This is a genomic window from Nonomuraea sp. NPDC005650 (assembly GCF_040605375.1).
In the GTDB taxonomy this organism is placed as follows: Bacteria; Actinomycetota; Actinomycetes; order Streptosporangiales; family Streptosporangiaceae; genus Nonomuraea.
On the sequence record NZ_JBEXCR010000030.1, the window covers coordinates 55,434 to 112,115 of the forward strand.

The 56,682-nt window shown below is 68.0% G+C and carries 50 protein-coding genes, 1 tRNA gene and 5 pseudogenes (2 of these 56 running past the window's edge); 24 read left to right on the forward strand and 32 right to left on the reverse strand.

From position 1 onward, the window contains the following. A protein-coding gene (locus ABZS69_RS41870) for a DUF4188 domain-containing protein (protein WP_355382213.1) crosses the window boundary here: on the forward strand, positions 1-383 show its 3' portion. 121 nt of this gene lie to the left of the window's left edge; only the last 383 of its 504 coding nucleotides appear in the window; its start codon lies beyond the left edge, outside the window; the stop codon is at positions 381-383. 33 nt (positions 384-416) lie between these two features. On the opposite strand, the gene ABZS69_RS41875 is transcribed toward ABZS69_RS41870, so the two are convergent. After that, complete coding sequence (locus ABZS69_RS41875) at positions 417-1,214, reverse strand: alpha/beta hydrolase (protein WP_355382216.1); 798 nt, start codon at positions 1,212-1,214, stop codon at positions 417-419. A gap of 147 nt (positions 1,215-1,361) precedes the next feature. On the opposite strand from ABZS69_RS41875, the gene ABZS69_RS41880 reads away from it, so the two are divergent. Next, the gene (locus tag ABZS69_RS41880) at positions 1,362-1,577 is read left to right on the forward strand and encodes a 2TM domain-containing protein (RefSeq protein WP_355382219.1); all 216 of its coding nucleotides are present in this window, start codon (positions 1,362-1,364) and stop codon (positions 1,575-1,577) included. Positions 1,578-1,621: 44 nt separating this feature from the next. Here ABZS69_RS41880 and ABZS69_RS41885 read toward each other — a convergent pair whose 3' ends face one another. The 3 genes from ABZS69_RS41885 to ABZS69_RS41895 all read right to left on the reverse strand — a co-directional run bounded on the left by ABZS69_RS41885 (position 1,622) and on the right by ABZS69_RS41895 (position 6,480). Next, positions 1,622-4,753, reverse strand: a complete 3,132-nt coding sequence (locus ABZS69_RS41885) for a BTAD domain-containing putative transcriptional regulator (protein WP_355382222.1) — start codon at positions 4,751-4,753, stop codon at positions 1,622-1,624. A 231-nt stretch (positions 4,754-4,984) separates the two neighbouring features. Further along, on the reverse strand, positions 4,985-5,857 hold the full coding sequence (locus ABZS69_RS41890; RefSeq protein WP_355382225.1) for a bile acid:sodium symporter family protein: 873 nt from the start codon (positions 5,855-5,857) through the stop codon (positions 4,985-4,987). 68 nt (positions 5,858-5,925) lie between these two features. Next, positions 5,926-6,480, reverse strand: coding sequence for an EF-hand domain-containing protein (locus tag ABZS69_RS41895; RefSeq protein ID WP_355382227.1), 555 nt, complete (start codon positions 6,478-6,480; stop codon positions 5,926-5,928). Between the two features lie 664 nt (positions 6,481-7,144). Here ABZS69_RS41895 and ABZS69_RS41900 point away from each other — a divergent pair. Both ABZS69_RS41900 and ABZS69_RS41905 read left to right on the forward strand, forming a co-directional pair. Continuing rightward, complete coding sequence (locus ABZS69_RS41900; protein WP_355382230.1) at positions 7,145-8,026, forward strand: hypothetical protein; 882 nt, start codon at positions 7,145-7,147, stop codon at positions 8,024-8,026. 184 nt (positions 8,027-8,210) lie between these two features. Further along, the gene (locus ABZS69_RS41905) at positions 8,211-8,579 is read left to right on the forward strand and encodes a hypothetical protein (RefSeq protein ID WP_355382233.1); all 369 of its coding nucleotides are present in this window, start codon (positions 8,211-8,213) and stop codon (positions 8,577-8,579) included. A 303-nt stretch (positions 8,580-8,882) separates the two neighbouring features. Here ABZS69_RS41905 and ABZS69_RS41910 read toward each other — a convergent pair whose 3' ends face one another. Then, on the reverse strand, positions 8,883-10,133 hold the full coding sequence (locus tag ABZS69_RS41910) for a hypothetical protein (RefSeq protein WP_355382236.1): 1,251 nt from the start codon (positions 10,131-10,133) through the stop codon (positions 8,883-8,885). A gap of 363 nt (positions 10,134-10,496) precedes the next feature. Next, positions 10,497-11,069 carry a helix-turn-helix domain-containing protein gene (locus tag ABZS69_RS41915; protein WP_355382238.1) on the reverse strand — a complete coding sequence of 191 codons (573 nt, stop codon included), beginning with the start codon at positions 11,067-11,069 and terminating at the stop codon, positions 10,497-10,499. A gap of 139 nt (positions 11,070-11,208) precedes the next feature. On the opposite strand from ABZS69_RS41915, the gene ABZS69_RS41920 reads away from it, so the two are divergent. Next, positions 11,209-11,760 (forward strand): hypothetical protein, encoded by a 552-nt coding sequence (locus tag ABZS69_RS41920; protein WP_355382241.1) that lies wholly within the window; start codon positions 11,209-11,211, stop codon positions 11,758-11,760. 222 nt (positions 11,761-11,982) lie between these two features. On the opposite strand, the gene ABZS69_RS41925 is transcribed toward ABZS69_RS41920, so the two are convergent. Next, entirely contained in the window at positions 11,983-13,638 is a 1,656-nt protein-coding gene (locus ABZS69_RS41925; RefSeq protein WP_355382244.1) for a hypothetical protein, read from the reverse strand. 243 nt (positions 13,639-13,881) lie between these two features. After that, positions 13,882-14,633 (reverse strand): annotated as a pseudogene (locus ABZS69_RS41930) (transposase family protein). 568 nt (positions 14,634-15,201) lie between these two features. On the opposite strand from ABZS69_RS41930, the gene ABZS69_RS41935 reads away from it, so the two are divergent. After that, entirely contained in the window at positions 15,202-15,879 is a 678-nt protein-coding gene (locus ABZS69_RS41935; protein ID WP_355382247.1) for a hypothetical protein, read from the forward strand. Positions 15,880-15,917: 38 nt separating this feature from the next. On the opposite strand, the gene ABZS69_RS41940 is transcribed toward ABZS69_RS41935, so the two are convergent. Continuing rightward, positions 15,918-16,361: a hypothetical protein gene (locus tag ABZS69_RS41940; protein WP_355382250.1), complete on the reverse strand. Its 444-nt coding sequence runs from the start codon at positions 16,359-16,361 to the stop codon at positions 15,918-15,920. Between the two features lie 213 nt (positions 16,362-16,574). Here ABZS69_RS41940 and ABZS69_RS41945 point away from each other — a divergent pair. The 3 genes and pseudogenes from ABZS69_RS41945 to ABZS69_RS41955 all read left to right on the forward strand — a co-directional run. Then, positions 16,575-16,833: pseudogene (locus ABZS69_RS41945) on the forward strand (site-specific integrase); the annotation flags it as partial. 561 nt (positions 16,834-17,394) lie between these two features. After that, positions 17,395-18,582, forward strand: a complete 1,188-nt coding sequence (locus ABZS69_RS41950) for a DUF6236 family protein (protein WP_355382253.1) — start codon at positions 17,395-17,397, stop codon at positions 18,580-18,582. Between the two features lie 286 nt (positions 18,583-18,868). Beyond that, positions 18,869-19,096: pseudogene (locus ABZS69_RS41955) on the forward strand (Tn3 family transposase); the annotation flags it as partial. Positions 19,097-19,350: 254 nt separating this feature from the next. Here the strand turns inward: ABZS69_RS41955 and ABZS69_RS41960 are convergent. The 3 genes from ABZS69_RS41960 to ABZS69_RS41970 all read right to left on the reverse strand — a co-directional run bounded on the left by ABZS69_RS41960 (position 19,351) and on the right by ABZS69_RS41970 (position 21,578). Next, positions 19,351-19,740 (reverse strand): hypothetical protein, encoded by a 390-nt coding sequence (locus ABZS69_RS41960; protein WP_355382256.1) that lies wholly within the window; start codon positions 19,738-19,740, stop codon positions 19,351-19,353. Between the two features lie 885 nt (positions 19,741-20,625). Beyond that, positions 20,626-20,946 carry a hypothetical protein gene (locus ABZS69_RS41965; protein WP_355382259.1) on the reverse strand — a complete coding sequence of 107 codons (321 nt, stop codon included), beginning with the start codon at positions 20,944-20,946 and terminating at the stop codon, positions 20,626-20,628. 550 nt (positions 20,947-21,496) lie between these two features. Further along, positions 21,497-21,578 (reverse strand) — tRNA-Tyr (locus ABZS69_RS41970). Positions 21,579-21,838: 260 nt separating this feature from the next. On the opposite strand from ABZS69_RS41970, the gene ABZS69_RS41975 reads away from it, so the two are divergent. Both ABZS69_RS41975 and ABZS69_RS41980 read left to right on the forward strand, forming a co-directional pair. After that, positions 21,839-22,339 carry a YajQ family cyclic di-GMP-binding protein gene (locus ABZS69_RS41975; RefSeq protein ID WP_355382262.1) on the forward strand — a complete coding sequence of 167 codons (501 nt, stop codon included), beginning with the start codon at positions 21,839-21,841 and terminating at the stop codon, positions 22,337-22,339. Between the two features lie 342 nt (positions 22,340-22,681). Beyond that, positions 22,682-23,203, forward strand: a complete 522-nt coding sequence (locus tag ABZS69_RS41980; RefSeq protein WP_355382265.1) for an NUDIX domain-containing protein — start codon at positions 22,682-22,684, stop codon at positions 23,201-23,203. Here ABZS69_RS41980 and ABZS69_RS41985 read toward each other — a convergent pair. The 7 genes and pseudogenes from ABZS69_RS41985 to ABZS69_RS42015 all read right to left on the reverse strand — a co-directional run bounded on the left by ABZS69_RS41985 (position 23,178) and on the right by ABZS69_RS42015 (position 32,715). Continuing rightward, on the reverse strand, positions 23,178-24,662 hold the full coding sequence (locus tag ABZS69_RS41985) for a hypothetical protein (RefSeq protein WP_355382268.1): 1,485 nt from the start codon (positions 24,660-24,662) through the stop codon (positions 23,178-23,180). The genes ABZS69_RS41980 and ABZS69_RS41985 overlap by 26 nt on opposite strands. A 3-nt stretch (positions 24,663-24,665) precedes the next feature. After that, complete coding sequence (gene htpX, locus ABZS69_RS41990; protein WP_355382271.1) at positions 24,666-25,517, reverse strand: zinc metalloprotease HtpX; 852 nt, start codon at positions 25,515-25,517, stop codon at positions 24,666-24,668. A gap of 132 nt (positions 25,518-25,649) precedes the next feature. After that, positions 25,650-27,269, reverse strand: a complete 1,620-nt coding sequence (locus ABZS69_RS41995) for an NADH-quinone oxidoreductase subunit N (RefSeq protein ID WP_355382274.1) — start codon at positions 27,267-27,269, stop codon at positions 25,650-25,652. Next, positions 27,266-29,056, reverse strand: a complete 1,791-nt coding sequence (locus ABZS69_RS42000) for an NADH-quinone oxidoreductase subunit M (RefSeq protein WP_355382277.1) — start codon at positions 29,054-29,056, stop codon at positions 27,266-27,268. Before ABZS69_RS42000 ends, ABZS69_RS41995 begins: the two co-directional genes overlap by 4 nt. A gap of 40 nt (positions 29,057-29,096) precedes the next feature. Continuing rightward, a complete protein-coding gene (locus ABZS69_RS42005; RefSeq protein ID WP_355382280.1) occupies positions 29,097-31,247 on the reverse strand; it encodes an NADH-quinone oxidoreductase subunit L in 2,151 nt (716 codons plus the stop codon). A 332-nt stretch (positions 31,248-31,579) separates the two neighbouring features. Beyond that, positions 31,580-31,882 (reverse strand): annotated as a pseudogene (gene nuoK, locus ABZS69_RS42010) (NADH-quinone oxidoreductase subunit NuoK); the annotation flags it as partial. After that, positions 31,882-32,715 carry an NADH-quinone oxidoreductase subunit J gene (locus ABZS69_RS42015; protein WP_355382283.1) on the reverse strand — a complete coding sequence of 278 codons (834 nt, stop codon included), beginning with the start codon at positions 32,713-32,715 and terminating at the stop codon, positions 31,882-31,884. The pseudogene nuoK and the gene ABZS69_RS42015, both read right to left, overlap by 1 nt. 258 nt (positions 32,716-32,973) lie before the next feature. Between ABZS69_RS42015 and ABZS69_RS42020 the strand changes: the two genes are divergently transcribed. Together ABZS69_RS42020 and ABZS69_RS42025 are read left to right on the forward strand one after the other, a co-directional pair. Next, positions 32,974-33,294: a hypothetical protein gene (locus tag ABZS69_RS42020; protein WP_355382506.1), complete on the forward strand. Its 321-nt coding sequence runs from the start codon at positions 32,974-32,976 to the stop codon at positions 33,292-33,294. 322 nt (positions 33,295-33,616) lie between these two features. Next, positions 33,617-33,739, forward strand: a complete 123-nt coding sequence (locus tag ABZS69_RS42025) for a hypothetical protein (RefSeq protein WP_355382509.1) — start codon at positions 33,617-33,619, stop codon at positions 33,737-33,739. A gap of 139 nt (positions 33,740-33,878) precedes the next feature. On the opposite strand, the pseudogene ABZS69_RS42030 reads toward ABZS69_RS42025, so the two are convergent. Next, a pseudogene (locus ABZS69_RS42030) lies at positions 33,879-34,217 on the reverse strand (4Fe-4S binding protein); the annotation flags it as partial. Positions 34,218-34,368: 151 nt separating this feature from the next. Here ABZS69_RS42030 and ABZS69_RS42035 point away from each other — a divergent pair. After that, positions 34,369-35,760, forward strand: coding sequence for a protein kinase (locus ABZS69_RS42035; protein ID WP_355382286.1), 1,392 nt, complete (start codon positions 34,369-34,371; stop codon positions 35,758-35,760). 612 nt (positions 35,761-36,372) lie between these two features. On the opposite strand, the gene ABZS69_RS42040 is transcribed toward ABZS69_RS42035, so the two are convergent. The 5 genes from ABZS69_RS42040 to ndhC form a co-directional block, all read right to left on the reverse strand. After that, entirely contained in the window at positions 36,373-37,212 is an 840-nt protein-coding gene (locus tag ABZS69_RS42040) for a hypothetical protein (RefSeq protein ID WP_355382289.1), read from the reverse strand. A gap of 181 nt (positions 37,213-37,393) precedes the next feature. Next, positions 37,394-38,335: a complex I subunit 1 family protein gene (locus tag ABZS69_RS42045; RefSeq protein WP_355382292.1), complete on the reverse strand. Its 942-nt coding sequence runs from the start codon at positions 38,333-38,335 to the stop codon at positions 37,394-37,396. Next, a complete protein-coding gene (locus ABZS69_RS42050; RefSeq protein ID WP_355382295.1) occupies positions 38,328-38,954 on the reverse strand; it encodes an NADH-quinone oxidoreductase subunit C in 627 nt (208 codons plus the stop codon). The genes ABZS69_RS42045 and ABZS69_RS42050 overlap by 8 nt, the downstream gene beginning before the upstream one ends. After that, on the reverse strand, positions 38,951-39,418 hold the full coding sequence (locus ABZS69_RS42055) for an NADH-quinone oxidoreductase subunit B family protein (protein ID WP_355382497.1): 468 nt from the start codon (positions 39,416-39,418) through the stop codon (positions 38,951-38,953). The genes ABZS69_RS42050 and ABZS69_RS42055 overlap by 4 nt, the downstream gene beginning before the upstream one ends. A 370-nt stretch (positions 39,419-39,788) precedes the next feature. After that, positions 39,789-40,160, reverse strand: coding sequence for an NADH-quinone oxidoreductase subunit A (gene ndhC, locus ABZS69_RS42060; RefSeq protein WP_355382297.1), 372 nt, complete (start codon positions 40,158-40,160; stop codon positions 39,789-39,791). A gap of 157 nt (positions 40,161-40,317) precedes the next feature. On the opposite strand from ndhC, the gene ABZS69_RS42065 reads away from it, so the two are divergent. The 6 genes from ABZS69_RS42065 to ABZS69_RS42090 all read left to right on the forward strand — a co-directional run bounded on the left by ABZS69_RS42065 (position 40,318) and on the right by ABZS69_RS42090 (position 46,791). Continuing rightward, entirely contained in the window at positions 40,318-41,820 is a 1,503-nt protein-coding gene (locus ABZS69_RS42065) for a polysaccharide deacetylase family protein (RefSeq protein WP_355382300.1), read from the forward strand. A 33-nt stretch (positions 41,821-41,853) separates the two neighbouring features. Further along, a complete protein-coding gene (locus ABZS69_RS42070) occupies positions 41,854-41,943 on the forward strand; it encodes a putative leader peptide (protein WP_350733556.1) in 90 nt (29 codons plus the stop codon). Between the two features lie 190 nt (positions 41,944-42,133). Continuing rightward, positions 42,134-43,978, forward strand: a complete 1,845-nt coding sequence (locus tag ABZS69_RS42075) for a 2-oxoacid:acceptor oxidoreductase subunit alpha (protein WP_355382303.1) — start codon at positions 42,134-42,136, stop codon at positions 43,976-43,978. Further along, on the forward strand, positions 43,971-45,017 hold the full coding sequence (locus ABZS69_RS42080; RefSeq protein WP_355382306.1) for a 2-oxoacid:ferredoxin oxidoreductase subunit beta: 1,047 nt from the start codon (positions 43,971-43,973) through the stop codon (positions 45,015-45,017). Before ABZS69_RS42075 ends, ABZS69_RS42080 begins: the two co-directional genes overlap by 8 nt. 133 nt (positions 45,018-45,150) lie before the next feature. Further along, the gene (locus ABZS69_RS42085; RefSeq protein WP_355382309.1) at positions 45,151-46,074 is read left to right on the forward strand and encodes an NAD-dependent epimerase/dehydratase family protein; all 924 of its coding nucleotides are present in this window, start codon (positions 45,151-45,153) and stop codon (positions 46,072-46,074) included. Positions 46,075-46,134: 60 nt separating this feature from the next. Next, positions 46,135-46,791 carry a class I SAM-dependent methyltransferase gene (locus ABZS69_RS42090; protein ID WP_355382312.1) on the forward strand — a complete coding sequence of 219 codons (657 nt, stop codon included), beginning with the start codon at positions 46,135-46,137 and terminating at the stop codon, positions 46,789-46,791. Here the strand turns inward: ABZS69_RS42090 and ABZS69_RS42095 are convergent. Further along, positions 46,788-47,687, reverse strand: coding sequence for a hypothetical protein (locus ABZS69_RS42095; RefSeq protein WP_355382315.1), 900 nt, complete (start codon positions 47,685-47,687; stop codon positions 46,788-46,790). The genes ABZS69_RS42090 and ABZS69_RS42095 overlap by 4 nt on opposite strands. Before the next feature lies 1 nt (position 47,688). On the opposite strand from ABZS69_RS42095, the gene ABZS69_RS42100 reads away from it, so the two are divergent. Then, entirely contained in the window at positions 47,689-48,072 is a 384-nt protein-coding gene (locus tag ABZS69_RS42100; protein ID WP_355382318.1) for a hypothetical protein, read from the forward strand. Positions 48,073-48,347: 275 nt separating this feature from the next. Here ABZS69_RS42100 and ABZS69_RS42105 read toward each other — a convergent pair whose 3' ends face one another. Both ABZS69_RS42105 and ABZS69_RS42110 read right to left on the reverse strand, forming a co-directional pair. Next, a complete protein-coding gene (locus ABZS69_RS42105) occupies positions 48,348-49,256 on the reverse strand; it encodes a hypothetical protein (protein WP_355382320.1) in 909 nt (302 codons plus the stop codon). After that, positions 49,256-50,068 carry a 2OG-Fe(II) oxygenase gene (locus ABZS69_RS42110; protein ID WP_355382323.1) on the reverse strand — a complete coding sequence of 271 codons (813 nt, stop codon included), beginning with the start codon at positions 50,066-50,068 and terminating at the stop codon, positions 49,256-49,258. Before ABZS69_RS42110 ends, ABZS69_RS42105 begins: the two co-directional genes overlap by 1 nt. A gap of 105 nt (positions 50,069-50,173) precedes the next feature. On the opposite strand from ABZS69_RS42110, the gene ABZS69_RS42115 reads away from it, so the two are divergent. Together ABZS69_RS42115 and ABZS69_RS42120 are read left to right on the forward strand one after the other, a co-directional pair. Continuing rightward, entirely contained in the window at positions 50,174-51,097 is a 924-nt protein-coding gene (locus ABZS69_RS42115) for a glycosyltransferase family 2 protein (protein ID WP_355382326.1), read from the forward strand. 10 nt (positions 51,098-51,107) lie between these two features. Next, positions 51,108-51,656, forward strand: coding sequence for a dTDP-4-dehydrorhamnose 3,5-epimerase family protein (locus tag ABZS69_RS42120; RefSeq protein ID WP_355382329.1), 549 nt, complete (start codon positions 51,108-51,110; stop codon positions 51,654-51,656). Here the strand turns inward: ABZS69_RS42120 and ABZS69_RS42125 are convergent. The 3 genes from ABZS69_RS42125 to ABZS69_RS42135 are packed head-to-tail and all read right to left on the reverse strand — an operon-like array spanning position 51,545 to position 54,558. Then, on the reverse strand, positions 51,545-52,951 hold the full coding sequence (locus ABZS69_RS42125) for an O-antigen ligase family protein (RefSeq protein WP_355382332.1): 1,407 nt from the start codon (positions 52,949-52,951) through the stop codon (positions 51,545-51,547). The genes ABZS69_RS42120 and ABZS69_RS42125 overlap by 112 nt on opposite strands. Next, positions 52,948-53,676, reverse strand: a complete 729-nt coding sequence (locus ABZS69_RS42130) for a hypothetical protein (RefSeq protein ID WP_355382335.1) — start codon at positions 53,674-53,676, stop codon at positions 52,948-52,950. The genes ABZS69_RS42125 and ABZS69_RS42130 overlap by 4 nt, the downstream gene beginning before the upstream one ends. A gap of 9 nt (positions 53,677-53,685) precedes the next feature. Further along, positions 53,686-54,558, reverse strand: coding sequence for a hypothetical protein (locus tag ABZS69_RS42135; protein WP_355382338.1), 873 nt, complete (start codon positions 54,556-54,558; stop codon positions 53,686-53,688). A gap of 229 nt (positions 54,559-54,787) precedes the next feature. Here ABZS69_RS42135 and ABZS69_RS42140 point away from each other — a divergent pair, with 229 nt between their 5' ends. Next, entirely contained in the window at positions 54,788-55,918 is a 1,131-nt protein-coding gene (locus ABZS69_RS42140) for an acyltransferase (protein ID WP_355382341.1), read from the forward strand. On the opposite strand, the gene ABZS69_RS42145 is transcribed toward ABZS69_RS42140, so the two are convergent. After that, positions 55,911-56,682 carry the 3' portion of a hypothetical protein gene (locus tag ABZS69_RS42145; protein WP_355382344.1) on the reverse strand. 74 nt of this gene lie beyond the right edge of the window, so 772 of the gene's 846 nt are visible here — the last part of the coding sequence; its start codon lies off the right edge, out of view; it ends in the stop codon at positions 55,911-55,913. The two genes, ABZS69_RS42140 and ABZS69_RS42145, sit on opposite strands and share 8 nt — an antisense overlap.

Here is a 56,682-nt window from a genome sequence, read left to right on the forward strand (position 1 = left end):
GGAAGATCAGTGAGTCGGTCGCGGGCAAGCCGGACGGGCTCCTGCTGCACGAGCCCGTGTACTACTCCTTCTTCCCGATGAACATGGGGATGCGCCAGTACTGGCGGGACCTGCCGTCGCTGCTCGCCTTCGCCCGGTCCGAGCCGCATCGGGAGTGGTGGTTGGACTTCCTGCGGGACTCGGGCGGCACCGGTTTCTGGCACGAGACGTACTCGGTCAAGGGTGGCATGGAGGCCATCTACGACGACGTGCCCAAGCCGCTCGGTTTCGGACGGTTCGCCGCGGTCCAGCGCGCTCGTGGACCCATGTTCGGCTCCGCGGCCCGCCTGGGACGCTCCGGCGGCAGCAGCCCGGTCCTGAGCGAGACGGACCTCTACGAGTAGTAGCCGCTCGGGCCATACGGCCCTGATCCGGCGTCAGCGCGCGGCGCGTTTGATGAGGTCGGCGGTCACGGCGGGCTGCGAGATCATCGCGACGTGTGAGGCGCGAACCTCCTGGACCCGTGACCCGGCCCGCCGCGCCATGAACCGCTGTGCCGCGGCGGGGAGCACCTGATCGTTCTGAGCGACGAGGTAGTAGGAGGGAATGGTCTTCCACGCCGGGGCGCCGGACGGCTCCCCGAGCGTGCGCGCGTCAGCGGGCCGCTGGCCGGCCTGCATCAGGTCGGCGGTCTCCCTCGGCACATCCCCGGCGAAGACGTCGTGGAAGAACTCCTTCTTGATGTATCCGTCGACGAGGCCATCACTGTACGGACGGAAGTCCAGCGCCGCCTCATTGAGCTTGCTTCCCGGATACTTCGTCTGCAGATCCAGCAGCGACTCCCCCTGGTCGGAGGCGAAAGCGGCCACGTAGACCAGCGCTTTCACGTTCGGGTTACCGGTCGCGGCGTTCGTGACGACGATCCCGCCATAGGAGTGCGCGGCGAGGACGATCGGGCCGCTGATCGTGGCGAGGATGGAGGCCAGGTAGGCGGAGTCGGCGGCCACGCTGCGCAGTGGGTTCGCCGGGGCGATCACCGGATAGTTCTCGCGGATGAGCCTGGCGCTGACGCCGTTCCAGCCGGAGGAATCGGCGAACGCGCCGTGCACGAGCACCACGGTGGGTTTGGAATCGGCTTCCGTCCGGGTCTGCGCCCACGCCTCGGACGTTCCCAGCAGGGCACCGGTCGCGACCGCGGCGGATCCGGCCAGCACCGCTCGGCGGCTCGTCGTCATAACATCGTCCCTTTCAACACATGCGGTTGGCACCTCGATTGCAGGTCAGAGTAGATCCCGAATACTTGACGATCGCTGAGCCCGGTGAGTCAGTCGTCAGGAAGTGCGTTTCAGTCTTGAACAAGTACGTCGATCTAGCCTGCGGGCATGAGAACAAAAAGGAGCGAGACCGCCAGGAAATGGGGTCTGCGGATTCACCTGCTTTTTTATGTCCTGTCCAATCTGGCCCAGGTCGCGGTGTGGTATCTCTACGACTCGGGAAACCACTTCTGGCCTATATGGTCGATAGTCTTCTGGGGCATCGGGCTGGCCTTCCACGCCTGGAGCGTCTATTCGCCGCCCCGATCGCATACCGCGCACTGAGCCGTCACGGTCGGCGTGGTCCACGCCGGTGCCGAGCAGTGTGATCAGAGCTCGGCAAGGAAATTCTCGGCGCGGCGGGCGAAGAGGTGAGACCCGCGTTCGCTGGACCGGTCGCGGGCCTTTTCGGCAGCGGCTCGTACGACTTCGGCGGGTTCGCTGCGGGCGTGGAGCAGGCGCGCCCGCAGCAGCAGGACCAGCCCTTCGGCGTAGCGTTGGCCGTAGGCCTCAAGAGCCTCGTCCGCTCGGTCGAGGGCGATGCCCGCCTTGTCCGGCATCCCGGCGGCCAGCCACATCTCGGCGCTCAGTGCGTGGTGGTACGCGACGCCCCACCGTGGCGGGTCGACCAGCGTCCCGGCCAGGATCTGGTCGGTCTCCGCCGCGATCCCGGCCGGGTCATCGCCCGCGAGGGCACGGGCCCAATACCAGATCAGCCGGATGTAGTGCTCCTGCTGGACGGCGGCGCGGCCGGTGCCCACGTTCATCCACCGATCGATCGTGCGCAGCACCCAGCCCGCGTCACCGGCCATCGAAGCAATGATCGCGGTGTAGTAGGCCCAGGTCGCGACCGCATACGAGTCGTCGGGGCCGTTCCACTTGTCGATTATGGTCCCCGCCGTGTCGACGTCACCGTGCAGTGCCGTCACGACGGCATGCCAGCCGGGCCACTCACCCGAGACGTCACGCCGGATCGGGGTCTCGCTGTGCGCGGAGACAACCCCGTCGAGCAGGGCGGGGTTGTTCTCGCTGAAGCACCGGAATGCCTCGCCGATGTTGCCGATGTCCCACTGGTGCAGGCCCCAGGCTTGCCGGCCGTACACCCGGACGACCGGATCGGAGGACGCCTCCCCTTGCTCGTACAACCGGCGGACCAGCCGAACCCGGTCCCACTCCAGGAAGGTGTAGGCCCCGAACAGGCGAGCGAAGAGGAGGCCGGCGGCCTCGACCTCCCGGCCGAGTTGGCGGGCCAGGTGTTCCGCCCGCTCCAGCAGGTCGAACGTCGTGCCGCCGAACCCGGCCTGCCGGCGCGGGGCGATGGCGAGCAGTGAGAGGGCGGAGAGCTCGAGTTCCGGCAGCCCGGCGTTCCGCGCGATCTGGGCGGCCGTTTCCAGGTGCCGATCAGCGGCAGCGAACGCGAGCTTGGTCGTCGCGCGACGACCGGCGCGCTTCAGCGCCTCCACGGTACGAACCGGGTCGGCGAGGGGACCGGCGGCACCCAGGTGGAAGGCGAGCCGTTCGGTGACGGACTCATCGTCCGCCTGGCTTTCTTCCAGCGCGTCCGCGACGCGCAGGTGCAGCCGGATGGCCCGCAGCTGCTCCGTGGTCTCCGAGACCGATTCGCGGACCAGGTCGTGAGAGAAGCGCCACGAGAACGGGTCCTCAGGCCCCGTTTCGAGCAGACCCAGCGCGCGCAGCGGTTCGAGGCGTTCGAGGCAGTCCGCGACGTCGACACCGGCGGCCCTGGCGAGCAGACCGAGATCGACCTCGCGACCGATCAGCGCGGCGACCCGCAGCAAGTCGCGAGCACCGTCATCAAGACCCCCCATCCGATCGCGAACAACGTCTCGCACGGACGACGGCACCCCCGCCGCGCCACCGCCGCCGAGCGCACCGCGATCACTGAGAAGCCGCGACAGCTCGCGAACGAAGAAAGGATTCCCGGCAGTGCGAACATGGATGTTACGAGCGACGTCCGCACCAGGCTCGTGGCCGGTCTCGCGACGGATGAGTTCAGCCACGTCGCTCAGGCTGAGCGGACCGAGCTGGATCCTGCGATGGCTGGGCAACCGACTGGCAGCGGCCAGCACCCGCGAAAGGTCAGGACCGGGCGTGGGCGCGCGATCACGAAGCGCACCGACGACCGCGGCACCGGCGGGCAGCCGGCCCACCAAGTGACCGAACAACTGAAGCGAAGTGGCATCAATCCACTGAAGATCATCCATGACCAGCAACAACGGCCGCTCCGCCGCAGCCTGACCGATAAAAGAGACCACCTGCTCAAACAGCCGGAACTGGGCCCGGCCACCGGAAACCGGCGGCCCGCCGTCATCATCCCGAGATTCGAGCAGGCGACCGAGCTCACCGGCCAGCCACTTCTCACGCGCCAACGCAGGCAGACTGTCCAGAACAACAGTGAGCGCCTGCTCCCACGGCCACATCGACGGCGTTCCATCACCTTCCAGACAAGAAGCCCACACCACGAGCGCACCACGCCGATCCGCCACAGCGGCGGCCTCTTCCAGCAAACGCGTCTTACCCGCACCCGGCTCGCCCTCCACGACGGCAAGCCCGGTACGGCCGGTGAACGCCCCCTCGATGGCCTGCCGCAACACACCGAGCTCCTCACCCCGCCCGACCAGCCCAGCCTCCCGCCTCGCCGGCGCCCGATCACCCTCACCCTCCGGGTCCATCACCACCGGCGACGTCGGAGCCTGCGTCAACACCCGCAAATGCGCCGCCTGCAGCGCCGGACCGGGATCGATGCCAAGCTCCTCGGCAAGACGATCACGAACCACGTGAAACGCCGACAGCGCCTCCGCCTGCCGCCCAGCAGCACCCAGAGCGGTGACGAGACCGGCATGGACAGGTTCATGGAACGGCGCCATCGACACGGCCAGCTGCAACGACGGGATCACCCGCTCCGGCCGGCGCAACAACACGGCCAGCTCGGCCGCCGCCGCACAGGCGGCGAAGAACTCGTCGTCAAGAGCAGCCAAGATCGGCATCGCGGTCGACCCGACAGACAACCCATCCCCCGCCGGACCACGCCAAAGACCCAGCGCCTCGACGTAGCGGTCGAGCGACACTTCGCGATCCTGCCGGGCGAGAGCGGCCTGGGCCGCGCCGAGAAGCTCCCGGAACGTGACAAGGTCCAACGTGCCAGGCCCGGCACTGAACACATACGCGTTACCGCGACGGTGCAGGTAGGCACCGGCCGACCGGGCCGGGACCGCGGGTTCGAGCACCCGCCGCAAAGCACCGATGTACTTCTGGATGAGATTGAGCGCACTGGCGGGAGCCTCCTCGGCCCAGATCAGGTCGATCAATCCTCTTGTACTGACCGAATGACCCACGCGTGCCAGGAGCAGAGCCAACAGCTGCGCCTGCTGCCGGGGGCCGACGTCCTGCTCGGCTCCATCGCGCCACAGCCGCAACGGACCGAGGATCTGCAGGCGCACGGAACCGGCACCGGGCGGCGGACCTTCGCCCTCGGGCCGAACGGGATGGGCTGGCCGAGTCACGTCGACTCCCGAATGGACATTACAGATTTGTCCGCTTCCGACCCGAGTCGGACCGCAGTGTGCACCGATTATATGGGCTCAAGTTTGGTCGTAGAAAGGTCGGACGATCGGGGTTGAGGCCGCGAATGCGTACGACGTCGCACGGCCGGCCCCATTCCCGAGCTGGTTTCAGGAGACCGACTTTCGAGCTCGCCGGCTGATCAACCAGCCGAACCCGGTCGCCGTGAAGAACATGACGATGCCGTACACCGCGCCCGGGATGGCGATCTCGGCACTGTTCAACAGCGTCGGGCTCAGCGCGACCGTGATGGCGAGCCCGGTGTTGTGGATGCCGATCTCAAACCCAACCGCGGTCGCCGTACGGTGATCGACACCGGCCAGTCGCGGCACGCCGTAGCCGACCAGCAGGCTCACGATGTTGAAAACCAACGCGGCCAGCCCGACCGAGACGAAATAGTCGACGAGGTGCTCCCGCTCCGAGTACAACACGGCATAGATGGCCCCGACCAGGACCACGATCGACAGCGCCCGGACGGGGAGGTTGAGCCGCCGGGCCACCTCCGGCACCCGCGCGCGTACGAGCATCCCGATCGCGACCGGCCCGAGCACCATCACGAAGACCTGCAGCATCTTGTCGAACTGCAGCCCGAGGGCGGCTTCATCGGGTAGGAAGTACCCGGCCGAGAGGTTCACCACGATCGGCAGGGTGACCACGGCCAGCACCGAGTTGATCGCGGTGAGCGTGACATTCAGCGCGACGTTCCCGCCGAACAGGTGGCTGAACAGGTTGGCCGTGGGGCCACCGGGCGACGCCGCGACCAGCAGCACCCCGACCGCCAGCTCCGGCGGAAGCCGGAAGGCGAGCACCAGGCCGAAGCAGATCGCCGGCAGCAGCACGATCTGGCACAGCAGCGCGACCACGGCCGCCTTCGGATACTGGCCGACCCGCCGGAAGTCGTCCAGGGTCAGACTGAGACCCAGGCCGAGCATGACGATGCCGATGGCGAAAGGCAGACTGGCCAAGATCAATGGGGAGCCCATGTCGGACATTCTCGGGCATACCGACCAGTCCTGGTAGGCACGTGTGCATCCCCCGTAGCGTGGGCGGCTCAGCCCGCCTGCGTCTGCCCCAGGATCGCCGACCCAGGGGCATCGGGGTCTTCGCTTGTGAGCAGCACCCAAACGCCTTCGGCGTACTCCTGGCGGGAGATCCGGCCGTCGCCGTCGGTGTCCAGCTGGGCGAAAGCACCCCCGGCCACCTCGTGGGGGATGCCCAACCCGCTGAAGAAGCGCTCGAACTCCGGCACTGAGATGAACCCGTCCTCGTCGGTGTCGGCGGCGTCGAAGGCGGCGCACGACAGCGTGCCGGTCATCTGCTGAAAGTGCGGATGGCTCGCGACCAGGTGGTCCACCGCCTGGACGAATTCCGTCGCGCTCACCGCGCCGTCGCCATCGGCGTCGGCGTCCTCGCGGACGTGATGCCACCAGTCCGCGCACAACCGCTGAATGGCCTGATGCTGAGGCGAGCCCGGGTCAGGGGCCACCGCGGCACATGCCCTGTCCGCGATGCGCCTGAAGTCATCGGCACCGATCTGCCCGTCTCCAGTGCTGTCAAGCAGAGCGAACAGGGCGGCGACGTTGGACTCGTGCAGAGAGCGGGCCACAGGAGTACCTCCCGGATCGAACGGTGTGAATCACGACCGATCCCTAAGTATCCGGATGACTCCGCTCAGTGACAGATGGTGTCTTGGTAGCGACGCGGCAACACTAATGTGCCTTGAGAGACCGCATGGAGCCGTCGAAGTTCGTGGCGAACCCACACACTCGCCTCTCGCGAGGCATGGGATGCCGCGCACGCCTGGCTGAGGCGTCCCCTGCGACGCCTGGCCGTGGTCATGGCGGCGGTTCTCGTCATCTCCATCGCAGGCGAGTTGACGTTCGGCCTGCCTGAGGGCCCCGCGCTAATGATCGCCGCGTCCCAGGCGGTGTTGTTCGTGGGTGGAATCCTGTTGATCGGCTGGCGTGCCAATAAGGTCGCGGCGCAGGTCAATCAGAGTCGCAACGCGCAGGTCAGTGCTCCTGACCCCAACGACTTGGCGACCCCTACGCTCTACCCCCAGGCTCCTCACCGGATTCACGTCTCGGCGGTGCGATGCGAAAGCAGGCAGCACCGCCTAAAAATGCCTCTTACCTGCGAAAATGCCGACAAGATCATCGCGCGGTGCTACGTGCACGTCCTGCCGGGTTGGGTTGCACCACCTCATCGACGATCGAACCCTCATTCTGTCGGTCCACTGGCCTATGGTGTGCTGCCTGACGGTATCCGTGATGATCGGAGAAGAAGACGTGGGCCTGACGACGCCCCCGGCGCCGTTCGACGTGACGAAGCTCTTTCCCGAACTGGCCGGCCAGAGCCAGATCGCTGTCAGGCTGCACCCGCGTCCCGGAACGCCTTCGCCTACGGACAGTTCCATGGGCGGCCCGCTGCTCTGGCCCATCGGCGACTCTTGGCCGTTCTGCACGTCTCCTGACCACGAAAACCTCACAGGAGCACAGCCGATCGCGATGGTGCCGATCCTCCAACTCCACGCCCGGGACGTACCCGAGCTGCCGTTCCTACCGGACACGGACTTGTGCCAGATTCTGTGGTGTCCCTTCGTGCACGAGTCCGACTTTCGGCCGGTGGTACGCGTCCTCTGGCGGAAGGCGAGCCTCATCGCGGAGCTCCTCACCGAGGTTCCGGAGCCCGTGACCAGCGAGGAAGGACTTATCCCCCGGCCGTGCGTGCTCTCACCAGAGCGGGTCGAGGAGTATCCGGCCTGGGAGACGTCGACAGAACTGGCCGAGAAGATCGAGGAATGGGAATCGTCGCTGGACGATGCGGAAGAGTGGAGTTACCAGTACCACTTGTCGGCCGCTCCGGGCACGAAGGTCGGCGGATGGATCGACTGGATCCAATCCCCCGAGACGGTCACATGCGGCCACGGCCATGAGATGGCGCACCTGCTGACCATCGCCAGTTGGGAGCACGATCCCGGATCCGCGACGAGGTGGGTACCGCTTGAGGAGCAGCACCTCCTCAGCTCGGACTTCGACCCAGAGCAGATGGGTCCCTCCGGACTCGTGATCGGCGATGCCGGCGCTGCATATCTCTTCATCTGTATGGAGTGCCCTGATAGGCCCATCGGCAGCGTCGCCCAGTGGTCGTGACCGTGAAGCGGGTCGGGAATCGAATGCCACGCTGTCAGCTTGGGAATCGCAGGAATCCCAGCTCGTAGGCGCCTCGCCCTGGGGCTGAGACCAGCCGCGAGTGACCGTGATCGACCCCTCGTCACTCCCCTTAATGGCACGACGATCACGACTCTGAGCTGGGCTTTGGCTGTTGACACAGCCCGTGAAACCGGAAGACAGCGTCACGTTGTTGCTCGATCGAAGCGATCTCATGGGGCTGGGCCGGTGCGAACAAGTCGACTTCCTTGAATGCCTCGCCTGGACGTCTGGCTGCCAAGACGTATCCGAAGCGGCCATTGGTGAACTGCCGGAGCTGGCCCGATGGCCAGACATCCGCTCATGCTCCTTGGCAGCAGAGGTTGAGGCCTTCGGCTTCCAACCGGCGACGGAGATCGATGAGGCAAACCAGCAGGTCCTCGCCCTCTACGTCCAGCAGGAGGCCACGGCACGCGAGCGCGAGCCGGGCCGGCACAGAGTCGTAGAGCATGAGGGTCTCCATTGTGACCCTGCCCTCGCGGTCGACAACGTCTAGTTGGAGTTCTTCATCGGGCGATGTCTGCATAGACGATCAACTTAAGGCTGGCGCTGTCGACTATCTGCTGGTGACCAGCAGTGGCAACGGCGATCGGCCGCCTAACGTGGCCGATCGCCCCAAGCACATATGGCGGCCGACCACTCCGTGGCGATCGTAAGGGTTGCATCCCGTCAAGCGGCGGTGCGGCGCGCCACCGTACCTCCGCTCGCCCGCCGTTCGGGCTGCGGCCTGGGGGCCGGTCCCCGCCCAGGTCACCTCCGACCCGGCCGCGTGCCCTCGCCGCGCGACGAGGCCCGGCCCTCAGCTCTCCCGGCTCCTGTAGGTGGCCCGCAGGTCGATCAGCTTCTCCCTGGCCACCTCGTCCAAGGCCCGGCGCTGATCCGGATCCTCCTCCCAGGTGGCCTCCGCGCACAGGACCCTGGCCGCCTCGTGCGGCTCGGCGTCGCGCACCACGTACCAGACGATGTCGCTGCAGCCGTGCCTGTCGTGGTCGCGGCGCAGGACCGTGACGATGCCGGAGACGAGGATCTGCCTGGTCCACGGGTTCCTGGCCAGAATCTGCCGATCCACTGTCAGCCCGTCGTCCATGAGCTCGCCGCCGAGCATGTCGTCCTCCCACCGCCACACGCGGCGGCTGACACCCGGTGGTACATACAGGGCGCCACGGCCTTCGACGGGCACGGAGAACGTCCGGGTGTCGCTGCGGCACAACTCCTTGGCGATGCGCTCGCCGTCGGCGTACTCGCGCAGCCGATCCTCGCCCAGGTCGCGCCCGGACGAGAAGCCCATACGCGCCTGCTCGGCGCAGTAGCGGTCGATCAGCGGATCCTTGAATCGGCCCGCACGCGCCCGCGGCGGGGTGCAGGAGGCCGGGGTGAGGTCCGCTCCGTCCTCGATGTCGACCCCGGCCGCGCGCAGCAACTCGTGAACGGTGACGCCCCTCTCCTCCGCCTTGCGGCGTAACATGCGCAGCCAGCCGTCGAAGGTGTCCAGGTCCGGGTCCGCGCGCAGCGACGCCCAGTCCGCCACTGCCGAGACCGGCACCGGCACCTCCCGCCGCGCCGGCGGTTGCACGAGCTGCTCGGGCTCGAGGTCGATCGAGTAGTAGAGAACCCCGCGCGCAATGTAGGAGAACGGCGCCGCGTGCGTGATTGGGTCGAAGACATCCCTGATCGGCCAGAACCTCAGCAGCCATGCCTCGTCGCACTCACCTGTGGCATGCCCGTCGCCTGGCTTGGGTTCACGCAGGTACATGTCCACGCCGTACTCGAAACGCGGCGGCCCGATCAGGAAGTCATGCCCCCTGTCGTCCATCATCGCGACGATCACGACCACACCGCTCTCCGCGACGAACGTCGTCGAACTGACCGGCGTCCACGAGGCGTCCGCGGGCCCCGGCTCGGCGTCCCAGGATTCCAGGCGCACGGCCGCGATGAAGTGGTAGATCTCGTCGGTGGGGGAACGCCACTCCGGCAGGTCGGTGCCGTCCAGCCCGAACGTGTTGTACTGAACGTAGACCTCGTCGTCGAGACTCCGCAGCAACTGTGCCATGTCAACGCCTTCGCCTTGTTGATGATCATCCCGGCTTGGCGGAGTATGGCCCACCGCACCGACATTCCGAGCCGCCCCGCCCCCCAGGTGGCCGAATGGGCAGGCCGCAGCGTTGACGTCCTGCTGCGCGTCCACGCCGAACGCACGGCGAGCCCATGCGCCGCATCTCTGACGCCACGCGATGAACCGGCATGGTCAGGAAAGCCGCCAACTCGGTGATGCCAGATCGCCCGCCTGCCGCGGACAGGTGGCACTCTTCGACTCGTGGCAAGCACGCATTGCCATTGCCCGGGATGCCGGGTGCTCGGATCGAGTTCCTCTCGCCGCCGCGTCGGTAAGAGACCGGCGATCACACGGGGCCGGTCAGGTGTGGAGGGAGCGGAGAAACCTCTCGATGAGTCGTTGGCTTTCCTGCGCGGGAGCGCCGGACCAGCGCAGTACGCCGTCGTTCGCCTTGAGCAGCAGCATGACGTCGTTCTCGTCAACGTCCTGGCGGAGGTCGCCGGCGGCCTTGGCCGCGTCGAGCAGTTGGCGAAGAGCTCTCCCGGCCTCGGCGCGGGAGTGGCTGACCGGGCTGTCCGGCGGGAAGTCGTAGAGGAACACCGCGGTGAAGGCCCGGTCCTCCAGTTGCAGGTGCATGAGGTGGTTGATGTGGTCGACCAGGCCCTGCCAGGGGTCGGAGTTGGTCAGCGCGGTGTGTACCGAGTCCTCGCATTCGGTCAGCCGGTCAGCGAAGACATAGGCCAGGAGGTCTTCTCGGGTCGGGAAGCGTCGGTAGAGCGTAGCGGTGCCCACACCCGCGCGCTTCGCGATCTCCTTCGTCGGCGCGTCGGCTCCGAGTTCGCGGAAGGCGGCGCGGGCTGCGCCGGCGATGCGGTCGCGGTTGCGTTCCGCGTCGGAGCGCAGGGTTCGGTGTGTTTCATCCTGATCGGTCATGCCACCAACTCGAACGGAAGTGGGCATGGGTGCCCACTTGTGCTACGGTCTCTAAGTGGGCACCCTAGCCCATTTCCGTCGTCGGTGCCTGTCCTGGCATTGAGGCGAAGGTTTCCGTTCGGATGAGAGGAAGACCGACGTGCGCGCGTTGATCACGACGAAGGACGGCTCAGTGGAGTTCGCCGAGGTGCCGGAGCCCAACCGCACGAGCAGCGAGCTCCTGGTGCAGGTGTCGGCATCGACCGTCAGCAGAGGGGATCTGAACAAGGTCCGGCTCTCCCCGCCCGGATCGCCCGTCGGGCTCGACGTCGTCGGCACCGTCATCGAGCCGGCCGCGGACGGCTCCGGCCCGAAGGCGGGGACGCGGGTGATGGGGTACACCGCCACGCGTTCCGGAGGGTGGGCCGAACGCGCCCTGGTCGACAGCTCCCTCGCCGTACCGATCCCCGATGCCCTCGCCGACGACATCGTCCGCCCCCTTCGCGACCACCCCGTCCAGGTCGATCGCGAAACCCTCACCCTCGGCTACGCCGGCGCGTACTCCAGCTTCCTCCGCCACGCCGAGACCGCCGCCGCCCACCACGACCTCGACGTCCGCACCATTCTCCTCGAGGTCGGCGCCCGCAACCTCGTAGGCGGCCAGGAAGACATGATCACCGACATCGCACTCGACCTCGCGGCACAACACTGAACCAGAACCGCACCGAACCAGCGAGCTGCGCCGAGCAGCGGGCAGCGGGTTCGGCGCGGCAGCTCGGTCATCTCGGCGAGCCGCCACAAGACGCCGACTGAGCTCCTTCCAACCTGGCGGCCCTGGTCACGGGGGAACACCGTCGGCCTGTCCGGCCGGGGGCACACCATTTCGGGAAACGCCGGTGACGGGCGCAGGCGTGTGCCTGCGCCCGTCGAGCGGCTAATTGACCGGGACCACGTGGCTGGCCTGCGACGACAGGAAGATGTCGTCGCCGGCCCACTTGACGGTGTAGGTGAATTGGCTGCCGCCTACGAGCGTGTCGGTGAAGCTGAACGATCCGTCATCGGCCAGAATCGCTGACTTCAGCCTGACTGGTGAACCGCCGTCCGTACGTTCGACCGTGAGCCGCGTGCCCGCCGGAGGCAGCTTGCCTCCGCCGTCCAGCGCACCGCGGAAGTTGAGCGTCTTGCCGAGAACGCCCTTCTTCGGTCCGGTCAGGGTCATCGACGTCTGCCGCTTGGCAACCGTGACGGTGGTGGAGGCGGAACTCCACCTGATCTCTGGGGTGCCGTCCCACACGGCCGTGTACGTGATGTCGCCGCCCCGCGGCGGGGTGTCCGTGATGGTGAACGTGCCGTCCGCCGTGGTGGTGTCTCCGACGGTCGTACTGGTGCCGTCGGGCAGTCGGCGGGTCACCACGACTGGTTGCGCGTCCGCGCGCACTCCGTCGGGCAGGGTGAGCCGGCCGGTGAGGGCGAGCGGTTCGAGGGCGGTTGCCGGACCGGAAGCGGTCAGCGTCAGGGAGGAGACCGGAAGAAGGGCGCCCTGCATGCGCCACAGGTGGAGGCTTCCGGTGCCCTGCCTCACCACACCCACGACATCAGTACCGGAGAACGCCAGGCTTCCAGGGATGATGAGTCCTGCGCTGTTGGCGTTCGAGTAGACCTTCTCCGCGGTGGCCGCGTCGTACAGGGCTGCCCGGGTGTCGCTGGCACCCGCCACGTGAACGCCGTCAGGACTGATCGCGACGGCATCCGGGTACCCGGGCGCGTCATAGGCGCGCACCCGTGTCAAGCTCGTGGTGTCCCAGCTCTCGAACTGGTCGTCGCCGTCATCCCACCTGCCGAACCCCGCGACGAGCGTCGAGCCGTCCGAGGTGATGGTGAGGTCGATGGGGCCGGCCAGATAGTGCGTTCTGCCGTCGACGGTCCCCCGTAGGGTCGCCGATGTGCCGTTCAGGTCGTACACGTACACGGTGGCCGGGGTCATGTTCCGCTCGGCGGTCACCAGCGTGTTGCTCGCCGCGGCGACCAGCGGGGCCTTGCCCAGCCCGTTGGCGCGGATCTGCACGGAGGCCGGCGCCTCGGCCGAGAGATCGAGGCTGAAGACGCCGCTGCCCGAACCGTCGCATCCGTACCCGACGAACAGCCGCGTTCCGGAGAGGGACACGTTCATCGGACAGGGATATGCCACGTCCAACCGGCGGGTGACAGCGAGGCTGTCGGTGTCGATCTCGGCCACCTGGTTCGAACCGCTCAGCGCCGCGTAGACGTGGTCGCCGTCGGCCGCCGCGGCCAGGCCCACCGGCGCTGACAGGCCTGTGATGGCGCCGGTGACCGTGCCCTCGGGGTTCGTGACCACGATCCGGTCCCGTCCAGACACGAAGATCTTGCCACCGGCCACGGCTATGTCACCGCCCGCTTCGTACACGCCGAGGCCCGTGGTGGCCAGGGCGATCCCGAGGGGTGTCGTACTGTCGGCGGCCGAGGCGGCGGACGCCTGCGCTACGGCCAGCCCGGCTGCCAGGACCAGGACTCCACCCGCGGCGGCCAGCCGGCGGATGGCGGGGGGCCGGCTCGATAACCTGGCGGACACACGCTGGAGGAACTGCATAGTTCTATCCACTTCGATCGATGATCTCGGGAGCCTGAAGATCAAGCCATAACGAAACAGGCATCGTCAACCTCAATTCCGAGCGGTCACGCCACTGACGGCCGGGGAGGCTCTGGACTCGCGGCGGCCTGAACGGTCGTCGGGACCGGTGGCGCGGAGGCGAATAGCTCAGTCTGGTGAGAGCGCAAGTTTCCCCGGCGACCCACTCGGCGAACCCTTTCACCCTCAGGCGGCTTGCGCAGCGCGGTGGTTCTGAAGGACGGCGATGGCCTTGCAGAGGTGGCCGGCTTTGGAAGGGCTACAGCGTAGTTTGCAGAGGATCTTCCAGCTCTCCAGCTGCGCGTTCGCCGGGGCCCGAAGCTCGCGCGGGCGCGGTTGGCCTGCTTCTGGGATTCGGGTTTGTGCTTGCCCTTGTACGGGATGAGGACCGGGGCTTTCGGCGCCCTGATATGCCTTGTCGGCGAGGGTGATGATGCCCGCGTTCTCCAGCGCGCGCAGGATGCCCCAGATACGGGCGGCACTCAGGTCATGTGCCTTGCCCGGCAGCGCGCCGGAGATCCACACAATCGTTCCGTCCGATGAGGCGATGACCTGCACGTTCATGCCGTGCACCCGATGCTTGCCGGAGAAGTAAGGCCGGTCGGCCTCAACCCGGTCGGTGCGGATCAGCGTGCCGTCCAGCACCAGGTAGTGCAGCCCGTCCCGCTTGGCCTTGCACAGCGCCTGTCCGAGCTTTGGCGAGCGCCGACAACAACGCCACCGTCTCCTCCACATACCGCCACGCGGTGGCCGTCGAGACGCCGAAACCGGCCCCGCGTTCGGCGTAGGTCTCACCTTTGCGCAGGTAGACGAGCACCAGCAGGGCCTGCTGGCCAGGGGTGAGCAGCCGCCGGACCGATCAGATCGCCTTACGGCGCCGCCGGATCACTCCTCAGGGTCTGACGCGACAAATCAACGACAGCACGATAGAACGACACCGGAAGCCCCTGTTTGCGACGGTGTGGGTTGAGGTGATCAACCCGTCTACCACCAGGACCTTCTTCACGTCATCGGCCGAACACCGGCATCGCGATCATGCTGTGACCAGAGCACCCGCCAGGGAGGCTGGAAAAGGGTTCACTGACGCCGACGCGCATACGACGCGAGCAGCCCGCGGTGGTCAGCTTGGGAACTGCAACAAGTCCCGGCCCACCGATCGCTCCCGGCCACTTACAGTCACCAGCCGCAGGCGGACGATCGTAAGTGCAGTATCAACTATCGACAGTTCTACAGCGCGTGACCGTTTCCGTTGAGAGGTGGCGTTCCACCTGCGGCAGGACTCTGTCGCGTCTCCAAGAGCACCATGATCATTGCACGAATATTGGACGGCGGCCGCTGCGGCTCGAACGCAGAAGCTGCGAGTGAAAGGGCCGGACCCTGCGGCCAGTCCTGATCGGTTCGGCATGTCCCGGTCAGGACGGGGCGGGCACATCGCGTTGTCAGCTGCTAATTTCCATGCGTAACCTTCGGGCCGGTAGACGGCGGTTGACAGGGGATCTTCGAGCCATGGCGGTTCCATCATCGGCGTCGAGGTTGGTGGCGCAGGCAGGACGTGAGCTGTTACGCCCGGCGGGACTGAAGCAACAGGGGCGGTCACGGCTATGGCTGGATGATCAGGATTGGTGGCTGGGCATGGTCGAGTTCGGCTCGCCCAGGTGGAGCCAAGGCAGCCGGCTCCGTGTCGGAGTGATGTGGCTGTGGGGTGCAACTCCCCATGCCAGATTCGATGTTCTGCATCCGGGCCGCGAGAGCACCGACCTTCTCAACGAGGCACAGTTCTCGCAGTCGATCAGGAGCCACTGTGGACTGGCGATAGATCGTGTCGAGGGCTATCGGCGAAAGTTTCGCGGTGTCGCCGCCGCGGCAGAGTTCCTTGCTTCCTCAATGCCGACCCGCCCGACTCCGTGGGATCAGTATCACGCTGGCGTCGCAGCTGCGCTGATCGGGGATGTTGTAGGCGCGCGAGCACATTTCGCAGATGTGCTCGACGAGAGTGCCGATGGCCTCCAATGGCTGGGCGACCTGCAGGACAAGATTCGTGCCCTCACGGAACTGATAGATGACCGCGAGGCATTCTGCGCTTGGGCCTCAGCGGTAGTAGCGGACACGCGGCGACAGCTCAAGCTCTGCCCCTTGACCAGGGGGGCTTTCGCACGAGAACAGAACGGTTCGCCTTCTGCCTGATCATCCCGGAGCCGGAGACCCCCGCAGGAGGCGTGGTTCTAGATATCCAAGTACGTGAGGCATGCAACACCAACGATGATCAGGCCGATCCCCAACAGAATGATTCCGAATACGTTGAGGGAGCCCCAGAACAGCCAGAGCCACGCGCCCGTGACTGCGAGCCCCGACAAGAGCCAGAGTCCAGCTCGGACTGAGCCGCCGTACTCACCTGAGACGATCAATGCCAAGGCCCCGAGAAGGATGTACAGGCCGATCCCCCAGAGCAGCAGCCGCCCGAAGTCCTGGTTGGAGCCGAATAGCTGTAGCCGTTCCACAAGGGTTGGAACGGCGACCGGGAGTTGCGCTTGCTCGGGGTTTGAAGGATCAGAAAGGTTCCCTTCGCCCCACGGGGCTCTCTCGTCCCAATTCAGGAAGGTCATCACGGCGACCATGAGAGCTGCGACGGTGGCTACTTCCGCGAGGATCGTTAACCGGCTGCGCATCCTGCCATCGTCTGTTGTTCGGAGCTGTCGTGTCCAGACGGTGAGTCGGATGCGCTGCGGTGGCGGGGCGCGAGGGTCGGCGGCTTCGATTGGTACGGCGGGAGCTGACGCGGGCCGGCCCGAGGCGCCGCCGTCCGGGCCCGGCCCCCAGGTCGCACGCCCGGACGGCGGGCGCAGGCGGGCCGGTACGGCGGCGCGCCGCGCCGCCGCTCGACCGCTTACACCGAGGTCTGGCAGGAAGCCCGCACCCTGGCTCTCAGCCCCGCCCAGGTCGCCTCACCGCTCGCCCGGCGACCGTACGACCTTCCGGCATGCGGCCGTCTCACTCTGGCTCAACGGCGGCGTACCGGCTCCGGAGGTGGCAACCCGTGCTGGCCACGGGGTGGACGTCCTGCTCCGCGTCTACGCCAAGTGCATCGACGGTCAGGAGAAGATCGTCAACCAGCGGGTAGCGGACGTACTGACCGCATGAGATCACGAACAGCACTCCTCGAAGGGCTCCGGCTTCCCCCGGGGCCTTTCGGCGTTACAGGGCCACATCATCCCGCGCACATCCCGGATCATGGGCGCCCACCTGGGGAAACGCCCCGTGATCCATCCCGCGTATATCCCGCGACCACCGACAAACAGCCGCTCACAGCGGCATCCGGCTGCATACCCCTGAAATGCAGAAGAGGCCCCGAAGGGCCTCTGAGCTGCGCTTACTGCGTGTGGCAGGTGCAAGGTTCGAACTTGCGTAGGCTGAGCCGACGGTTTTACAGTCCCGTCGCGACAACGCACCGACCTGGGCTTTTTCCCCATCCTTATGGAGCTTGGCCGGGGCCAAGCCGTTGAGCCCTTCTCTGGCCGAGATCATGCCGCCCCCAGCAACCGAGTGACCCACAACGAAGTCCGCGTCCGGTCCTCTTGTGCGCATCAGACCCAATCGAGGGTTCCACCACATGCCTTACCTTCGTGTTGCACAATGCTCTGGCATACCGCGATGGGGAAGGGTTCCCCGCACCCAATCAATGCCAGAAGCGCAGAGGGCTATATGCACCAGATCGGCCTGTACTATCCCTACTTCCATGTTCGCAACGACACATGGCTCAAAGCTGCGGCACTGTACCTGCCACAGGTTGCTCGGGTACGGCCGCCAAGATATCCGGTCACCGACTCACCGACCGCCGCAGCCCTGCGCGACGAACTCGACTTCCTCCGCGATGTCGACCCAGGCCCGCAGGCCACAGCTGCCGCGAGAGAGTTCGAAACGCTGGTAGCTCAAGAGGCTCAGATCCTTCAGGTGCAATACAGACTTTCCTCTATCCCAGAGGGAAGCGAGGATTCCTGGCTCCTGGATAAGACCCGTTTCGCGTGGATCCATACCTCGCAATTGGGACTTCTCGAGTCTGCCGGTACCTCTCCGTTCGTTGACCGTCTTTGCGGGCTGGGACTCGCGACAAGCAGACGATTCGACCCTCTGACCGGACTCCGCGACGACTGGCAGTGGATCGGCATGCATCCGGACCTGGTCGCCATCTACTCCTGCGCGCTTGCCAGCCGGATCGCACGGGCCAACGCTCTAACTCCCGTAACCGACGATCCTCGAATGTTTGCTCTGCCCAGCGATGGCACGGTGGACGATCTAAGTACCGCGCTCTTGCACCCGACCAGTCCCTCGCCTCCGCCGCCTGCGAGCGACCGGCCAGCGGTGCTTTACGCGTGCGCAGCCGTAAATAGCGTTGTGCCTGCGGGCATCGAGCATGTCCCTGTCGAAAAGATTGTCCGAGCACGGCGAACCCTTTCCGACGAGTTCGATGCATTCCGGACACACATCGAAGCGTTGAACGAAGAGTTCACTCTCCTCGCGGGCATCGAGGATCGAGGCATCCTCAATGACAGGATGGCGTCCATGGTCGAGCGCAATTTGACGAAATCTGTTCGGGAACTCGAACGCGGGTTGCGGTCGCTCGGTATGGAGCCCATCCGCGCCGTGTTCGGTCTAAAGACGCTAGAACTGCCCCCGATCGCGGCGCTCGCGGCCCCCTCCCTAGAAGTCTCTCCAGTCGTCGGGGCTGGTGGTGCAATCGTCATCCAACTGCTGGCCTCCGTGCGAGCGGCACGGCGTGCAGCGGCCGAACAACGCAGTAGCGCGGCCGGCTACTTGCTCGGTCTCCAGCGCGAGTTGGATCCGGTTGGTGCCATTACACGCGTGCGACGCACGCTGCTCGGCAAGCCGTGACGACCTACCATTCGCCCAGATGAGGTGGTCGCACGGACCGACGCGCGCGACCCCGAACCGCGTCCGGCGGAAACAGCCCCGGAATCGCCCCCTCCGACGCGGACGCCATCACGGTCGCTCAAAAGAGCCCTGCCTGGCCACCGCGCTGCAAACCGGGCTGGCCGCGAGGCGTACGCGCTGGCCCTTGTCGGTGACCTGGCCCGCGACCGATCGTGCACCTCGGCGACACCCGTGACGACGCCGCGGGTGAGGCGTTCGACAAGGTCGCGCGTGCTTCAACTCCGCCAGCAAGGACCTGTTCTATGGCAAGGCCGGCGACCTGACCGGCGACGACCGAGAACACGCCGAGGTCTCCGCGCTGGCGTTGCACCTGGCCGCCACGGCGATCGTCTACCTGAACACGGTGATGATCCAGATCGTGCTGCGCGATCCAGCCTGGCACAAGCGGCTCAGTCTGGCCGACCGGCGGGGCCTGTCGGCCCAGTACTGGACGCACCTGAACCTCTCAGGCTAATAGGCCAGAACGCGAGACGATGCGCGCGCGGAGCGGCAGGCCCGCGGCGAGCCCAACGACCACGACTTGTGGGACGACGCCTGAGGGGCGCAGACCGAGTAACGCCGAAGGGGTCAGCCTCTTGGTCACGGCGGGTGTGCGCCCGAGGATTACGGCTCGAACATCAGTGGGCGCAGTGCTGCCAGTACCTCGGTCAGGGCTCGGCCGACGGACCGCCGTCCGAGCCCTGAGCTGCGCACCGCGCCGTGAGGCCGTCAGGCCGTCCTGGTGGCGGGCACAGTGCCGGGCTCGCCGTCAGACCACTCAACTATGCTGTAGGCGAAGTGGCGGCCGTAGTGGCCGGGATATCCCACGCACTGCCACCACGACCCGAGATACTTCCTCTCCTCTGACCGCGTGGCGTCCCATGCCAGTCTCAGCGCGTTGCAGTTCTCGTCGTTGCTTTCCGCGAGAATCGACTGCGTCGCGAAGAGGCCTATAGCGCCCAGGGCAGCGTAGGCGACTGCGATGACCACCGTCTCATCCACCTCCCAATTTTGGGTTTGTTCGGAGGCAGTCTTCTTGACGTGGTTATTCTCGTCTTCAGTCAGGTAGCGCAGGGGCGGGGGAAGCGGGACCGGCGTGGGGGCCTGGTTCTCGGTCATGTGATCACCATGGCATAGGGGTGTTGCCACGTCACCATGGCCGCTTCGCGGACGGCGCCCTTCCCCCGGTCTCCTGCGTCGTACCTCGCTGGTCTGCCGCAGCGGGGTTCAGAACCACGGCTCGATGCACGCGCGGAACGGTTGCCTCTACAGGTCCTCGGACTGCCTGCCCGACGGAAAACCCTAGGCCACAGCCGAACCCCAAGGTTCCGGTGAACGCGAGTGACAGCCACAGACCTCGTCATCTCCGCCTGGGCGCGGATGGCGTTCCACGGAGGAAGGCGGACGGTGGAAGGCTGTTCATCGATCCCCCTGCGAGCAGGCACTGACAGTCAGTTGACGATCACGATCGGCCACTAGTTCGCTCAGATGCTCCGCAGGAGCGCCCCGTCCGCAAGCGCTGATCCAAACCAGACCAGCAATCCGCAGAATCCTTCCTTGAAGGAGAGAACACAGGCCCGCCACCCAGTCAGGCCGCACCTCTACATGCGCCAGCCTGATCCGCAGATTGCTGCAGTATTCCGCAGAACCAGCCGGCGCTACTCGCCGTCCTCAGGACCACGGACAACCAACTCGATACGGTCGCCGCGGAGCACTCGCCGATGCTTGCGAGGGCCGGGAACGATCTCGAAGACCGCCACTCCATCAGGCATCCCACCGAACTCGCGCAACTCCCCCGACGTGGCCAGATCCCGCCGTTCGTCCGGAGTCGGCATGCGGCCGATCACACGAGCTCCGACCGGCACGTCATACGGCTCCCGCGCCGGCTCAACAGCCACCATGGAGCCTCGCTTGCGACCCGTCGTGATCCGCCCCTCGGCCTGCAGATAGGCCAGCGTTCCCGCACATCCAACCGCCTCGACCACCACCCCGCCGAACGGCGGACTACTTCTGGTGCAGGCTCTCGATTTCGGCGGCCAGCACGGCCATGTCGCGCACGTGCGTGTAGTACTTGGTCGCGTACTCATCGTCGATCGCCGGGAGGACCCTCTCGAACACCGACGTCAGCCGCGTCAGGCCTGCATGATGCTGATCGCTGAGCGGACCCTTGAGGACGCCTGCGGCGTAGCCGTAGACGTCTGCGTCGAGCATCACCATGCCCTGGTCCTCGATGTCCAGGCCGTGGAAGCCTGGTGGGAACGGCATGGCCATGTGCTCGGCCATCATCTGCGAGAGCCCGTCGAGCTTCTCTTCGAACATGCGCATGCGGGAGATCTTGCCAGGGCACGCGGGCGTCCCCAAGTGCGGTTCGGGTCAGTGGATCGGACGTCCTGGCACCCAAACGCGATGCCCCAACCCGGTGAACCTACATAGTCAGAGCACTAGCTACCGACCGCCACAGGATAAGAGCCTTGCCGCCCGTCCCACCGTCCTGAGTGACGTCCCTCGGGTGGTGTCGCCCCAAGGTTGTGCAGTGAGCCCGAGACACGGACGAGCCAGCAGGTGACGATCAGTGAGTACCCGCTCTCCGGCTCCAGGATGCGGGCAGGGGAACCTGCTGAAGATCCGTTGGTGGCACTTGAGCGCGACCTGGTCTTCTCAGTCGTCATCCTCAGTGAGTGATCGTGTCTCCCAACTCAGCGAGACGCCAGGTAGATCACCGCGCTGCGGTCTTGGGACGGCTCATGCACCGAAACCTGGCCGCGTATTGGCCGTGAGAGGCCGTAGAACACCGATGATCGCCGTAGATGGCCGGACACAACGCGAGAGGCCCGTCACCGCGTTTCCGCTGGTGACGGGCCTCTTCCCGCTGGTGTGGCAGGTGCAAGGTTCGAACTTGCGTAGGCTGAGCCGACGGTTTTACAGACCGCTCCCTTTGGCCACTCGGGCAACCTGCCTTGTCATCCGCTCTCGCGGCGACAGATAGAAGGATAGCGGACTTCCGAGGTGTGCGTGACCACGGTTGGACGCGCGCCGGATCTCCGTTTGGTACCGCGCCGAAACGGGTGGAGGGGAGGGCTGGGATCTGGACGGTTCTCCGTACGGGGAGCGGTGTCCTGCGCGGCGGGCCGATGCTGGCTAGGCTCGTGCGCTGGGTCCACGCGTTTCGCGTACGCCGGGGAAGCAGGATCCGGGTAGTGCTTTCGCCGCTGAGAGGATGGGTGTTTTGGCCGATTCGTCTTTCGACATCGTGAGCAAGATCGACCGTCAGGAGGTCGACAACGCTCTGAACCAGACGGTCAAGGAGATCGGGCACCGCTTCGACTTCAAGGGTACGGGGGCCGCGATCAGCTGGTCAGGGCAGGACAACATCGAAATCAAGGCGAACAGCGAGGAGCGGGCGAATGCCGCTCTCGACGTGTTCAAGGAGAAGGTGGTCAAGCGGGGCCTCTCGCTGAAGATCCTCGACGCGGGTGAGCCCAAGCTGTCAGGCAAGGAGTACCGCATGCTGGTCACCCTGAAGGAGGGCATCGACCAGGAGAACGCGAAGAAGATCTCCAAGCTGATCCGCGACGAAGGGCCGAAGGGGATCAAGGCGCAGATTCAGGGCGAGGAGCTTCGGGTCAGTTCGAAGAAGAAGGATGACCTTCAGGAGGTCATTTCCCTTCTGAAGGGCAAGGATCTGGACATTGCCCTCCAGTTCGTGAACTACCGCTAGCAGGGGTCCACTTCAGACCTCTGACCTGGCGTTTCAGCGTTACGCAGAGCTCGGAGGGCACATCCGGGGCACACGGTCGAGCGCGCTGTCCATGAGGGCGCGTGTCTTCTCCTGTGCCTCGGGCCGTCCCCACATGTATGTGTTGAGCGTGATCCTGGGTGTGGGTGACTGAGCGCGAGTTGCGCAGCCTTTGCCGAGGTGCCCTTGTGGATCAGCTGCACTGTGGGCGGTGCAGGTCAGCCCGAGGCAGGATGCCCGCCGTGCGGCTGCTGGCGCCCATGTGCGTTCTCATCTGTCGATCATCGGGGTGCCACCCGTCTTTCAGGGGCGGTATGTCATGGCTTGATCGTAAGCTGGGTAAACGTGACGAAGATCCCCCTGCGCCGATTTACCGCGCGTGCCCTGCCCATTGATGATCAAGATCGAGTCCTCCTGCTCTACGGCTTCGATCCGGCCAGACCGGATGAGCCGTTCTGGTTCACGATCGGTGGGGCGACGGAGGACGGCGAGACATTGCAGGAGGCGGCGGCGCGGGAGTTGTTCGAGGAGGTCGGGATCCGGGCGGACGCGGACGAGCTCAGCGGCCCGCACGGGAGCAGTGTGATCGAGTTCAATTACGCCGAGTACGCCGTCACGCAGGATCAGACGTTCTTCGCGCTCCGGGTGGGCGCCGATGCGGTCGTGTCGTTCGAACACATGGAGCAGCTCGAGAAGGACACGACGATGGATTACCGGTGGTGGAGCGCGGAGGAGCTCGAGAGCACCGAGGAGGCCGTCTTTCCCAAGAATCTCGCGTCCATCCTGCGCGAGATCACCGCGGGCGATGGATCGGCCGGGGTCACTGAGGGCGGAGGATCCGTGTAGCGCCGGCGATCAGCGCCGTCGCCAGGATCCAGCCGGAGACGATCAGTCCGTACGCCAGCCACTGCGTCCACCCCGCCGGGTCGAACAGCTCTCGTTGCCCGAATGCGGGGATCGGGAGCAGGAGGTCGAAGGTGTAGGCGAAGGGGTGGAAATCGGGGCTCTCGGAGGGTTTGAGAGCTCTCGGGGGGTTGATGGTGAAGACGACCGTCCCGAGGGCCAGCAGGAGGGCGAACCACATGCCCGCCAGCCAGGGGCGGTAGCCGTACCCGACCGCGACGTCGAGCAGCCGCCCCCACGCCCGGCTTCCGAGCCCCTGCGTCTGGCGGCGGGCGCGGAGTTTGGCGAGTTGGGTGCGCCGGGCGAGCGCGTCGTTGCCGTCGCTGAGGAACCAGGCCGCGAGCTGCTCGTACGGCTGCGGCCTGAACCCCTCCGGATCCCGGATCACCCAGTCGATTCGCCGGGTTACGCCGGAGCCGCGCAGGCGGTCGTAGGTCAGGCCGTTCAGGCGGAGTTTTTCGGGCCAGGTGTCCGGATCGTCATGCAGTGTGCTGACAGTGGTGTGTGCGAGGGTGACGATGCCTTCGATGGGCTTCGCGGGCTTCAGGTACAGCTCGCGGAGCTCCATGTGGCTTGCCTGGAGGGCGTAGCGGGTGTCGGGGCTCCGGATGATCCCGTCGAGCAAGAGTGTCCCGTTGATACGCGCTCCGCGTAAGCGTACGCAGCCCAATGCCAGGAATCCGCGGGTGCAGCGCATGACGTCCTCGACGACCATGTTGTCGGCGGTGAGGGCTTGTTTGCCGGGATTGCGGAGGGTTGCGCCGTCCAGGAAGAGTCCGCCGTTCAGGCGGGCGCCGACCAGGCCGATTCCGCCGGAAAAGTCGGCGTTGCTCATGTACGTGCCGGAGTCCACGACGACGGCGTTCGCGTAGAGCGCCCATCCCTCGTCGTCGTCGGCCGTCAGCTTGGTGCCGCCCAGCCACAGCCCGCTCTCGAACTGGGCCCGGTTCAGGCGTACGGTGCCGGTGATGTTCGAGCCGGACAGGCTGAGGTGCCCGGCCACCCGCATGCCGCCGCCGCTGAGGCCCGGGAGGCGGCAGTCCGTCAGGCGTACGGTGCGGGTGGTGGAGTCGGTAAGGCGGATGGGTTCATCCAGATGGCAGCCGATCAGGCCGAGTTCGTACGGGATCGTGCCGCCGATGATCGTGAGCCGGCCGGTGATCCGCGCGCCGCGCAGACGTACGGCCGGGACCGAACCGGTGCCCGTGTCGCGGGCGCCGAGGAGCAACTGGGCGATCACTTCGGCTCTGATCGAGCGTTCGGGCCCCCAGGTGTGGCCGTCCGTGGGGGCGTTCGCGCCGGCCGTGCGGGGCGGACCGATCTCGAACGACCCCAGTTCGACCGTTTGTCCGGTGGGGAACGCGTTCCAGAGCCTCCGCTCCGCCTTGGTTAATCGGCGCATGGGTCAGCGGCGGTAGCCGGCCATGCGCTCGAGGCGGGCGACCCGCTCGGACGTGGGCGGATGCGTGGAGAACAGGCGGCCGAAGCCCGAGCCGCTGAACGGGTTCGCGATCATCATGTGGGAGGCCGAGGTGAGGCGGCTGTTCTCGGGGAGCGGAAGCCTGCGGGCACCCATCTCGATCTTGCGGAGCGCCGAGGCCAGGGCGAGCGGGTCACCCGTGAGCCTGGCGCCCGATTCGTCGGCCTGGAACTCTCTCGTGCGGGAGATCGCCATCTGCACCATCCCGGCCGCCACCGGTCCGAGCACCATCATCAGCAGCGCGCCCACGAAGCCCGGCCCCTCGTCATCGTCCGAACCACCGAAGAACACCGCCACGTAGCTGATCCACGTGATCATCGTGGCCAGCGCGCCGGCGACGGAGGAGATGAGGATGTCCCGGTTGTACACGTGTGACAGCTCGTGCCCGATCACTCCGCGCAGTTCGGCCTCGTCGAGCAGCTTGGTCAGGCCGTACGTCACGCACACCGCTGCCTGGCGCGGGCTCCTGCCGGTCGCGAACGCGTTCGGCTGCACTGTCGGCGAGATGTACAGGCGCGGCATCGGCTGGCGAGCCTCGGTGGAGAGCTCCCGCACGATCCGGTAGAGGGTGGGCTGCTCCACCTCGCTGACCGGCCTGGCGCGCATGGCTGACAGGGCGATGCGGTCGGAGAAGAAATAGGCGACTCCGTTGCTCACCAGGGCGAGCACGAACGCGAACTGCGCACCGGCGCCGCCGCCCAACCACGCGCCCACCGCGACGATCAGCGCCGACATGCCACCCAGCAGGATGGCCGTGCGCAGGCCGTTGTGGTGCAAGGTTCCCCCCTTCGTGGTCTGGGTTCACCACGTCCAACGACCACGACCCGGTCCTTCGTTCCCCAGCCGCTGCCCGCCGTACTCAACTATGGGCGGAGCGCGACCTTCTCGTTCGCTTCATGGCCGCGTGTCTCAGCCGAAGGCGGAAAGTGAGGTCATGTCCAGGACCAGTTGAGGGGCGATCGAGAACAGCACGGCCACCCCCAGGGCGAGGCCGATGGCCAGCCACGTCGTGGGCGTCGGGCGGCGCTGGGCGAGGACCGGACCCGTGGCGGGGGTGAAGAGGCGGGCGGTCCAGACGGCGTAGTAGTAGAGGCCGATCACGGTGTTGACGGCCATGATCAGGGCCAGCCAGCCCGAGCCGCCCTCCACGATCTCGCGGAACACGAACACCTTGGCGAAGAGCCCAGCCAGACCCGGGGGGAGGCCGGCGAGGCAGACCAGGCAGAACGCCAGCGCGAGCCCCGCGGCAGGGCGGCGGAACACCAGGCCCCGGTAGTCGTCGAGCTCGTTGCGGGCGGCGGTCCTGGAGACGAGCAGGACCACCGCGAACGCGCCGAGGTTCATGGCGGCGTAGATGATCAGGTACGCCATGGAGGTGCCGACCGCGCCGGTCATCGGGAGGCCGGCCGAGGTGGGCCCGGTTCCGGCCGGAGCTTGGAGTGCGGTGGTCGCCCCGGCGAGCCGGGGCGACGGGCTCTGCGCCGCCGCCACCGCCAGCGGTGCCAGGATGTAGCCGGACTGGGCGACGGAGGACCAGGCCAGCAGGCGTACGGCGGAGCGTTGGCGCATGGCCAGCAGATTTCCCACGGTCATGGTCAGCGCGGCGATGACAGCGACGATGGGCGCCCAGGTGGCGACCTGGCCGGACAGCCCGGCGACCAGTACGAGGATCAACCCGGCGAACCCGGCCGCCTTGGAGATCACCGACAGCAGCGCGGCCACGGGGACGGGGGCGCCCTGGTAAACGTCGGCCGCCCAGGAGTGGAACGGCACCGCGGCGATCTTGAAGGCGAACCCCGCCACCACGAGCACGACCCCGACCGAGACGACGGCAGGCAGGCTCTGGGCGGTCGCCTGGGCCGCGGTCTCCGCCAGACCCGGCGCTGGGGCCTGACTGCTGAAGACGGCCCCCAGACGGGACAGGTAAACCGTGCCCGCGATGCCGTACAAGAGCGAGACACCGAACAGCATGACGGCGGTCGACACGACCGAAACCACGAAGAGCTTCACGGCGGCCTCGGAGGCCCGGCCGTCGTAGCGCTTCAGGGCGGTGAGGGCGAAGACCGGGAGCGAGACCAGCTCAAGCGCCACCACGAGCATGATCAGGTCTCGGGAGGCGGGCAGGGTCACCGCGCCGACGAGGGTGCAAAGGAGGAGGAAGTACCACTCGCCCACCGGGATGCCGCCGGCCGCCAGCTCGGTCATCGACATCAGTACGACCACCACGGCCGCGACCAGCACCATGCCGGCGAACACCAGCGTGAACCCGTCCGCCACGAAGGAGCACAGCCTGGTTGGGCCGGCCAGGTCGGCCGGGACGCAGAACGTCGACTGCGGCGGGCCGCCCCTGATCGCCTGGGCGACGACGAAGGCCAGCGCAACCAGGACGCCTGCCAGGGTGACCAGCCCCAGCACGGTCTGCGTACGGGGGCGGGGTGGGAGGAACGCGTCCAGCAGCAGCACCAGAGCGGCCACCAGGGCGAGCACCAGCGGGGGTGCGATCACGAAGTAGTCGATCTGCTGGATCATGAGACGGCTCCCAGCAGGGTCTGCACGGCCGGTGTGGTGAGCGACAGGAGGAGGCCGGGCCAGAGCCCGAAGAGCAGGATCAAGGCCACCAGAGGCGTCCAGGCCAGCAGCTCGTAGCTCCTGATGTCGTCCGTCGCCGGCCGTGGTGCGCCCCCACGGCCGGGATCATGCGGGATCGCCGCGTCGCCGCTGGACGGATCGGGGTGGTGTGAAGACGTGCGGCCTTGCACAGGACCGGCATCGCCCAGGCGCACGTGGTCGCCGCCGGACGGTTCGATGCGGTCCGATGGCGTTCCTGGGGCAAGAGGCTCGCTGTAGGGCTCCAGAGTGGCCGTCGCCGAGCGGCTCGCCGGTGCGCCGAGGGGTACGACGGCACGCTCGTCCAGTGTCGCGCTCTCCTGTTCGCCCAAGAAGGCGTTGCTCGTCCCGGGGCGGCCGTGGGTCACGCGGGACAACATGACCAGGAAGTACGCGGCCGTCAGGACCGCCCCCAGACCCCCGATCGCCATGTACGTCAGGAACAGCCCGCGGGGCAGCCCGTTCGCCGGCTGGAACGCCCCGAACAGCGCCAGCATCTCCCCCCAGAACCCGGCCAGCCCGGGCAGCCCCAGCGAGGCGATCGCCGCGAACGTGAGCACCGAGCCCAGCCTCGGCAGCGTCGTCAGCATGCCGCCGCCCAGGGACGGTATGTCGGCGGTGTGGTACCGGTCCTTGATCGCCCCGGCCAGGAAGAACAGCAGGCCGGTGATGAGGCCGTGGGCGACGTTCGCGAAGAGGGCGCCGTTGATGCCGACCGGGGTCAGCGTGGCGAACCCCAGCAGGACGAAGCCCATGTGACCGACGGACGAGTAGGCGATCATGCGTTTGAGGTCACGCTGAGCAAGGCAAGCCAGAGCGCCATAGATGATGCCCACCACGGCGAACGCGCCGAGCCACGGCGCCACCGCCATCGCGCCCTCGGGAAGGATGGGGATGGCGATTCTGGCGAAGCCGTACGTGCCCATCTTCAGCAGCACCCCGGCGAGCAGCACCGAGCCGACGGTGGGGGCTTCGGTGTGGGCGTCGGGCAGCCAGGTGTGCAGAGGCCACATGGGGGTCTTCACCGCCAGGCCGATGCCGATCGCCACGAACGCCAGAATCTGCACGGACCTGGCCATACCGGCGCCGTGGGCCGCGCTCAGCGCCTCGATGTCGAGCGTGCCGGTCTGGGCCCACACGAGCAGCAGGCCGAGCAGCATCACGACCGAGCCGAGCAGCGTGTACAGGATGAACTTGACCGACGCCGCCCGACGCCCCTCGCCGCCCCAGATGCCGATCACGAAGTACATCGGGACGAGGACGATCTCGAAGAACACGAAGAAGAGCAGCAGGTCGAGGGCCAGAAACGTACCGATCATGCCTACTTCGAGCACCAGCAGCGTGAACACCAGCGCCCTCGGCCGCGCCCGCACGAACCCCTTCCGCGCGGCGCCCCAGCACAAATAGACGAAGCACAGGAACGTCAGCAGCGCGGTCAGCACGATCAGCGGCAGCGAGATCCCGTCGACGCCGAGGTGGAAGCGGAGCCCCAAGCCGGGGATCCACTCCTGGTCGACCTCGAACTGGGGCCGCGCGGCCCGCGAGTAGTCGAAGGTCGCCGCCATCAGCACGGCCAGCGCCAGCGTCAGGCCGGACAGGCTCAGTCCGTACGTGTGCAGCAGCGGCCGGAGGCGGTGCGGCGCGAAGAGGAGCAGGAGGGCACCGAGGAGCGGCACGGCCAGCAGCGCGACGGAGAGCCAGGCCATCATGCGAGCACCCCCACCTCTGCCCCGAGGCAAGACCGGGCTGTCATGCGAACACCACCGCCCCCACCGCGATCAGCAGGACACCGGCCAGCACGCCGGTCACGTAGAGCTGGACATTGCCGTTCTGGGCGAGCCGCAGCACTCCGGACAATCCGCGCGCCGACCTGCCGGACGCGCGCACCGCCCCGTCCACGACCACGTCGTCCGTCCGCACCGTGAGCCTGGCCAGGGCCAGGACCGGGCGTGCGAACAGCGCGGCGTAGAGGCCGTCCACGTAGAACGCCCGCTCGCACGGCCCCCGCAACGGGCCCAGCAGGCGGGCCGGGTCGGCGACGGGGTCGATGCGCCAGAACGCGTACACCACCCCGGCGCCGAGCGCGGCGAGCAGGACGCTGACGGCGGCCATGCCGAGGTCCAGGTGCAACTCCCCCGCGAAGCCCAGCAGCAGGGCGGGGACGGCGAGGACGACGACGGGCACGAGCATCGTGCGGGGGGCTTCGGTGACGTCCACGACGTGGGCCGTACCGGGCTCCGGCTCCGGGAGGGCCACGACCCGCGCCGCGCCGAAGAACGTGCGCAGCCAGGCTCTGGTGGCGTACGCGCCGGTGACGGCCACGGTCGCGAGCGCGCAGCCGTACAGGAGGAGCGCGGCCGCGTCCGTCAGGCTGCCGGTGGACAGCGCGCGGTCCATGGCCAGCAGGATGCCGTCCTTGCTGAAGAAGCCGCTGGCCGGAGGGATGCCCATCAGAGCGGCGAAACCTATCGTCATCGTCACGAACGTCACCGGCAGCTCGCGGCGCAGGCCGCCCATCTGGGTCATCAGGTTGGAGCCGACGTGGTGGATCACCGCGCCCGCGCACAGGAACAGCAGGGCCTTGAACGCGCCGTGCGTCAGCAGGTGGAAGATGGCCGCCGTGTCCGAGCCCGCGGCCAGGCCGCCCGCCATGTACGCGAGCTGGCTGATCGTGGAGTAGGCGAGCACCCGTTTCAGGTCGTCCTGGGCCAACGCGGCCAGCGCGGCGCCCAGCATCCCCAGGGCCGCGACGACGGCCAGCACGTCGAGCGTGGGCCGGGCCGCGACGAACGCGGGGAACAGCCTGGCCACGATGAAGATCCCGGCGGCGACCATGGTCGCGGCGTGGATCAGCGCGCTGATCGGCGTGGGGCCCGCCATGGCGTCGGGGAGCCAGGTGTGCAGCGGGACCTGCGCGCTCTTGCCCGCCACGCCGGCCAGCAGGAGCATCGTGGCGGTCACGAGCGTGGCCGCGGACATCTCCGGCACTTTCCCCAGCACATCGCTGATCCGGAAACTGCCTGCCGCGAGGCCGAGCACGAAGATGCCGAAGAGGAAGCCGACGTCGCCCAGGCGGGTGACGAGGAACGCCTTGACCGCCGCGCGCGAATTGCCCCGGTCTTCCCACCAGTGGCCGATGAGGAGGTACGAGCAGAGGCCCATGATCTCCCAGCCCACGTAGAGGACCAGGAGGTCGCCCGCGTAGACCACCAGGAGCATGGCGCTGGTGAACAGGCTGATGAACGCGCTGTAGGAGGGGTAGCGCGGGTCGTCTCCGAGGTAGCCGACGGAGTAGATCTGCACGGCCAGGGCGACGATGGTGACCAGGACGCCGAGGACGCTCGACAGGTTGTCGGCCTGGAGGGTGAGCGTGATCGGGACGCCGCCGGTGACGATGGTGCCGTACGTCTGGCCTGTGGGTGGGGAGGTGGTCGCGCCGTGCAGGTAGGCGAGGCCCGGGCCCCAGGCGAGCCAACCCGCCAGGATCGCCGAGAGGGTGGTCGGGAGGATCGCGATCCAGGCTGCCCGGGTGTTGGCCCGGCGGTCTGCTGCCGCCTTGGCTGTTTCGGCTGCTCTGGGTGATCCGGGCGTGCTGGAGGTCGGCGTGGTGGGGGGCTTGGGTTCGGGGGGTGCGGATCCGGGGGTGGGTGTGGCGTGGCTCTCGGACCCGGCGGGTTCACTCGCGGTGGCCTTGGGCGGGGGTTTTGCGAGTTCGGAGGCGGGCGCCGTTGGGTGGAGGGCCTCGGGGGCGGGTGTCTTGGGGGGCGATGTCGGGATGCGCCCTCCCCCGCCGCCGTCCTCGTCGGAGGGGCGGGCCTGGTGGGGCCAGCGGGAGAGCAGCAGGCCGGCCGCGGCAGCGACGAAAGGTAGGAGCACGGCGATGAGCGGGAATGTCGTCACAGCGTGCCACCTCGTTTGACGGGCTGGTCGCCCCCACGGCCGCCTTCGGTCTGCGCGCGCCCTGTCCGATCCGTCTCGCTTGACCCGTCCTGTTGGGTTGAGCCTTGGAGGGACGTCTGGGTGTGATGATGCTCGTTGGGTTCTGGGGTGCCGTCCACGCGGCGCTTGGTGGAGTCAGCCTTGTTGGCGAGGACTGTGGCGGGCTCGGGGGTGCGCTCCGGGGCGATGGAGTTGCCTCGTACGGGTGCCGTTGTCGAGTGCGCGTCGCCGTCGGGAGCGTCGCCGTCGGGAGCGTCGGCGGAGGACTCGCCGGTGGAGGGCTCGTCGGTGGGTTCGGCCAGGTCGCGGAGGTGGTCGATGTCGACGGTGCGGCGGTTGCGGTACAGCGCCAGCACGATCGCGAGCCCCAGGCCCACCTCGGCGGCCGCAATGACGATGACGAACAGCGTTAGGACCTGGCCGCTGTGCAGGCGGTCGGCCAGCCACACGTCGAAGGCCACCAGGTTGAGGTTGACGGCGTTGAGCATCAGCTCGACCGACATCAGCACGAGGATCGTGTTGCGCCGGGCGAGCACGCCGTACACGCCGATGGAGAACAGGAGCGCGGAGACGACAGCCGGGTAGACGATGTGCACTAATGACCCCCGGTCCGGTCGGGCACCGGGTTGTCCCGGGTGCTGAGGGGCGACGGGCTGGCCTCCGTCCGGGCCGGCGAGCTTTCCCCGACCTCAGTGGATGGTGACCTACCCCCCGTACGCGTGCCTCCCCCAGCCGATGACTGCTGAGGCGCCGGGTCGCTCCCGGTCTCGGGGGCCGGTGAATCAGTGGCGCCCGGCCGGTCGGGCGCCGGGTCGCTCCCGGTCTCGGGGGCCGGTGAATCAGTGGTGTCCGGCTGGTCGGGTGGCGTGCTGCTCCCGGTCGGGGCGGGTGATGAGCCGCCGGGGATGTCCGTACGGGACAGCACGATGGCGCCGATCAGGGCGGCGAGCAGGAGCACGGACAGCGCCTCGAACGGCAGCACCCAGGTGGCGAACACACTGGCGCCCAATTCCTTGGCCGCACCATGGCCGGGAGTCAGCGGTGTGTAGGCGGCGTGGAATCCGTCGATCACCACCGTGACGAGGATGGCTGCCGTCGCCACCGCCACCAGGGCTGCGACCAGGCGATTGCCGCTGTCCAGGTCTGGGGAGCGACCGATGGGGGCCCGGGTGAGCATGATGCCGAACAGCAGCAGCACAACCACCGCGCCCACGTAGATCAACACCTGGACCCAGGCCACGAACTCGGCGGTCAGGACGAGATAGCCGCCCGCCAGGGCGCCGAAGGACACCACGAGCCAGAGGGCGGCGTGGACGAGTTGTCTGGTCGTGACGACAAGCAGCGCCGATCCAACCGCTACCGCGCCCAGCAGCAAGAAGACGATCTCTTGCCCGGTGGGTGACAGGTAGGAGGGCACCGCTTCGGTCACGACTCCTCCTCGGACTCCCTTGTGTCGTCAGGGCCGAGCCGCCCGGGCGGTCGGATGGACCGTGGATCGGCCATCCTGCGCCTGCGGGGGCTCGCGGCAGAAGTCTGCTCCTCCGGCCCGGGCTCCGGTTGCGGGGCGCCCGAGGCTGTGGACAACTTTTCTGGGGGCGGCTGTCCTGTGGATGAAGCCTGCCCCGGGGGTGGCTCCACCGCGGCGGGATCGGTGGTGGTCGCCTCGCCGGTGGCGGGTGTCTCGCCCATGGTGGACGTCTCGCCGATGGTGGACGTCTCACCGGTGGCAGGTGTCTCGCCCGTGGCGGGTGTCTCGCCCGTGGTGGATGCCTCGCCGGAGGTGGGCGTCTCGCCGACTTCTACGGAGGGCGTCTCGCCGGTTTCCGGGGAAGACAGAGCGGTCGTCGGCTCGCTGTCCGCTGTGTTGTCTTCCTTTGTGGTGCGAGGTGCGGCCGTCTTGCCCTCTTCTGTTGGGCGCGATGTGGTCGGCCGGCCGCCTGCCGTCGAGGCGGTGGAGCCCGGCGCGCCGGCGTTCGTCTCACCTGGTGTGGGCGGGCGGTCGTCCTGAGCGCGGGATGGGAGTGCGCCTGGGGGACGGATTCCCCGTACGTTCTGGATCGTGCGGCGTGGGCGTCCACCTGGCGTGTGTGACGTAGCAGCGGCGGGGCCTGATCCGGGCGTGCTCGCGGTGGGCTCGCCGTCCTGGGCGCCGGTTCCAGGTGCCGTCGCCGAGGTGCCGGGGGCGCCGGATTCGGGCGTCGTCCCAGGGGCGGCAGTTTCCGGCGGTGTTGCGGGGACGCCTGCTGGGCGCTCTGTTTGCGTTGCTCCTGTTGTGGACTCCGGGCCCTTTGCTCCCTCTTGCCCGGCATCCGGGGCGGGCCTTGTGTCGCTTGTTCCGGCTGCCGGTGCTGCTGCCGCGGGCCGGGTGGATGGTTCTGCGCCTGCCGTACCTCTGGGCGGTGGTGCCGTACGAGGTGTGCGCGCGGCCGCTGGGCGGCGCGGGGCGGCGGTGAGCTCCTTCGGGGGCTCGGCGCCCGGGTCGTGGGCCGGCGGCAGGGGGACCGTCTGGGTCCAGGCGGCCAGCTTGTCCTTCTCATGAATGAGGTTGCGGATGTCGCCTTCCGCGTACTCGAACTCCGGAGACCAGAAGAGGGCGTCGAAGGGGCATACCTCGATGCATATGCCGCAGTACATGCACAGGCTGAAGTCGATGGCGAAGCGGTCGAGGACGTTCCGCTGGCGGGGGCGGCCACCCTCGGGGGCCGGGATCGTCTCCTTGTGCGAGTCGATGTAGATGCACCAGTCGGGGCACTCTCGGGCACAGAGCATGCAAGAGGTGCAGTTTTCCTCAACCAGGGCGATAACGCCGCGGCTGCGGGGCGGGAGGGCAGGCTTGACCTCGGGATACTGCTGTGTCACCGATTTGCGCAGCATGTGGCGCAGGGTGATGGACAGCCCCTTCGCTAGCCCGACTCCTGGTATCCGCCCCATGCTTCAATATCATGACGCAATTGGCCCCGCAGGCAAATGAGTGGGGACACTGTCCCCAGTTTTCCACAGCCGTCCACAGGTTGACGGGGAGTTATCCACAAGCTGTGTGCATGCCCGGTATGAACCGTGGCGGGGCGATAGTCTCTCGGCCATGCAGCAGAGCCATCAGGTCCGTCCCGGTGGCGGGGCGTGGGCGGCCGCCATCGTGTGGGCCTGCCTGCCCTTGTTCACGTGCGGGCTGGCGACCCCGTTCACCATCGGGTTCGCCGCGTTCTGGCTACGGAGCATCTTGCAGGTCTTCGCGGCGTCCGTCTATCTGGTCTCCATCGGGTCGTTCGTGATCGCGGCGCTGGCGTACGAAACCTACGAGGACATTCCCCAGCCACTGTCCTTGCTGGTCTCGCTGGGGCTGATCGTCAGTTGGCTCGGTGGAGTTGTTCACTCGGGGATTCTGGTGCCGAAGATGGCACGGACGACTCGGCTTCGCCTGCACGGGCCGGTGCATCCGCTGCACACGGATCTGCACCAGAGGACGACCTCGCCCTCCTACCCGCGTGGGCACCGGGAGCCTGGCCCCTATCAGCAGCGTCCCGGCCCCGCCGAGACGCACCGGCCGCGTCCTTCCTCCGCCGAGACGCACCGGCCGCGCTCTTCCTCCGCCGAGACGTACCAGCGGCGTCCTTCCTCCGCCGAGACCCGGCAATCGCGTCCCGGTCCTGCTGAGAGCTATCGGAGTCGTCCGGGCGAGCCCGATTCGCGCCGGCGGCGTCCTGGAGAGCCCGAGTGGATCGGGCAGTATCGGGTGCTCCAGTCGCTCGGGCGCGGTGGGCAGGGGGCGGTTTATCTGGCCGTGGGGCCCACCGGGGCGCGGGTGGCCGTGAAGGTGCTGCACGATCTTGTCGACGAGATGGCGCGGGCCAGGTTCGCGCGGGAGGTGGACACGGCTCGGCGGGTGGCGACGTTTTCCACAGCCCGCGTGCTCGACGTGAACATCTCCGGGCAGCATGCCTACATTGTCAGCGAATACGTGGATGGGCCGTCGCTGGAGCAGCTCGTCAAGAAGCACGGGCCGCGGGATGAGGACAGTCTGACCCGGCTGGCGTTATCCACAGCCGGGGCGCTGGCGGCTATCCACAAGGCGGGGATCGTGCATCGTGATTTCAAGCCGAGCAATGTGCTGATCGGGAGCGACGGGCCGCGGGTGATCGACTTCGGGATCGCCCGGGCGCTGGATCAGGTGACGATGACGTCGGGGAAGATGGTCGGGACGCCGCCGTACATGTCGCCTGAGCAGCTGACGGGGGAGACTGTGGGGCCGGCTTCCGATGTGTTCAGCTGGGCTGTGACGATGATGTTCGCGGCTACGGGGCGGCCTGCGTTCGGGGAGGACACTGTGCCTGCTGTGTTCAACCGGGTGCTGACGTTACATCCGGACCTGTCGCCGTTGCCGCCTGCTTTGCGGGTGATTGTGGGGTCGTGTCTTAACAAGAGCCCGGAGGATCGGCCTTCGGCGTCTGATGTGATGCTGGCGATCGTGCACTGAGGTGTGCTGCCCAGGGGTCGACGGTGGCTTTCTGAATGAGGACAGGTCGGTTGGCTTCACCCCGTGAACACGCCGAGCGCACGGGCGGGTGCCGTTGCGATGTGTTCTCCGGCTGGTTGGGCGCGCCTGGAGTGGGCCTGTCCGGCAGCTGATCTTGGGGGCTCAGCGTGCACTGGGCTGGGCGCGGGCGAGTGCTGTGGTTCTTGGCGCGTCATGCGCATGGACTGGTAGTTGGTGATCTCGGGGAACGCAGCGTGCGCCGGGCTGGGCGCGGGCGAATGCTGTGGTTCTTGGCCCGCCGACCAAGTACGCCTGAAGGGGGCAGCGGGGCACGTCAGGCAAGGGCCGAAGGCCGCGAGGAAACCTCGGACAAGACCCGGGCCGTGGCCAAGACGGCCCTGCACCGGCTGCTGGGCCCGGCTCGGCTACGACCGCGCCCGGGTGCTGCTCGACAAGTACGCAGGACTCCACCTCCGCCGACTCCGGCACAGCGCCGCCACCCACCTCGGCGACGCCGAAGTTCCGCTCCAGCTCATCAGGGACAAGACCCGGCACAAGAGCCATGCGCTACGTCGAACCCGGCGCCGAAGCCCCCGCTGCCCCCTTCTTGGGTCAGGGGGTGGCTTGCTTGGTGGTTCGCGTGAGGTTGAGGTATTCCTCGCGGGAGATGCGGTGTACGGCGAGGGCGAGGTTGTGGCGGTTGGTGAAGGACTGGGCGTGTCCGGGGAGCCAGGGGCCCGGGAGGTGGTGGAGGGGGCGGCCGGTTCGGTCGAGGATGAAGAGGCCGGTGAGGGTGTCGTACTGGTAGAGGAGCAGGCTGAAGGCCTCGCCTGGGGCTTCGCCTATTCGCAGGGTGGCGGTGGTCTCCGCGCCGTGGCGGATCTGGAGTTTGCCGGAGGAGTTCGCCTTGAGGTACGGCCCGCGGCCTGAGGAGGCCAGGATGGCACCTCTTCGTATTTGCCAGCGGCTGATGCGTCCGAACGCGGGGCGCAGGATCAGCAGGGCGGGGCTGAAGGCGACCATCAGCCATTTGGCTTCGAGCATTTCCAGGACGAACCGGCCTATTGAGGAGACAGCGCGCCAGGCGGCCCACATTCCCAGAGATGCCAGGTACGCCATGAGCACCACGCCTGCGATTCCCGCGCAAATGGCCACCGGTTTGTGCCATTTGCGCGGGAATGACGGTCGGAGACCCCGGAGGCGTTGCCAGCCGGGAGCGCGGCTTGCCAGGACCGTGCGTACGTGACCCTCAGGGTGGGAGCGGGCGTCCAGCAACGGGACGCCCGCTCTCTGCAAGAAAAGGTCCAGGTCGGGCTGGTGCCATTCGCCCGGCAGGTCGAGCAGGACCAGGCCGTCCGCGTCCAGGGCCGCCACGCCTTGCACGGGTTGGTGCCTGCCGGTTTTGGCGGTGGCCTGCCGGCAGTTGTAGTGGTACAGGCTCGCGGGTGTCACGTGTACGGAATGGCCTGAAACATTGTCGGTGACGACCAAGGTTCGGCCGTGGAACGTCAGGACGGTATCCGGGCGGAGTTCGCCCTCCGTCGCGCCTGAGATCGGCACAAGATGGTTCACAGTCATACCCCCAAGGCCCCCTGCCCGGTACGACGAATAAAGCGAACCTAAAGTTTCGGCTCTAGACGAGAACCTTGATGATGCCGGTCAGGGCCAGTTGGCCCAGGGCCAGGGGGACCAGGATCGCCCAGGCGAGCTTTTGGAGCTGGTCCTCGCGCAGCCGGGGGAACGTCACGCGAAACCAGATCACCACGAACGACAGCGCGAAGACCTTGATCAGCGTCCACAGCCAGCCGGGGAGGAACGGGCCGTGCCAGCCACCCAGGAACAGGACGGTGGTCAGGAACGACAGGACCACGATCCCGACGTACTCGGAGAGCATGAACAGCGCGAAGCGCATGCCCGTGTACTCGGTCATCGGGCCCATGATGATCTCGGACTCGGCGATCGGCATGTCGAACGGGGGTCGGCGCAGCTCGGCGAGCCCGGCCAGGAAGAAGACGACGCCGCCGACGGCCTGCCACGGCAGCCACCACCACTGCCACGCCTCGACGATGCCCGGGATCGACAGCGTGCCCGCGGCCATCGCGACGGAGGAGGCCGCCAGGACCAGCGGCAGTTCGTACGACATGAGCTGGGCGGCCGAGCGCATGCCGCCGAGCACCGAGTATTTGTTGGCCGAGGCCCACCCGGCCATGATCGAACCGAGGACGCCGACGCCCATGACGGCGAGGACGAAGAAGAGGCCGAGGTCGAGGTTCACGGCCACGAGGCCCCGGTCGATGGGGATGGCGATCAGCACGACGAGGTACGGGACGAGCGCCACGCCCGGGGCGATCATGAAGATGCGGCGGTCGGCCGCGGCCGGGATGACGTCCTCCTTCTGCGCGAACTTCACCCCGTCGGCGATGAGCTGCGCCCAGCCGTGGAAGCGGCCCGCGTACATGGGGCCCAGCCGCGACTGCATGTGAGCCATGACCTTGTGCTCGGTCTGCCCGACGATCAGCGGCAGAACCAGGAACACGATGAGGATGACGGCGAAGCTCAGCACCACTTCAAGCATCGGGCGGCCCCCAGTCGGCTGGAACTCCTGGCGGAAGCGTCTTACGGCGGCTCGGAGCGCCGTGCCCCGACTCGCCGGGCTCCTTGGCGCCGGGCCACGGCTTGGCCACGCGGGCGGCGAGGATGAAATCCTTGCGGAGCGGATGGCCCTCGAACCCGTCCGGCAGGAGGAGCGGCACGAGGTAGGGGTGGTCGTCGAAGATCACGCCGAACATCTCGTACGTCTCGCGCTCGTGCCAGTTCGCGCCCCGGTAGACGCCTACCGCGGTGGGGAGGTGGGGGTCTTCGCGGGGTACGCGGGTGCGGAGGAGCAGGCGGGCGTTGGTGGTCAGGTTGTAGACGTGGGCCACGACGAGGAAGGCGTCCGGCGGGTCGTCGACGCCGGTCAGCCAGTCGAAGAACGCATAGCCGAGGTCGTCTCGGACGAACGTCAGGAGCTCGATCCAGTCGGTGGAGGCCACGTCGATCGTGATGTCACCGTAGGACTCGGAGATTTCGGCTCGGGCTCCGAATCGGGTGTCCAGGTGGGTGAGGGGGCCAGGGGGGTGAGTGCCGTCGGATGGCTGACCCGGTGCGGCCTGGTAGGCCGTGTCCGGGCGGTCCGGGGTTCCCTCGGTCACACGTCCTCCCCGTGGGAGCGGGACCACACGTACCGGTCGCTGAGCTTCTCCTCGGCGATCTTCTCCTGGAGCTTCATGATCCCGTACAGGAGGGCCTCCGGGCGGGGCGGGCAACCGGGCACGTACACGTCGACGGGGATGATCTGGTCCACGCCGTTGGTCACGCAGTAGGAGTCCCAGTAGGGGCCGCCGGAGTTGGAGCAGGCGCCGAAGGAGATCACGTACTTCGGGTCGGGCATCTGCTCGTAGAGCCGCTTGACGGCCGGGGCCATCTTGTCGGTGACCGTGCCGGAGACGATCATCAGGTCGGCCTGGCGCGGACCGTTCGCGAACGGGATCACGCCGAACCGGATGAAGTCGTGCCTGCTCATCGAGGTCGCGATGAACTCGATGGCGCAGCAGGCCAGCCCGAAGTTGAACACCCACAGCGAGTAGCGCCGGCCCCAGTTGAGCACGAAGCGCATCGGCTTGGGCGCCAACCTGGAGATCGGGCCCACGGTGGGCATCGGGAGGTCTGTTGCTGCCATGTTGACCATTCTTGCGCGGATCGCAGGTCAGGCAAAGGAATCTTCTCTTGGGGGGTGTTTGGGGGTTTCTTGGCATGGTGACGGGCTGTCGGGGTCTCCCTGGGGTGCTGCACCGCACGCTGGCCGGACGGGGCGGGGCTCCAGCGGCGTGAGGGCGGGCGGTGGTGGGAGCAGTGGACGGCGGTGGTCGGGCAGGGGGTGCGGGTCGAGAGGGTACGAAGGGCGGGCAGTGCCAGGTTGAGCACGGTGCGCGGAATGGGCAGAGCGGGGCGCGGAGCTGGGGCAGGGGCTAGGTGCGGGGGCGGGGCTAGGTCCAGGTGAGTACGCGTTTGCGCCAGGCGTACAGGATGCCGAGGGCGATGAAGCCCAGGAAGACGAACATCTCCACGAGCGTCGTCAGCCCGTAGCCGGGCGCGTCGAAGACCGTGGCCCAGGGGAAGAGGAAGACGGCGTCCACCGCGAACACCACGTACAGGTACGTGAAGACGTAATAGCGGACCTGTGACTGCGCCCACCCCTCCCCGACCGGGTCGACCCCGCACTCGTACGTGGTCAGCTTCTCCGGGGTCGGGCGGGTCGGGCGGAGGAGGCGGTTGGCCAGCAGGGCGCCGGCCACGATGGCGACGCCTATGGCGAGCAGCGCGGCGACAAGTACGTAGGACCCGAAATAGCCCTCCATGGGGGAGATCGTAACCCGGGATGCCCATCTACGAATCGGGTCAAAGCCCACGAATCATCCCCGATCACGGGGCAACGTACCCGCCCCAGTCAAAGGCTCGGGAGTGATCACGTCAAAACAGGGTAAACCGCAAGATCAGCCCCATACCCTGACATCCATGCGCAAAACGCGATTCTTCTCCGGAATCGCTCTGCTGGCCCTCTCAGCGACCGCCTGCGGTCTGGCGTCCGCCTCCCCCGAGAGGGACGTCGTGGTCCCGGCAGAGCCGACGATGATCGACTTTGTCGACCCGGCGGCCGTTGCCGGCCTGTCCACCAGGACGCTCACCGACGACCACTACGCCGGCACCCGATTTGTGCATATCGACTACCCCGAGTTCCAGTCCGCCCCCGCCCTCAACCGCGCCCTGCGCGCCCAGGCCGAGCGGCAGCTGCGGGACTTCCGCGGGCGGACCAGAGGTCGCGCCGCCTACCCGCGGCCCGAGCTGAACGTGGACTGGCAGCTCGCCGCCGCCTCTCCCCAGGCGATCGCGGTGCGGCTGCGTACCGGCGAGTTCCAGGGCGCGGGCTGGAGCTACTCCACGCGTACGTACTGGTTCGACCGGCGCGCGGGCAAGGTCACGGAGTCGGCCGGGCTGCTCGACGGCGAGCACGCCCTGCGGCAGCTCGCCCACCTGGTACGCGAGCGGCTCAAAGGACGCGGGGCGCAGGTGGCGCGGGAAGAGGTCAGCGCCCGCGGCGACCGCTTCGACTCGATGGCGTTCAACCGGAGCGGGGACCTGGTGGTCGAGTTCGACGACTGCCAGATCGGGCCGTGCTCGCTGGGGCGGCTGGCCGTGGCCATCCCGGCGGAGCGGGTACGTCCGCTGCTGTCCGAGTTCGGGCAGCGGGCGCAGGACGGCGTACGGGAGGCGGCCAGGCAGGCGCAGGACACTGTGCACGAGGCGGCCGCGAGGGCGCCGATCCGGCAGCCCGAAACGGCGGAGAGCCCGCAGGCCGCCAGCAACCAGGCGGGCACCGTCGACTGCGCCAAGGCCAAGTGCGTGGCGCTGACGTTCGACGACGGCCCCGGGCCCTTCACCGCCAAACTGCTGGACATCCTGCGGAAAGACCGGGCCAGGGCGACGTTCTTCGTGGTCGGCTCGAACGCCGCCGCCCAGCCCGAGCTGATCAAGAGGATGAGCGCGGAAGGGCACCTCGTCGGGAACCACACCTGGGACCACAAGGACCTGTCCAAGCAGGTCACCAGCAGGATCACCGACTCGCTCGCGCGTACCGTCGACGTCGTCGAGGCCGCGATCGGGCAGCGGCCGACGCTCGCGCGGGCGCCGTACGGGGCCATGAGCCAGACCGTGCGCGACGTCGCGGCCGGGCTGGGGCTCGTTCTGGTCGACTACGACGTCGACGCCGAGGACCTGCTCACACATAAAGCGGGCGACATCACGGACCTTGCCGTGCGCAAGGCGCATCCAGGTGCGATCATTCTCATGCACGACATCCACCGGGAAGCCGTTGACGCGGTTCCGGACATCCTCAAAAGGCTGCGGGGGAAGGGTTACAGCTTCGTCACCGTTCCTGAGTTGTACGGCTCGGCAGGGATGCAGGCCGGACGCCTGTACCGGTCGGGGGACGAGCTGCCGGGTAAGCGACCCCTGACGTAAGACACGTATTGGGGGGACGTATAGTTGGCGCTCGTGACCCGCACCGTTCTCTATGCCCGCCTGCATGTGGACCTCTGCAGGCTGGCGTCCGGGCTGTGTCGTCGTTCTCCCACCTCACCCTGATTCGACCGCGTTTACCCGCTCTCCGCGGGAAGCAAACGCGCGACCTTCCGAGGATCTAGCATGGATACAGAGAACGCGCCCGCGGCGAACGCGCCTCGGGCGTCGAGGAGGACTGAGCCGTGACCCAGCGCAGCGAGGGCACCAATGAGCACAGTCGAGTTTCGTTCACAGCACTGAAGAGGGAGGCGCTGTGAACAAGCAGGTCCAGCAGCTCGACCGCGTGATCATCAGATTCGCCGGCGACTCCGGCGACGGCATGCAGCTCACCGGCGACCGCTTCACCGCCGGCACGGCGGAGTTCGGCAACGACCTGTCGACGCTCCCCAACTTCCCCGCCGAGATCCGCGCGCCCGCAGGCACCTTGCCGGGTGTGTCGAGCTTCCAGCTCCACTTCGCCGACCACGACATCCTCACGCCCGGCGACGCGCCGAACGTGCTCGTGGCCATGAACCCGGCGGCACTCAAGGCCAACCTGGGCGACCTGCCCAGGGGCGCGGACATCATCGCGAACATCGACGAGTTCACCAAGCGCAACCTGCAGAAGGTCGGCTACGACGCCAACCCGCTGGAGGACGACTCGCTCAGCGAGTGGCGCGTGCACGCGGTGCCGCTGACCTCGCTCACCGTCAAGGCCCTCGAAGGTTTCGACCTGTCCAAGAAGGACGCCGAGCGGTCGAAGAACATGTTCGCGCTGGGCCTGCTGAGCTGGCTCTACCACCGGCCGACCGAGCACACCGTCAAGTTCCTCGAGCAGAAGTTCGCGAAGAAGCCTGACATCGCCAAGGCCAACATCGCCGCCTTCCAGGCCGGCTGGAACTACGGCGAGACCACCGAGTCCTTCTCCGTCTCGTACGAGGTCAAGCCCGCCCAGCTCGCCCCCGGCGTCTATCGCAACATCTCGGGCAACCAGGCCCTGGCCTACGGTCTGATCGCCGCCAGCGTGCAGTCCAAGCTGCCGCTGTTCCTGGGCTCCTACCCGATCACCCCGGCCAGCGACATCCTGCACGAGCTGAGCAAGCACAAGCGGTTCGGCATCCGCACCTTCCAGGCGGAGGACGAGATCGCGGGCGTCGGCGCGGCGCTCGGGGCCGCGTTCGGCGGAGCGCTCGGCGTGACCACCACGTCCGGCCCGGGTGTGGCGCTGAAGGCCGAGACCGTCGGCCTGGCGGTCACCACGGAGCTGCCGCTGCTCATCGTGGACGTGCAGCGCGCGGGCCCGAGCACCGGCATGCCGACCAAGACCGAGCAGACCGACCTGCTGATGGCCATGTTCGGCCGCAACGGCGAGTCGCCGGTGCCGATCGTGGCGCCGATGTCGCCGAGCGACTGCTTCGACGCCGCCATCGAGGCCGCCCGGATCGCGGTCAAGTACCGCACCCCGGTCATGCTGCTCTCGGACGGCTACCTGGCCAACGGCTCGGAGCCCTGGCGCCTGCCCGAAGTATCCGACCTGCCGGACATCTCGCAGCCGTTCACCGACGCCCCGAACGGCGCCGACGGCGAGTTCCTGCCGTACAAGCGCGACACCGAGACGCTGGCCCGCCCGTGGGCCATCCCCGGCACGGCCGGGCTGGAGCACCGCATCGGCGGCATCGAGAAGGCCGACGGCACCGGCAACATCTCCTACGACCCGAACAACCACGACCTGATGGTCCGCACGCGCGCCGCGAAGATCGCCGGCATCGACGTGCCGGAGCTGGCGGTCGACGACCCCGACGGCGACGCGAAGGTGCTGGTCATCGGCTGGGGCTCGACGTACGGCCCGATCGCCGCGGCCGTCCGCCGGATCAGGCGCAACGGCGGCAAGGTCGCCCAGGCCCACCTGCGCCACCTCAACCCGCTGCCCGCCAACACCGGCGAGGTGCTCAAGAGCTACGACAAGGTGCTGCTGCCCGAGATCAACCTCGGCCAGCTCGCGCTGCTGCTGCGGGCCCGCTACCTCGTCGACGTGATCAGCTACAACCGTGTGCGCGGGCTCCCGTTCAAGGCCGAGGAGCTGGCCGGAGTCATCCAGGACGTGATCGACAGTGACTGAGCTCGTTAACGGGAAGGGCCTGTCGCTCATCCCCAAGACCGACGCCAAGCAGACCCTGAAGGACTTCAAGTCCGACCAGGAGGTCCGCTGGTGCCCCGGCTGTGGCGACTACGCCATCCTGGCCGCGGTGCAGAGCTTCCTGCCGGAGCTGGGGCTCAAGCGCGAGAACATCGTGTTCGTGTCGGGCATCGGCTGCTCGTCGAGGTTCCCGTACTACCTCAACACGTACGGTTTCCACTCGATCCACGGCCGCGCGCCCGCCATCGCGACGGGGCTGGCCGCCTCCCGGCCCGACCTGTCGGTGTGGGTGATCACCGGTGACGGCGACGCGCTGTCGATCGGCGGCAACCACCTGATCCACGCCCTGCGCCGCAACGTCAACCTGAACATCCTGCTGTTCAACAACCGGATCTACGGGCTGACCAAGGGCCAGTACTCGCCCACCTCCGAAGTCGGCAAGATCACCAAGTCGACGCCGATGGGCTCGCTGGACAAGCCGTTCAACCCGATCTCGCTGGCCCTCGGCGCCGAGGCGTCGTTCGTGGCCCGCACCATCGACTCCGACCGCAAGCACCTGCAGTCGGTGCTGCGCGAGGCCACCGCGCACCGCGGCACGTCGCTGGTGGAGATCTACCAGAACTGCAACATCTTCAACGACAACGCCTTCGAGCAGCTCAAGGACCCCAGTGTCCGCGACGACATCACGCTGCGCCTGGAGCACGGGCAGCCGATCGTGAGCGCCTCCAAGGCCGTCGTGCGGGCGGCCAACGGGGGCATCGAGGTGGTGGCGCGCGACGGCGTGAGCGAGGACCAGATCCTCGTGCACGACGCGCACGCCCCCGACCCGTCGGTGGCCTTCGCGCTCAGCAGGCTGGACGAGCCGGCGTTCGAGCACGTGCCGATCGGCATCTTCCGGCAGATCGACCGGCCGGCATACGACGTGCTGATGGCCGAGCAGCTTGAGGAGGCCGTGGCGCAGAAGGGCCCCGGCGACCTGAGCGACCTGCTCATGGGTGGAGACACCTGGCGCATCGGCTGATTAGATGGAGCCGTCGGCCCGAACGGCTCCATCTTCCCCGCGGAGTGGCGAACGTTCAGGCCCGAGAGCGGTAGCTTGCGTGGCCGGCGAGGGCCAAGTGAGCGCGACCATTCAACGCGGAGGTCAATCCACGATGTCGTATTGGCCGGAAACCGTGGTGCTGGTGACCGGGGCGGCCGGATTCATCGGCGCGCATCTGGTGACGCGCTTACGAGCGCTCGGCGCCCAGGTGCACGCCGTCAGCCGCCGCCCCCAGCAGGCTCGCCACGGCGAGACCTGGCACGTGGCGAGCCTGAGCGACGCCGACGCGACGACGCGCCTCTTCCGGTCGGTACGGCCGACCCACCTGTTCCACCTCGCCGGCGAGGTCACCGGTTCGAGAGGTGACGAGGTCGTCCGCGCGACCCTGGAGAACAACGTCATCGGCGGGGTCAACGTGCTGGCCGCCGCGCACGAAGGCGGCGTCAAGACCGTCTTCACCGGCTCCATCGAGGAGCCGCGCCCCGGCAACGACCACGCGTCGCCATCGTCGGCGTACGCGATGTCCAAATGGGCCGCCACCGGCTACGCGCAGCTCTACCACCGGCTCTGGGGGCTGCCCGTCACCGTCCTGCGCCCCAGCATGGTCTACGGGCCGGCCCAGCCCGACACCACCAAGCTCGTCCCCTACGTGACGCTCTGCCTCCTGCGCGGCCAGCACCCCCGGCTCACCAGGGCCGCCAAGCTCGCCGACTGGATCTACGTCGACGACGTCGTCGACGCCTACGTTCTGGCGGGCGAATCGGACAAGGCCGTCGGGCACTCGCTGGATATCGGGACCGGCGTCAGGACCCCGGCCCATGAGGTCGTCGAGCGGCTTTATCGGATCACCGGCGCGAGCACGAAGCCCGAATTCGGCGCGGCCCCTGATCGTCCGCACGATATTACGCAGGTCGGCGACATCGCGCCCGCCGCCGATCGGCTGGGCTGGCGTCCTGTCACGGAATTGGACGAAGGGTTGCGCCGGACTGTCGATTGGTACGCGTCGCAAGAATGTCACAAAGAATCACAGGCTTAGCCGCGCCGGCATAATTCTGGGAGCATGGAGGGGACTTATCCTGGCCGGAGGAGCGCCTTTATGAGCCGTCTGAATGCCCTGCGCAGCCGTTTCGTGGACGCTCCGGATTCGCTGGGGGCCAAGGCACGGGCGCGGCGGTGGCAGTGGTTCGCCGACCGGTTCCCCGACCTCGACCAGATGAACGTGCTCGACCTCGGCGGCACCGCCGGGGCCTGGATGCGAGCGCCGGTCAAGCCGGCGCACGTACACATCGTCAACCTGGAGCAGCCGCCCGCCGACCTGCCGTCATGGCTGCGCGCCGACATCGCCGACGCCTGCGACCTGCCGGCCGCGATCCGTGGCACGCGGTACGACCTGGTGTTCTCCAACGCGGTGATCGAGCACGTCGGCGGGCACCAGCGTCGGCAGCGGTTCGCCGACACCGTGCACGAGATGGCCGAGCGGCACTGGGTGCAGACGCCCTACCGCTATTTCCCGGTCGAGCCGCACTTCCTGTTCCCCGGGTTCCAGTTCCTGCCGCTCGCCGCGCGGACGACGATCCTGCGCCGCTGGCCGCTGGTCCACACCCCGACCTCCGACCGCGACGCCGCCCGGATGATCGCCATGGAGGTCGAGCTGCTCAGCGTGACCGAGATGCGGCACTACTTCCCCAAGTCCCAGATCCGCTTCGAACGGCTGGCCGGGCTGGTGAAGTCGGTCATCGCGATCCGCAGCTAGTCCGCGGCCAGCACGCTCGCTCCGCCGCTCTCCCAGGTGTTGCCCTTCCAGACGTTGCCCGGCCCGTTGGAGTCCCAGTACGACACCGGGCCGGCAGATCCGCCCTTGGGCCACACCTTGCGGCTGAAGACGTTGTCGATCACCTTGATGTTCGAGGACAGGCCCTTCCTGCCGGCGCCCGCGTACAGTGACCAGCCGCCCCCGGCCAGCAGGTTGCCCTGCACGGTGACGTTGCGGGTCACCCCGAAGTCCTGGAAGAGCGCGATCGCGCCGGTCTGGTCGAGCGTGTTGATCACCGTGTTGCGCCGGATGATCAGCTCGGTGCCCGCGGCGGCGGTGCCGGTCGACATGATCATGTCGGTGTGGTCGCCGGAGTAGTACTTCGGGTCGTGCACGTACGAGTCCTCGACCAGCCCCTGGTCGGTGAGGATGCCGTTGGAGATCGTGTGGATGTCCACGCGGCGGATCGTGACCATCTTGCCCTGGTTGAGGATGCCGAACTGGGTGCGGTTCTTGCCGTTGCCGAAGATCTCGCTGTCCTCGACCTTGAGGCCCGAGAAGCCCTCGCGCTGGAGGATGCCCCAGTAGTCGTCCTGCCCGCGCACCCGGGTGTTGCGGATGGTCACGTTGTCGGCCTCGACCGTGATGTCGCCGGTGATGTCCCAGCCGTCGATGACCTTGCCGTCTTCCTTGATGACGATCGAGCCGGTCTTGCGGACCAGGTCGGTGCCGGCGGGAACGCCGGTGTTCCCGGGTCCGGGCCAGCCGCCGCTCGGCGGCGGGGCGGTGGTCGTCGGCGTCTTCGTGGGAGTCGCCGTGGGGGTCCCGGGCAGCGTCCTCGTGGGGGTCGCCGTGGGGGTCGCGGTCGGAGTGGTGGGCGTCCTCGTCGGCGTCACCGTGGGAGTCGGGGTCCGCGTCGGGGTCGGCGTGGGACTCTCGGGCGTCCTGGTGGGAGTCGGTGTAGGAGTCTCGGGCGTCCTGGTGGGCGTCGGCGTCTCACGCGTGGGTGTCGGAGTCGCACCGGACGTCCTGGTCTGCGTCGGTGTCGGTGTCGGCGAGGAGATCAGGGTCGGCGTCTTGACGGGTGTCCCGGTCGGCTTGGGCGTCGGCCGCGAGGTCGGCTTCTTGGTGGGCCGCTTGGGCCACCACCACGGTCCTCTGGTCCGCTCCTTCCGCGGCCGCGGGCTCTCGGTGGTGGGCCGCGGCCGGGACTTCTGCCCGGCGGCGGCGTGCGGCGAGACCGAAGCCTTCGCCCCGCCCGCGTCCGTCAGGGCCGCCTGAGGCTTCAGCGCGTCAGAGGCGACGATGCCGTACCCGCCGGCCAGCACCGCGATGGCGGAGGCACCTGCCAGGGGTAACCACGCGTTCCGCCTTTTACTTCGTTTACTGCCCCGATGTCGCGACACAGGCGACTCCTTCCGATCACGGCCACGTCGAGTCCCCAAGGGGAGAGAGTAGCCACGCCGGAAGCACAAAGAGGGGTTTTTGCCGAAAAGGACTCGCTTACCCCTCAATTCCCAGAAATCTCACCTTTCTCAATGATCACAAAAAGCCCGTTATCCCGGACTTACCGTCCCGCCGTTTTCCCAGGTGTTGCCGTGCCACGTATTTCCGGGCCCGTCCTTATCCCAATATGAAACCGGCCCGGCAGATCCGCCCTTGGGCCATACCTTGCGGCTGAAGACGTTGCCGATCACCTTGATGTTCGACGACTTGCCCTTGGCCCCGGCGCCCGCGTACAGGGACCAGCCGCCCCCGGCCAGCAGGTTGCCCTCCACCGTCACGTTCTTGACCACGCCGAAGTCCTGGAAGAGCGCGATCGCGCCGGTCTGGTCGAGCGTGTTGATCACCGTGTTGCGCCGGATGATCAGCTCGGTGCCGTCGGCGGGCGGCCCGGTCGACATGATCATGTCGGTGTGGTCGCCGGAGTAGTACTTCGGGTCGTGCACGTACGAGTCCTCGACCACGCCCTGCTGGGTCAGGATCCCGTTGGAGATCGTGTGGATGTCGACCCGGCGCACCGTGAGCAGCTTGCCCTGGTTGAGGATGCCGAACTGGGTGCGTTCCTTGCCGTTGCCGAAGATCTCGCTGTCCTCGACCGTCAGCCCGGTGCGCCCCTCGCGCTGGAGGATCCCCCACCAGCCCTTCGTGCCGCGGACCCGCGTGTTGCGGATGGTCACGTTGTCGGCCTCGACCGTGATGTAGCCGGTCACCTCGACGCCGTCGATGACCGTGCCGCTCTTGGTCACCCGGATGGATCCGGATTCGCGTAGGGGCACGCCCTTGGGCACACCCGTGTTGTCCGGCCCCGGCCAGCTCCGCTCCTGCGGCTTCAGCGGCGGGGCCGAAGCGGACTCGGACGCGCTCGGGGTGGGCGGCCGGGTGGCGATCGGCTCCCGGGCGCCGGAGCTCTGGCACCCGCTCAGCAGCACGATCAGGCCCAGACCGACGACGTACGACCTCACTAGGCCTTGGTCCTCCGGCCGCCGACGAGATCGGCCAGCGCGGGTGGCGTCCAGCGCTTGGCGACCTGGCGCAGGTTGCTCTTCCACGCCTCGCCGGGCCGCTGCTTGAACAGCGTGGTGTGGTCGTCGGTGACCTCGTCCTCGGGTCTGCCGTTGGAGTAGTAGTAGAGCGCCATCGAGCGCCGCGCCCGGTCCTGCGGGCAGGTGAGCGGGTCCGGATGCCCGTGGTTGGCGTCGTCGGTCGTGGCGAACAGCACGAACCGGTTGAAGAGCGGGAGGATCTTGCCCTCGCACTCGGTCATGTCCCGGTTCCACAGCTGCAGGTGCCCGCCGTAGCTCTCCTCCCAGTCCTTGTTGAGGTAGAGCAGGCCGTTGAGCCGGCGGTCGAGGTTGAGCTTCCGGCTCTTGTTGAAGTCGGCGTGCACCTTGAGGAAGCCGCCCGGCCGGATCTGGTGCAGGCCGCCGCCCTCGAAGTGCGGGTCGGAGACGAGCTGCGTGATGCCGGTCATCCGCTCCAGGAACTCGACGAACACCCCGCTGTTGAACTCCGCCAGCAGATGCCTGGTGGCCGGCCCCATGCGCTCGGTGTCGGCCAGCGCCAGCTTCACCTCGCGAGCGGTGTCGAACCGCTCCCAGGTCGCGTCACGCGGCTCGGGGAACTCCCCGAGGACGGGCTCCAGCACCTCGGGCGGCAGGAAGTCGTCGATGACCACATGGCGGAACGGCGAGGCCGTACGGAACTGCTCGGAATACTTGTCCGCCAACGGGAAGAGGTCATCCCGGCGGAAGGTGAACGCCTGCAGATCCTGCATGAAATGTGTCTCCGTCTCTACGACACCCGGCCCCTACCTCCTCATCGCCTCAGCCGTGTCAGCTGTTACCTGTAACGCTCCATTGCTGGGGCGCGATGGCGACATGTGACGCCCGGCCCTCCCCGAGTCGCGATCGTGATCGTGACCTACAACAGCGCTCCGGTCCTCGGCGGTTGCCTGGCCTCCCTGCCCGAGGGCAGCGCCGGGGTACGGCTCACCGCCGTCGTCGTGGCCGACAACGCCTCCAAGGACGGCTCGCTCGGCATCGCGGAACAGGCCACCGGCCTGCCCGTCCGTCCCGTTCCAGTGGGCCGGAACGCCGGGTACGCGGCGGCGATCAACGCCGGGATCGCGGCGCTCGACCTCGACGAGCTCGACGCGATCTTCGTGATGAACCCCGACTGCCGCCTGCGCCCCGGCTCGCTGGCCGTGCTGAGCGAGGCCCTCGGCCGTCCGGGCACCGGCATCGCCGTCCCGCGGCTGCTCAGCACCGAGGGCGTGCTCCACCACTCGCTGCGCCGCACGCCGGCCGTACGCCGTGCGCTGGCCGAGGCGGTGCTCGGCGGGCACCTCGCGGGCCGCGTCGGCGCGCTGGGCGAGATGATCGTCGACCCCGGCCGCTACGAACGACCCGGCCCCGCGGACTGGGCCACCGGGGCCGCCATGCTCATCTCGGTCGCGGCTCTCACCGAGGTCGGCCCGTGGGACGAGTCCTTCCTGCTCTACAGCGAGGAGACCGAGTTCGCGCTGCGGGCCGCGGACGGGGGCTGGACCCTCTGGTACGAGCCCGCCGCGGTGGTCGAGCACATCGGCGGCGAGGCGAAGACCAGCCCGATGCTCGCCGCGCTGCTCACGGTCAACCGCGTGCGGCTGTTCCGGCGGCGCAGGGGCAGGATCGCGACCGTGGGCTTCTATCTCGCCGTCCTGCTCGGCGAGGCCATGCGGGCCGCCGCGGGCCGCCGTACGGCCAGAGCGTCGGTCGTGGCCCTCCTCAGGCCCTCCCGGCGGCTGCGCACCCTACCCGGATGAAAGGGACACCATGAGAGTCGAGCATCTGGAGCTCGAAGGCGTGCTGCTGTTCGTGCCGACGCCCTTCCACGACGATCGGGGCTTCTTCACCAGGACCTTCGACGCCGCGATCGCCGCGGAGCACGGGCTGGACCACGCGACGTTCATCCAGGACAGCCAGTCGCGCTCGCGCCTGGGCACGATCAGGGGGATGCACGGCCGCTCGGGCCGCGGCGAGGCCAAGCTCGTACGGGCGGCGCACGGCGCCGTGCTCGACATCCTGGTGGACGCGCGCCCGGCCTCGCCGACGTTCGGCTCGCACGTCACCGTCCGGCTCGACGACGTGTCGTTCGCGCACCTCTACGTGCCGCCGGGGATCCTGCACGGCTACCAGGCGCTGACCGAGCACGCCGACGTCTGCTACCGCATCGACAGGGAGCACGACCCCGCCGAGGACCTGGCCGTCCGCTACGACGACCCCGACCTCGCGCTGCCCTGGCCGTTGCCGGTCACCGCGATCAGCGAGCGCGACAGGTCGGCGGGCTCCTGGAAGGAGCTCAGGACCAGCCTGTCCGCCTGATCCCGGCGCTCGAACCGCAGCAGCGCCCCCGCCGCGCCGACCAGCAGGAACATCACGCTGGTGATGCCGGGGAAGGAGAGCAGGTCGAAGGTGGCCGCCCCCAGCAGCGGGATCACCAGGCAGGCGGCGATGGTGAGCCCCAGGTTGCGGACGTTCGGGTCGGGGCTCAGCCGGCGGACCCAGAGGGCGACCACGATCCCGCACCCGATCACGCCGACGAACCCCAGCACGCCGACGAGCCCGGTCTCGACCAGTGACAGCAGGTACTGGTTGTCGAACACCTGATGCTTGAAGGGATACCAGGTGCCGAGCCCACGGCCGAAGATCGGGCTCTTGCCGAACTCCCGCATCGCGAAGGGGTAGTCGTGGGTGCGGTAGATGATGCTGCTGTCCTCGCCGGCGCCGGCGAACAGGTTGTAGAACGTGCCGATCAGGCCGGGCGCCAGGACCTTCATGAAGCCCAGGAACACCACGAACGCGCCGATGGTGACGATCCGCCGCCGGTTGGACCAGCCGAGCAGCAGGATCAGCCCCGCCCCGGCCAGGCCGAGCACGGCGGTCCTGGAGACCGAGAACATCAGGCCGGCCGCGATGATGACGGCGCACATCCACCAGCGGGTCGCGGCCTCGCCGCGGCTGCGCGCCTGGAAGCCGAGGTGCGCGGCCAGCGGCAGCAGCATCGCCGACACCGCCCCGAACTCGATCGGATGCCCGAGCGTGCCGGCGACGCGGCGCAGGTCCGAGCGGGAGATCACGGTGGGCACCTCCTCGACGGAGGAGTGGCGCAGCCCCGGGATCTGCATGTACTGGGTGACGTCGAAGTCGAGCCGGAACTGCAGCAGGGCGACGATCGCCGCGAACGTGCCGCCGATCACGACCGCCTTGAGCACGAAGTCGAGGCGCTCGCGGCTGCCGATGCCGTCGCACATCACCAGGAGCACGCTCACGTAGCCCGCGTAGAGCACGAACGTGTGGTCGGAGAGGTTGAGCTCGTCGGACGGCAGGTACCGGTAGGTCGTGTACCCGTAGATCGCCAGCAGGAGCATGCCGTACACGAAGATCGCGGTGCGGACCGGGTTGCCGCCCTTGGCCACGCCCGTCGTGGTGACCATCTGCGCGCACACCCACACCACGCCCAGCGCCAGTGCCATGATCTCGGCGGGCGTGAGCGACAGCGGGAGCCCGGCCACCGCCAGGCGGGCCGGCAGCATGAGCAGGACCACGACGAAGACGCAGACCAGCGTGGCGCCGTCGGCGCGGCGGAGCGGCCGCCGCGGCAGGGTGGCCGTGGTCATTCGCGTCCAGCCAGCGACCGGGTTCCGTTGCTCGCGACAGGCTCGTACAGTCCGAGCTCGGGCGGGCTCGGACGGCGGGCCCGGCGATGGCGGACGAAGCTCTCGAACGCGAAGGCGGCGAACAGGCTCATGAAGAACGCCAGCGCCCCGGTGACCACCGCACTGCGCATCCGGCTGCCCTTCTTCTCGTCGGGCTGGGTGGGCGGCACCACGACGGTGGCGCTCACGTACGTGGTGGGCGGCGCGTTGACCTGCTGCTGGCGGGCGCGCAGCTCCTGCTGGGCCAGCTCGGTGACCTTCACGACGATGCCGTGGGCCAGCTCAGCGCTCGGCGCCTCGCAGGTGATCACGATGAACGGGGTCGCCGGCATCATCTCGGGGTTCGTTCCCCCGCTGGTGATCTTGAGTGTGACGTCGCCGCCGATCGGCGCGCCGACCTTGGCGACCGCCTGAGGGGTGTTCAGCGCCTGGATGAGGATCGACGAGGTCATGCTCAGCCCCTGGTCGAAGGAGACCAGGGGGTTGGTGCGCGGGTTGGGGAACCTGGGGTCGCTGGGCACGCTGCCGCCGGTGACCGGCAGGGTCAGGACCAGCGCCGAGCTGGAGATGAAGGTCTTGGGCGCCACGGCGAAGACGCCGAACGCTCCCACGATCGTGAGCAGGAAGGCCGGGATTGTCACGTACCAGCGCTTGAACAGGATGCTCGCCGTCGCCCAGAAGTCCATGCGCGGGCCTCATCCCTCGCCGTTGTCCTGGCTCGCCTTCCCGGGCCAGGGCACAGGCGAGAGGGGCTCCCCCCGGTAGATGGGGAACTCCATGGTGGCGGAGCTGTCGTCGTCGAGATCCATGGACACCGGCTCCGGCACTTCCACCGGCTGCGCCACGGGCACCGGCTCCGGAGCGGGGGCCGGGGTGGCGAGCGGGCTGAGGACCGGGCTGGGGCTCGGCGCCGGGCTGGGGGTCGGGGCCGGGGTCGGGGCCGGGGCCGGGGTCGCCAGGGGAGCGGCCAGCGGGACCGCCATGGGCGCCGGGGGATCAGGCCGCTTCTGCTGCTTGGGCGCGCGCCTGGTCACCACGCCGTAGGCGATGCCGAGACCCAGGACCAGGGTGAGCACGGCGCCGCCGATCGCCCCCTGCCAGTTCACGCTGTGGTCGGACTCGGGCGTGGACGGCGGCACGATGTCGGTGGAGGTGATGAAGGTGTTGGCCGGAGCGCCGAGCGCCTTCTGCCACTTGAACAGCTCGGTCGCCACTCGCTCACGTGCCGCCATCAGCACGGCCGTGGCCTTCTGCGGGGACTCGCTGTCGACCCTGATGTAGATGTAGGGCCCGTTGATGTCCAGGACGTTCGGGTTGGAGCGCCCGTCGTCGATCGTGATCTCCGTCGGGCCGTCCTTGGGCGCGCCGAGCTGCGTCCAGACGTCCTGCGTGTTCATGGACAGGATGACGATGCTGGCCCCGGTCTTCAGTGCGTCGTTGAAGGAGAGGAACGGATTGGTGAGCCCCTGCTTGGTCCTGTCGGAGGGAACGGTGCCGCCGTTCACCGGCGTGGCCAGGACGAGGGAGACATCGGCCGTGTAGTGCGCCGGAAGGACCGTGTACACCACAGCGCCCACCAGGATCGACAGAAGGACCAGTGGCGGGCCTATTCGAAGTCGGCGGAGAAGACCAAGGATCGCCTTCCAGAACTCCATTTTGGTACGTTCCCCCGCATCAGCAATGCTTGCTCTATAGCGGACCATCGCCCATCCACGGCCAGACGTTACATCTCCGAAGAACGGTTACACCGCGCGTAGTCGAACCGATAGACCTACGACTACGGCGACGGGGGCTTCGGTGGGGCTGACAGTAGAGCGTCCGGCGACGCGGGGCAGGCTGGCCGGACTCGACGGCTTACGGGGCCTGGCCGCGTTGTTCGTCGTCCTGCACCATTGCTGGCTCCTGTCCTTCCCCGGGTTCCCGGTCAACGACGCGCCCTGGTGGACGGGATGGCTGCTGTACGGCCATTTCGCGGTCGTGGTGTTCATCGTCCTGTCGGGCTTCTCGCTGGCGATCTCGCCCGCCCGGTCCGGCTGGCGGCTGGGCGGCATCCCCACGTTCCTCAACCGCCGCGCCTGGCGCATCCTGCCGCCCTACTGGGCGGCGCTGGCGTTCAGCCTGGTGATCGCGTGGACGGTCATCCCGCAGCCCGGCCAGCAGCCACCCACCGGGCAGTCGGCCCTCATCTACGGGCTCCTCCTGCAGGACGTCTTCGGCTCCCCCAGCCCCAACGGGGCCCTGTGGTCGATCGCCGTCGAGGCGCAGCTCTACCTGGTGTTCCCGCTGATGCTGCTGGTCCTGCGGAAAATGGGCGCGGCGGTGATGCTCGGCGCGGTGACCGCGATCGTCGTGGCGGTGGGGGCGCTGGCGCCTTCCGTGCCGGCCGTGGACCTGCTGATGCGGCTGACCCCGCAGTTCGCCGTGCTCTTCGCCGTGGGCGCGGTCTGCGCCGGCGTCGTGCGCGCGCAGGATCGTACGGAGCGGCTGCCCTGGCACTGGTTCGCGGCGGCCGCCGCGCTCCCGGCGCTCCTGCTCATCGTGTTCGCCGGGCCGGTCTGGGTGGTCGCGAACTTCTTCTGGGTGGACCTGGCGGTCGGCCCGGCCGCCGGGCTGCTGCTGACGGGTGTGGCGACGGGCCGTCCGGTCTGGCTCGTACGGCTGCTCGACACGCGTCCGCTCCGGCGGCTGGGCTCCTTCTCCTACAGCCTCTACCTGATCCACTCACCGCTCGTCGTCATGGTGAACCGGCTCGTCGTCGCCCCGCACGTGCCGCCCGGCATGCCGACCTTCCTGCTCACGCTCGCCCTGGCCGTGCCGGTGAGCGTGGGGACGGCGTGGTTGTTCGCCTCGGTCTTCGAGCTGCCCTTCCAGCGGCACCGGAGCTGGAAGGGGCTGCGCGACGCCGTACGCGCGCGGTTCGTCAGGTGACCTTGGCCAGCGCCTCGGCCTCGTACTCCGCCGCGAGCCGCTCCGGGATGCGCGTGAAGTCGTCGGCCCGGTAGAAGTCCCGCAGGGTGGTGCCGCGGCAGGTGGCGTCCACGTTGGGCGCCGCCGCGCGGGAGCGGACGTCGTCGATGTGGACGGTGCGGAAGTCGATGCTGAAGCGGGTCCTGCCGGAGGTGTTGGTGACGGTGGAGTGCAGGTGCGCCCCCGAGAAGAGGAGCATGCCGCCCGGCTCCGGCACCAGCCGGAGCTCGGTCTCGAGGTCGAGCGCCTCCTCCGGCTTGGGCTGCTCGCGGGTGTCGCTGTGGACGTGCTGGGCGGCCGTGGGCCGGCTCACCGCGGTCCATTCCGCGTAGTCGTAGCGGCCGCTGCCGTTGCGTACGGGGCGGTCGAAGTACTGCGGGTGCAGGGCGAAGACGTTCTCCGGGACCACCTCGTAGATCGGGATCCACCAGTTGACCTGGCAGAACGGCGCGGCGTACCAGCAGTCGCGATGGGCGTGGTAGGCGTAGGAGATGCCGGAGTCGAGGTAGTGGTCGGCGGTGGAGGTGCGCAGTCTCGGCACGTCGAAGTAGGTCTTGTCCAGCGCCATACCCAGCTCGTCCAGCAGGGTGACGAGGAGCCTCTTGCTGGTGGGGTGGTGGATGAAGCGCGGCTTGAGGTCCGCGAGCAGCGCCGCGAACTCCTCGACCGGCATCTCGTACTGGGCGGTCTGGGGGTCGCGGCCCTCGAACGCCTCCTCGACCAAC

What these genes read in the sequence shown, in the direction of transcription:
- ABZS69_RS41940 (WP_355382250.1), bottom strand. Translation starts at nt 16,361, where the DNA reads ATGCGCAGCCGGTTAACGATCCTCGCGGAAGTAGCCACCGTCGCAGCT.
- ABZS69_RS41995 (WP_355382274.1), bottom strand. Translation starts at nt 27,269, where the DNA reads ATGATCCAGCAGATCGACTACTTCGTGATCGCACCCCCGCTGGTGCTC.
- ABZS69_RS41960 (WP_355382256.1), bottom strand. Translation starts at nt 19,740, where the DNA reads ATGACCGAGAACCAGGCCCCCACGCCGGTCCCGCTTCCCCCGCCCCTG.
- ABZS69_RS42120 (WP_355382329.1), top strand. Translation starts at nt 51,108, where the DNA reads ATGAGAGTCGAGCATCTGGAGCTCGAAGGCGTGCTGCTGTTCGTGCCG.
- ABZS69_RS41880 (WP_355382219.1), top strand. Translation starts at nt 1,362, where the DNA reads ATGAGAACAAAAAGGAGCGAGACCGCCAGGAAATGGGGTCTGCGGATT.
- ABZS69_RS41985 (WP_355382268.1), bottom strand. Translation starts at nt 24,662, where the DNA reads ATGCGCCGATTAACCAAGGCGGAGCGGAGGCTCTGGAACGCGTTCCCC.
- ndhC (WP_355382297.1), bottom strand. Translation starts at nt 40,160, where the DNA reads ATGGAGGGCTATTTCGGGTCCTACGTACTTGTCGCCGCGCTGCTCGCC.
- ABZS69_RS42020 (WP_355382506.1), top strand. Translation starts at nt 32,974, where the DNA reads ATGGTGGACGTCTCGCCGATGGTGGACGTCTCACCGGTGGCAGGTGTC.
- ABZS69_RS42065 (WP_355382300.1), top strand. Translation starts at nt 40,318, where the DNA reads ATGCGCAAAACGCGATTCTTCTCCGGAATCGCTCTGCTGGCCCTCTCA.
- ABZS69_RS42085 (WP_355382309.1), top strand. Translation starts at nt 45,151, where the DNA reads ATGTCGTATTGGCCGGAAACCGTGGTGCTGGTGACCGGGGCGGCCGGA.
- ABZS69_RS41910 (WP_355382236.1), bottom strand. Translation starts at nt 10,133, where the DNA reads ATGGCACAGTTGCTGCGGAGTCTCGACGACGAGGTCTACGTTCAGTAC.
- ABZS69_RS41900 (WP_355382230.1), top strand. Translation starts at nt 7,145, where the DNA reads ATGATCGGAGAAGAAGACGTGGGCCTGACGACGCCCCCGGCGCCGTTC.
- ABZS69_RS41915 (WP_355382238.1), bottom strand. Translation starts at nt 11,069, where the DNA reads ATGACCGATCAGGATGAAACACACCGAACCCTGCGCTCCGACGCGGAA.
- ABZS69_RS42110 (WP_355382323.1), bottom strand. Translation starts at nt 50,068, where the DNA reads ATGCAGGATCTGCAGGCGTTCACCTTCCGCCGGGATGACCTCTTCCCG.
- ABZS69_RS41935 (WP_355382247.1), top strand. Translation starts at nt 15,202, where the DNA reads ATGGCGGTTCCATCATCGGCGTCGAGGTTGGTGGCGCAGGCAGGACGT.
- ABZS69_RS42000 (WP_355382277.1), bottom strand. Translation starts at nt 29,056, where the DNA reads ATGATGGCCTGGCTCTCCGTCGCGCTGCTGGCCGTGCCGCTCCTCGGT.
- ABZS69_RS41890 (WP_355382225.1), bottom strand. Translation starts at nt 5,857, where the DNA reads ATGGGCTCCCCATTGATCTTGGCCAGTCTGCCTTTCGCCATCGGCATC.
- ABZS69_RS42045 (WP_355382292.1), bottom strand. Translation starts at nt 38,335, where the DNA reads ATGCTTGAAGTGGTGCTGAGCTTCGCCGTCATCCTCATCGTGTTCCTG.
- ABZS69_RS42055 (WP_355382497.1), bottom strand. Translation starts at nt 39,418, where the DNA reads ATGCGCTTCGTGCTCAACTGGGGCCGGCGCTACTCGCTGTGGGTGTTC.
- ABZS69_RS42125 (WP_355382332.1), bottom strand. Translation starts at nt 52,951, where the DNA reads ATGACCACGGCCACCCTGCCGCGGCGGCCGCTCCGCCGCGCCGACGGC.
- ABZS69_RS42035 (WP_355382286.1), top strand. Translation starts at nt 34,369, where the DNA reads ATGCAGCAGAGCCATCAGGTCCGTCCCGGTGGCGGGGCGTGGGCGGCC.
- ABZS69_RS41950 (WP_355382253.1), top strand. Translation starts at nt 17,395, where the DNA reads ATGCACCAGATCGGCCTGTACTATCCCTACTTCCATGTTCGCAACGAC.
- ABZS69_RS41965 (WP_355382259.1), bottom strand. Translation starts at nt 20,946, where the DNA reads ATGCGCATGTTCGAAGAGAAGCTCGACGGGCTCTCGCAGATGATGGCC.
- ABZS69_RS42130 (WP_355382335.1), bottom strand. Translation starts at nt 53,676, where the DNA reads ATGGACTTCTGGGCGACGGCGAGCATCCTGTTCAAGCGCTGGTACGTG.
- ABZS69_RS42090 (WP_355382312.1), top strand. Translation starts at nt 46,135, where the DNA reads ATGAGCCGTCTGAATGCCCTGCGCAGCCGTTTCGTGGACGCTCCGGAT.
- ABZS69_RS41975 (WP_355382262.1), top strand. Translation starts at nt 21,839, where the DNA reads ATGGGTGTTTTGGCCGATTCGTCTTTCGACATCGTGAGCAAGATCGAC.
- ABZS69_RS41875 (WP_355382216.1), bottom strand. Translation starts at nt 1,214, where the DNA reads ATGACGACGAGCCGCCGAGCGGTGCTGGCCGGATCCGCCGCGGTCGCG.